47 protein-coding genes and 5 pseudogenes (2 of these 52 cut by a window edge) are annotated in these 57,671 nt (G+C 60.3%); 36 read left to right on the top strand and 16 right to left on the bottom strand.

The window, feature by feature from the left end; all coding sequences use genetic code 11:
* Positions 1 to 31, bottom strand: a pseudogene (locus tag HUK72_RS23575) (IS256 family transposase) (its annotated part extends 734 nt beyond the left edge of the window); the annotation flags it as partial.
* Positions 32 to 89: 58 nt separating this feature from the next.
* Here HUK72_RS23575 and HUK72_RS23580 point away from each other — a divergent pair.
* Positions 90 to 749: pseudogene (locus HUK72_RS23580) on the top strand (transposase); the annotation flags it as partial.
* A 403-nt stretch (positions 750 to 1,152) separates the two neighbouring features.
* On the opposite strand, the gene HUK72_RS23585 reads toward HUK72_RS23580, so the two are convergent.
* Positions 1,153 to 2,550, bottom strand: a complete 1,398-nt coding sequence (locus HUK72_RS23585) for an FAD-binding oxidoreductase (RefSeq protein ID WP_255325977.1) — start codon at positions 2,548 to 2,550, stop codon at positions 1,153 to 1,155.
* Between the two features lie 117 nt (positions 2,551 to 2,667).
* Positions 2,668 to 3,495: a helix-turn-helix transcriptional regulator gene (locus HUK72_RS23590; RefSeq protein WP_176599001.1), complete on the bottom strand. Its 828-nt coding sequence runs from the start codon at positions 3,493 to 3,495 to the stop codon at positions 2,668 to 2,670.
* A 73-nt stretch (positions 3,496 to 3,568) separates the two neighbouring features.
* Here HUK72_RS23590 and HUK72_RS23595 point away from each other — a divergent pair, with 73 nt between their 5' ends.
* From HUK72_RS23595 to HUK72_RS27710, 7 genes are all read left to right on the top strand, one after another.
* A complete protein-coding gene (locus HUK72_RS23595) occupies positions 3,569 to 4,504 on the top strand; it encodes an NmrA family NAD(P)-binding protein (protein WP_176599002.1) in 936 nt (311 codons plus the stop codon).
* 141 nt (positions 4,505 to 4,645) lie between these two features.
* Complete coding sequence (locus tag HUK72_RS23600; RefSeq protein WP_176599003.1) at positions 4,646 to 5,800, top strand: alpha-hydroxy acid oxidase; 1,155 nt, start codon at positions 4,646 to 4,648, stop codon at positions 5,798 to 5,800.
* 48 nt (positions 5,801 to 5,848) lie between these two features.
* The gene (locus tag HUK72_RS23605; protein ID WP_176599004.1) at positions 5,849 to 7,918 is read left to right on the top strand and encodes a 3-hydroxyacyl-CoA dehydrogenase NAD-binding domain-containing protein; all 2,070 of its coding nucleotides are present in this window, start codon (positions 5,849 to 5,851) and stop codon (positions 7,916 to 7,918) included.
* 289 nt (positions 7,919 to 8,207) lie between these two features.
* Positions 8,208 to 10,418 (top strand): TonB-dependent receptor, encoded by a 2,211-nt coding sequence (locus HUK72_RS23610; protein WP_176599005.1) that lies wholly within the window; start codon positions 8,208 to 8,210, stop codon positions 10,416 to 10,418.
* Between the two features lie 143 nt (positions 10,419 to 10,561).
* Entirely contained in the window at positions 10,562 to 11,866 is a 1,305-nt protein-coding gene (locus HUK72_RS23615) for an MFS transporter (RefSeq protein ID WP_176599006.1), read from the top strand.
* A gap of 66 nt (positions 11,867 to 11,932) precedes the next feature.
* Complete coding sequence (locus HUK72_RS23620) at positions 11,933 to 13,303, top strand: IS1380 family transposase (protein WP_176599007.1); 1,371 nt, start codon at positions 11,933 to 11,935, stop codon at positions 13,301 to 13,303.
* Between the two features lie 285 nt (positions 13,304 to 13,588).
* A complete protein-coding gene (locus HUK72_RS27710; RefSeq protein ID WP_176599008.1) occupies positions 13,589 to 13,879 on the top strand; it encodes a GFA family protein in 291 nt (96 codons plus the stop codon).
* Positions 13,880 to 14,129: 250 nt separating this feature from the next.
* Here the strand turns inward: HUK72_RS27710 and HUK72_RS23630 are convergent.
* Positions 14,130 to 15,087 (bottom strand): IS630 family transposase gene (locus HUK72_RS23630; RefSeq protein WP_176599009.1). Its coding sequence is split into 2 segments (ribosomal slippage): positions 14,130 to 14,766 and positions 14,765 to 15,087, totalling 960 coding nucleotides; the frame shifts between segments, so codons are not numbered across the junction.
* A 182-nt stretch (positions 15,088 to 15,269) separates the two neighbouring features.
* Positions 15,270 to 16,073 (bottom strand): TetR/AcrR family transcriptional regulator, encoded by an 804-nt coding sequence (locus HUK72_RS23635; protein ID WP_176599010.1) that lies wholly within the window; start codon positions 16,071 to 16,073, stop codon positions 15,270 to 15,272.
* Between the two features lie 487 nt (positions 16,074 to 16,560).
* On the opposite strand from HUK72_RS23635, the gene HUK72_RS23640 reads away from it, so the two are divergent.
* From HUK72_RS23640 to HUK72_RS23655, 4 genes are all read left to right on the top strand, one after another.
* The gene (locus HUK72_RS23640; protein ID WP_176599011.1) at positions 16,561 to 17,340 is read left to right on the top strand and encodes an SDR family oxidoreductase; all 780 of its coding nucleotides are present in this window, start codon (positions 16,561 to 16,563) and stop codon (positions 17,338 to 17,340) included.
* A 71-nt stretch (positions 17,341 to 17,411) separates the two neighbouring features.
* The gene (locus HUK72_RS23645; RefSeq protein ID WP_176599012.1) at positions 17,412 to 18,548 is read left to right on the top strand and encodes an NADH oxidase; all 1,137 of its coding nucleotides are present in this window, start codon (positions 17,412 to 17,414) and stop codon (positions 18,546 to 18,548) included.
* A 384-nt stretch (positions 18,549 to 18,932) separates the two neighbouring features.
* Entirely contained in the window at positions 18,933 to 20,606 is a 1,674-nt protein-coding gene (locus tag HUK72_RS23650) for a class I adenylate-forming enzyme family protein (protein WP_176599013.1), read from the top strand.
* 118 nt (positions 20,607 to 20,724) lie between these two features.
* The gene (locus tag HUK72_RS23655; protein WP_176599014.1) at positions 20,725 to 21,609 is read left to right on the top strand and encodes an amidohydrolase family protein; all 885 of its coding nucleotides are present in this window, start codon (positions 20,725 to 20,727) and stop codon (positions 21,607 to 21,609) included.
* A 70-nt stretch (positions 21,610 to 21,679) separates the two neighbouring features.
* Here HUK72_RS23655 and HUK72_RS23660 read toward each other — a convergent pair.
* Positions 21,680 to 21,847 (bottom strand): annotated as a pseudogene (locus tag HUK72_RS23660) (IS3 family transposase); the annotation flags it as partial.
* Positions 21,837 to 21,986 carry a hypothetical protein gene (locus tag HUK72_RS23665; protein WP_176599015.1) on the bottom strand — a complete coding sequence of 50 codons (150 nt, stop codon included), beginning with the start codon at positions 21,984 to 21,986 and terminating at the stop codon, positions 21,837 to 21,839. The pseudogene HUK72_RS23660 and the gene HUK72_RS23665, both read right to left, overlap by 11 nt.
* A gap of 29 nt (positions 21,987 to 22,015) precedes the next feature.
* On the opposite strand from HUK72_RS23665, the gene HUK72_RS23670 reads away from it, so the two are divergent.
* A complete protein-coding gene (locus tag HUK72_RS23670) occupies positions 22,016 to 22,867 on the top strand; it encodes a fumarylacetoacetate hydrolase family protein (RefSeq protein ID WP_176599016.1) in 852 nt (283 codons plus the stop codon).
* A gap of 51 nt (positions 22,868 to 22,918) precedes the next feature.
* Here HUK72_RS23670 and HUK72_RS23675 read toward each other — a convergent pair whose 3' ends face one another.
* Positions 22,919 to 23,593 (bottom strand): Crp/Fnr family transcriptional regulator, encoded by a 675-nt coding sequence (locus HUK72_RS23675; RefSeq protein WP_176599017.1) that lies wholly within the window; start codon positions 23,591 to 23,593, stop codon positions 22,919 to 22,921.
* Positions 23,594 to 23,718: 125 nt separating this feature from the next.
* Here HUK72_RS23675 and HUK72_RS23680 point away from each other — a divergent pair, with 125 nt between their 5' ends.
* On the top strand, positions 23,719 to 27,219 hold the full coding sequence (locus HUK72_RS23680; protein ID WP_255325978.1) for an indolepyruvate ferredoxin oxidoreductase family protein: 3,501 nt from the start codon (positions 23,719 to 23,721) through the stop codon (positions 27,217 to 27,219).
* Between the two features lie 82 nt (positions 27,220 to 27,301).
* Here HUK72_RS23680 and HUK72_RS23685 read toward each other — a convergent pair whose 3' ends face one another.
* Positions 27,302 to 28,078 (bottom strand): IclR family transcriptional regulator, encoded by a 777-nt coding sequence (locus HUK72_RS23685; RefSeq protein ID WP_176599019.1) that lies wholly within the window; start codon positions 28,076 to 28,078, stop codon positions 27,302 to 27,304.
* Between the two features lie 79 nt (positions 28,079 to 28,157).
* Between HUK72_RS23685 and HUK72_RS23690 the strand changes: the two genes are divergently transcribed.
* From HUK72_RS23690 to HUK72_RS23740, 11 genes are all read left to right on the top strand, one after another.
* Positions 28,158 to 28,943 carry a 2-keto-4-pentenoate hydratase gene (locus HUK72_RS23690; protein WP_176599020.1) on the top strand — a complete coding sequence of 262 codons (786 nt, stop codon included), beginning with the start codon at positions 28,158 to 28,160 and terminating at the stop codon, positions 28,941 to 28,943.
* On the top strand, positions 28,940 to 29,884 hold the full coding sequence (locus HUK72_RS23695; protein ID WP_176599021.1) for an acetaldehyde dehydrogenase (acetylating): 945 nt from the start codon (positions 28,940 to 28,942) through the stop codon (positions 29,882 to 29,884). Before HUK72_RS23690 ends, HUK72_RS23695 begins: the two co-directional genes overlap by 4 nt.
* Positions 29,881 to 30,903, top strand: coding sequence for a 4-hydroxy-2-oxovalerate aldolase (gene dmpG / locus HUK72_RS23700; RefSeq protein WP_176599022.1), 1,023 nt, complete (start codon positions 29,881 to 29,883; stop codon positions 30,901 to 30,903). Before HUK72_RS23695 ends, dmpG begins: the two co-directional genes overlap by 4 nt.
* Before the next feature lie 351 nt (positions 30,904 to 31,254).
* Complete coding sequence (locus HUK72_RS23705; protein ID WP_176599023.1) at positions 31,255 to 32,160, top strand: LysR family transcriptional regulator; 906 nt, start codon at positions 31,255 to 31,257, stop codon at positions 32,158 to 32,160.
* 169 nt (positions 32,161 to 32,329) lie between these two features.
* Complete coding sequence (locus tag HUK72_RS23710; protein WP_176599024.1) at positions 32,330 to 33,568, top strand: LVIVD repeat-containing protein; 1,239 nt, start codon at positions 32,330 to 32,332, stop codon at positions 33,566 to 33,568.
* A gap of 118 nt (positions 33,569 to 33,686) precedes the next feature.
* Positions 33,687 to 34,154 (top strand): SRPBCC family protein, encoded by a 468-nt coding sequence (locus HUK72_RS23715; RefSeq protein ID WP_176599025.1) that lies wholly within the window; start codon positions 33,687 to 33,689, stop codon positions 34,152 to 34,154.
* Positions 34,155 to 34,511: 357 nt separating this feature from the next.
* Positions 34,512 to 36,794 (top strand): TonB-dependent receptor, encoded by a 2,283-nt coding sequence (locus tag HUK72_RS23720; protein WP_176599026.1) that lies wholly within the window; start codon positions 34,512 to 34,514, stop codon positions 36,792 to 36,794.
* Between the two features lie 112 nt (positions 36,795 to 36,906).
* Positions 36,907 to 37,056: a hypothetical protein gene (locus tag HUK72_RS23725; protein WP_176599027.1), complete on the top strand. Its 150-nt coding sequence runs from the start codon at positions 36,907 to 36,909 to the stop codon at positions 37,054 to 37,056.
* Positions 37,056 to 37,982 (top strand): 3-keto-5-aminohexanoate cleavage protein, encoded by a 927-nt coding sequence (locus tag HUK72_RS23730; protein ID WP_176599028.1) that lies wholly within the window; start codon positions 37,056 to 37,058, stop codon positions 37,980 to 37,982. Before HUK72_RS23725 ends, HUK72_RS23730 begins: the two co-directional genes overlap by 1 nt.
* A gap of 78 nt (positions 37,983 to 38,060) precedes the next feature.
* Positions 38,061 to 39,104, top strand: a complete 1,044-nt coding sequence (locus HUK72_RS23735; RefSeq protein WP_176599029.1) for an SMP-30/gluconolactonase/LRE family protein — start codon at positions 38,061 to 38,063, stop codon at positions 39,102 to 39,104.
* The gene (locus tag HUK72_RS23740) at positions 39,101 to 39,901 is read left to right on the top strand and encodes an SDR family NAD(P)-dependent oxidoreductase (protein ID WP_369806081.1); all 801 of its coding nucleotides are present in this window, start codon (positions 39,101 to 39,103) and stop codon (positions 39,899 to 39,901) included. The genes HUK72_RS23735 and HUK72_RS23740 overlap by 4 nt, the downstream gene beginning before the upstream one ends.
* A gap of 282 nt (positions 39,902 to 40,183) precedes the next feature.
* Here the strand turns inward: HUK72_RS23740 and HUK72_RS23745 are convergent, their stop codons facing one another.
* Positions 40,184 to 41,215: an IS110 family transposase gene (locus tag HUK72_RS23745; protein ID WP_176598517.1), complete on the bottom strand. Its 1,032-nt coding sequence runs from the start codon at positions 41,213 to 41,215 to the stop codon at positions 40,184 to 40,186.
* Between the two features lie 199 nt (positions 41,216 to 41,414).
* Between HUK72_RS23745 and HUK72_RS23750 the strand changes: the two are divergent.
* Positions 41,415 to 41,570 (top strand): annotated as a pseudogene (locus tag HUK72_RS23750) (transcriptional regulator); the annotation flags it as partial.
* Positions 41,571 to 42,241: 671 nt separating this feature from the next.
* Here HUK72_RS23750 and HUK72_RS23755 read toward each other — a convergent pair.
* The gene (locus HUK72_RS23755) at positions 42,242 to 43,153 is read right to left on the bottom strand and encodes a LysR family transcriptional regulator (RefSeq protein WP_176599030.1); all 912 of its coding nucleotides are present in this window, start codon (positions 43,151 to 43,153) and stop codon (positions 42,242 to 42,244) included.
* Positions 43,154 to 43,283: 130 nt separating this feature from the next.
* Here HUK72_RS23755 and HUK72_RS23760 point away from each other — a divergent pair, with 130 nt between their 5' ends.
* From HUK72_RS23760 to HUK72_RS23790, 8 genes are all read left to right on the top strand, one after another.
* Positions 43,284 to 44,723, top strand: coding sequence for an aldehyde dehydrogenase family protein (locus tag HUK72_RS23760; RefSeq protein WP_176599031.1), 1,440 nt, complete (start codon positions 43,284 to 43,286; stop codon positions 44,721 to 44,723).
* Positions 44,720 to 46,261 carry an ABC transporter substrate-binding protein gene (locus HUK72_RS23765; protein ID WP_176599032.1) on the top strand — a complete coding sequence of 514 codons (1,542 nt, stop codon included), beginning with the start codon at positions 44,720 to 44,722 and terminating at the stop codon, positions 46,259 to 46,261. Before HUK72_RS23760 ends, HUK72_RS23765 begins: the two co-directional genes overlap by 4 nt.
* 100 nt (positions 46,262 to 46,361) lie before the next feature.
* Positions 46,362 to 47,543, top strand: coding sequence for a DSD1 family PLP-dependent enzyme (locus HUK72_RS23770; RefSeq protein WP_369806054.1), 1,182 nt, complete (start codon positions 46,362 to 46,364; stop codon positions 47,541 to 47,543).
* On the top strand, positions 47,543 to 47,935 hold the full coding sequence (locus HUK72_RS23775) for a RidA family protein (protein WP_176599033.1): 393 nt from the start codon (positions 47,543 to 47,545) through the stop codon (positions 47,933 to 47,935). The genes HUK72_RS23770 and HUK72_RS23775 overlap by 1 nt, the downstream gene beginning before the upstream one ends.
* Positions 47,936 to 47,964: 29 nt before the next feature.
* Positions 47,965 to 49,146, top strand: coding sequence for a DUF1624 domain-containing protein (locus HUK72_RS23780; protein ID WP_176599034.1), 1,182 nt, complete (start codon positions 47,965 to 47,967; stop codon positions 49,144 to 49,146).
* 45 nt (positions 49,147 to 49,191) lie between these two features.
* Positions 49,192 to 50,511, top strand: coding sequence for an FAD-binding oxidoreductase (locus HUK72_RS23785; protein WP_176599035.1), 1,320 nt, complete (start codon positions 49,192 to 49,194; stop codon positions 50,509 to 50,511).
* Between the two features lie 222 nt (positions 50,512 to 50,733).
* Positions 50,734 to 50,946: a hypothetical protein gene (locus HUK72_RS27435; RefSeq protein ID WP_255325981.1), complete on the top strand. Its 213-nt coding sequence runs from the start codon at positions 50,734 to 50,736 to the stop codon at positions 50,944 to 50,946.
* A 3-nt stretch (positions 50,947 to 50,949) separates the two neighbouring features.
* Positions 50,950 to 51,123, top strand: coding sequence for a hypothetical protein (locus HUK72_RS23790; protein ID WP_176599036.1), 174 nt, complete (start codon positions 50,950 to 50,952; stop codon positions 51,121 to 51,123).
* A gap of 322 nt (positions 51,124 to 51,445) precedes the next feature.
* On the opposite strand, the pseudogene HUK72_RS23795 reads toward HUK72_RS23790, so the two are convergent.
* Positions 51,446 to 51,736: pseudogene (locus HUK72_RS23795) on the bottom strand (transposase); the annotation flags it as partial.
* Positions 51,737 to 51,805: 69 nt separating this feature from the next.
* Between HUK72_RS23795 and HUK72_RS23800 the strand changes: the two are divergent.
* Positions 51,806 to 52,888: an IS630 family transposase gene (locus HUK72_RS23800; protein WP_176595971.1), complete on the top strand. Its 1,083-nt coding sequence runs from the start codon at positions 51,806 to 51,808 to the stop codon at positions 52,886 to 52,888.
* Positions 52,889 to 53,249: 361 nt separating this feature from the next.
* Here the strand turns inward: HUK72_RS23800 and HUK72_RS23805 are convergent, their stop codons facing one another.
* On the bottom strand, positions 53,250 to 53,537 hold the full coding sequence (locus tag HUK72_RS23805; RefSeq protein WP_176599037.1) for a hypothetical protein: 288 nt from the start codon (positions 53,535 to 53,537) through the stop codon (positions 53,250 to 53,252).
* A gap of 989 nt (positions 53,538 to 54,526) precedes the next feature.
* Here HUK72_RS23805 and HUK72_RS23810 point away from each other — a divergent pair.
* Positions 54,527 to 55,648 carry an IS110 family transposase gene (locus HUK72_RS23810; protein ID WP_176596067.1) on the top strand — a complete coding sequence of 374 codons (1,122 nt, stop codon included), beginning with the start codon at positions 54,527 to 54,529 and terminating at the stop codon, positions 55,646 to 55,648.
* Between the two features lie 236 nt (positions 55,649 to 55,884).
* Here HUK72_RS23810 and HUK72_RS23815 read toward each other — a convergent pair whose 3' ends face one another.
* From HUK72_RS23815 to HUK72_RS23825, 3 genes are all read right to left on the bottom strand, one after another.
* Positions 55,885 to 56,610: a spermidine synthase gene (locus HUK72_RS23815; RefSeq protein ID WP_176599038.1), complete on the bottom strand. Its 726-nt coding sequence runs from the start codon at positions 56,608 to 56,610 to the stop codon at positions 55,885 to 55,887.
* A 581-nt stretch (positions 56,611 to 57,191) separates the two neighbouring features.
* Complete coding sequence (locus HUK72_RS23820) at positions 57,192 to 57,524, bottom strand: DUF6481 family protein (protein ID WP_176599039.1); 333 nt, start codon at positions 57,522 to 57,524, stop codon at positions 57,192 to 57,194.
* A gap of 60 nt (positions 57,525 to 57,584) precedes the next feature.
* Positions 57,585 to 57,671 carry the final stretch of a cold-shock protein gene (locus HUK72_RS23825; RefSeq protein ID WP_176599040.1) on the bottom strand. It continues 120 nt past the right edge of the window, so 87 of the gene's 207 nt are visible here — the last part of the coding sequence; its start codon lies off the right edge, out of view; its stop codon occupies positions 57,585 to 57,587.

Raw genomic sequence — 57,671 nt, forward strand, 5'->3', positions numbered from 1 at the left:
TCGGTATCGAGGGTTCTTTGCGTCGTGACATACTGGGTCTCCTTGTTGCCCATTATGCCTCGCCGCACACGAAATTCCTGACAGTCCCCCTGTTGAAGGTCCGCGATCTGATTACCAGTCCGGCCTATGTGGTGATCAAGGCCGCCGATCAGTTCCATACCAAGACCACCCGGCCGAACGAGATGTGGCAAACCGACTTCACCTACTTCAAGATCATCGGGTGGGGCTGGATGTATCTGTCGACCGTGCTCGACGACTTCTCACGCTATATCATCGCCTGGAAACTGTGCACCAACATGCGAGCCGAGGACGTCACCGATACGCTGGACCTCGCCCTCAAAGCCTCGGGTTGTGACAGCGCCACGGTGCTGCACAAGCCCAGGCTGCTCAGCGATAACGGCCCCAGCTACATCGCGGGCGAACTGGCGGAATACATCGATGCGCAGAAGATGAGCCATGTGCGCGGCGCGCCGATGCATCCCCAGACCCAGGGCAAGATCGAACGCTGGCATCAGACCCTGAAAAACCGCATCCTGCTGGAAAACTACTTCCTGCCCGGCGATCTCGAAGCTCAAATCGAGGCCTTCGTCGAGCACTATAACCACCAGCGTTACCACGAGAGCCTGCACAATGTGACGCCCGCCGACGCCTACTTCGGCAGGGCTTCCGCCATCATCAAACAGGGAGAAAGGATCAAAAAGCAGACCATCGAATATCGGCGCTTGCAGCACCGCAAGCTCGCCGCTTAACATCAACCCCCAGACGAGGCCCGCACTCCGCTAATCTACGCCCCGAGTTGTGCCGAATGTTCTGACGACGGACAAGCTTCCCTTCATTCTCCTTCCGGCACCATGAGCGGAGAAAGCCATTTCGCTCCCGGAGACACTGCCTATGGCCAAGTGATCTATCTTTCACTTGGAATCCTTTCCTGACCGGCTGTAATCAGGCAGAATATGACCCCCGAGGCATCAGGCATGATGAGACGCTCCTTTCCATCAGCGCAACGGGTCAGGCGCACACCAGTCCTGACCAGGCGCAGTTCCAGGCGGGCGTCAACAGCCGGAGCAGGACGGAGCCAGCGGCGAGCGACGCCAATTTTTGAGCCCGCTCCTGGTCTCGGAAAAAACAGACTTGTCACCTGCGCGCGGGCCTTTATTGCAGTGGCACCACTTTACCAGGATTGAGGGTTGAACGCGGATCCAGGGCTCTCTTGAGCCTCACCATGGTGTCGATTTCTGCTCCGGATCTGCTGCAATGCAAATAGGAGCGCTTTTCCAGGCCGATACCATGTTCGGCGGAAACGCTCCCGCCCACCATCTGTAGCGGCAAATACACCAGATCATCGATAGCACGATGATGCCCGTCCTCGCCTGGTCGAATGACAAGATGCAGATTACCGTCGGCAACATGGCCGAATACGGCCATTTCTGCATCTTTCAAGTAAGCATGCAGATTGTCTTGAAGATCATTGACGTATTTTTCCATGTGGATTTGTGGAAGGCTGATATCATACAGTAAAAGTGGATCGGGTCCGGCGCACAACGTGTCGATGTCGTCTCGGATCGACCAGAATGCGTTGGCCTGGCCGATACTTTGGGCAATGGAGGCATCGTCAATCAGCCCTCGTTCCCAACCCGAGGCGATTGCTTGGTTGATCATCGCGTCGGCATGATGTGATGCGATCTCGATCAAGACGTAAAAAGCGTGGGAATCTTCCAGTGGAGACCGATGATTTCCTCGCGTCGTCACGGTATCGATAAAAGAAGGCCACATCACTTCGTAACTCGAGAGCGCTCCATCTACCGCAGCTGCGGCCAGCGCGAACAGTTGCAGGACGGCATCGAAACTGGAAAGGCCGATGAAAGCGGTTGCCTTGAGGCCGGCATTCGGCCTTAGCCGGAGCACCGCCCGGGTAATGATTCCCAACGTTCCTTCGGACCCGACGAACATCTGCTTCAGATCGAAACCCGCGTTGTTCTTGATCAGCCGATTCATTGAACTCAACACGGTTCCATCGGCGAGGACAACCTCAAGCCCGAGAACCTGATCGCGGGTCATCCCGTAACGAAGGACGCAGTTGCCGCCGGCATTGGTCGCGATCGTACCGCCGATGGTCGCCGATCCCCGCGCTCCCAGATCGACGGGATAGAGCAGATCCGCAGCATTCGCCGCCTCCTGCACGGCTTGAAGCGTGGCTCCCGCTTCCACCTCAACTGTCAGCCCTGACCGCTCCACAGGTGCGATTGCGGTCATGCGTTCGAGCGACAGGGCGATATCTCCGGGTTTCGTATAGGCTCCTCCGGCAAGCCCCGTGCGGCCGCCTTGGGGGACCAGCGTCAGGCCGTGGCGGTCGCAATAGGCGGCGATCATGGAAACCTGTTCGGTCGTTTCGGGGCGAACGATGCACAAGGCTTCCATCGCATGGACCGGAAGGTAACAGTCCGATCGCTGGGTCACCTCTTCGCCGGTTAGAACATTCTTGACGCCGACGATTTTCGCCAGGTCCTCGATAATGGTCATTTCGCTCAATTCCGAAATATGAGGGGTCATGGAGCCACCTTGTTGGCCAAGTTGAAGATCTCGCGGGAGGGGCGCGTGGTCAGAACGTGCGGCACAACTCGCGGCGTCATTAGCGGAGCGCGGGGTCTTATGTTTCTCGGCAATGTCTCACGCACGCTCGGCGCCCAAAAGCCGATCGGCAAAGTAGCGCGTCGGCGTGGTTCCAAGCGCCTTCCTGAACATGACGATGAAGGCCGTCGTGGATTCATACCCCAAATCGCCTGCTACCTGCTGGACCGTCGCGCCGGCAGCGAGTTCCCGCAGCGCGATGACCAGATGGAGCTGACGCCGCCAACGGCCGAAGCTCAATCCTGTCTGCTGGACCATAAGCCTCTTCAACGACCGCTCACTGACGGCGACATGCTCAGCCCATTGGCCGAGGGTCCGGCGGTTGCCCGGGTCCGCCAAAAGAGCCGCAGCGATCGCAGCGATCTTTGGATGGTCGGACACGGGCAGTTCCAGCCCCTCCCGCGGCATCAGCGCAAGCTCATCGAGCATGACCCGCACGAGGCGATCGACATGAGCGTCGCCTGCATCACTTGCCGATAGCTCCGCCACGCGGAGTATCATCTCCCGAAGCATTGGCGATACCGAAAGCGTGCAGCATTCCGCTGGAAGCATGGCCGCGCCCGGTTCGACAAACAGATATGTCAGACGAGCGTTGGACGTGACCTGATTGCTGTGAGGAACGCTGCCCGGTATCCAGATTCCGCAGTCGGGCGGAACGATCCAGACCCCACTGTCCACTTTGCAGGTAACCGCGCCATGAAGCGCAAGGATCAGTTGACCCTGCCGGTGCTGATGCTGCGGCCCCTCGGCTTCATAATCGGCGAAGTCAACCTTGATCGCCAGCGCCGGTCCATGGGAAAGGTTCAGATCGATGGCGGTGCTGCACGGACGTTGCTTGTTCGAAGGTTGGCCCGATTTCGAGATCATATGGCATTATCTCCACTTTTACTCGCAATGCAATTCATTAGAATCTCGGGTCAGCAACTTTAGGAGATGAGCCATGCGTATCGCCGTGGTTGGCGCGACCGGCAGGATCGGCGCCAAACTTACCGAGAATCTTCTGGCCAAAGGCCATTCCGTCAAAGCTCTTTCGAGGGGAGGACCAGCCCTCGATGCACTTGTCGCGAAAGGGGCGGAGCCGTTCTCCGGCAGCTTCGACACGGGCGATGGTGAGCTTGGCAAGTTCTTCGAGGACGCCGATGCCGCGTTCCTGATGGTCAAGACCCTGTGGGAATCCGAGGATTTTCATGGGCAATATCCTGCCGTAGCGCTTCGTTTTTTCGACGCGCTGCGGGATTCCCCTGTGAAACTGGCCGTGAGCCTGACCGCGATGGGATCCGAGGTCAGCGGAAACACGGGCCATTTCCAGCCCTTCCACATCCTGGATCAGATCCTCAACCGGCTGCGTGACATCAATCTGGTGCACCTGCAGGGCGGCTTCTTCATGGAGGATCTGGGCAGGTGGAGCGACTCGATCGCGCAGCACGACAGGATCGCATGGTCGCTTGACCCTGACGTCAAAATTCCTTGGGTTGCGATCCAGGACATTGCGGATCTTGCCGCGAAGGAATTCGACGCGCCGTCCGGCCAGCACCGGGCCATAAGGCAACTCGGCATCGATTATTCGATCAGCGAGATCGCCGCGATCATCGGCCGGGCAATCGGCAAAGAGGTGGGCTATCGCTTCGTCGACAGGGACGATCGCGCGGTCGAGACGGTATTCCGGGAGAAGTTCGGAACACTCGATCGGTGGGTCTATGACAACAACACCATGGCTGCTCTCAACGACGGGCGTGTCAAATTTCGCGATGATCGTCCTGCGCTGCCCACGACAATGGAAGAATTCGCGAAGGACACTCTCAAGCCCCTGATCGAGAAGGCCCGGGCGGATGGCGCCAAACCCGAGACATTCATGACGTGGAGTTCAAAGGGATAATCGCCGTGTGGGCGACATCCGCGTGATGGTGCCTATACCGACCATATACCCTAAAGGGCGTTGACGCTTTCAACCAGGCGACAGCGCGCGGCTGGCAACAGGTATAGGGTGGCCGGAGCGAGGGGTAAGCGAGAGGGAAGAATGAGCGGGTGGCACAACATTGAGGCGTTGAGGAAAGGCGCTCGAAGCGCCCTCCCGCGTCCTATATTCGATTATATGGATGGCGGCGCCGAGGATGAACTGGCGCTGGATCGGTCGAGTTCCGCCTTCGACCGGTATGAGTTGCTGCCCCGGATGCTGGTGGACGTTTCGCATACCAGCGCGGAAACCGAAATCTTCGGCCGCCGCATTCCCTTTCCCCTCATGCTCTCGCCTACGGGATTGACACGGCTCTTTCACAAGGATGCGGAACTTGCGGTCGCCCGAGCGGCCTCCGCTGCCGGATTACCCTATTGCCTGTCCACCCTCGGCACCACGACGATCGAAGAATTCGGGCGCGTGCTTTCCGCCCCGAAATTGTTCCAGATCTATATCTTCAAGGACCGGGGGCTAACCGAGGAATTTATCGAGCGTGCCCGCGCCGAAGGGTATGACGGGCTGGTCCTGACCGTCGATACGCTCGTGGCCGGTAAGCGGGAGCGCGATATTGTAAATGGCCTTTCGCTTCCTCCCCGACTGACTCCCCGCGGGTTCCTGGGATTTGCCATGCGGCCCGGCTGGTCCATTCCGGCGCTGTTCGGGCGGAAGTTCGACTTCGTCAATGTGGCGCATCGCGCTGCAGCACTGTCCGGCCAATCCATCTCACTTCAGGATTATGTGGCCGGTCAGTTCGACCGCTCACTGACATGGAAGGACGTGGAGTGGCTGGCGGCCCGGTGGGGCGGTCCGTTGGCGGTAAAGGGTATCTTGCGTGTGGATGACGCAAAAAGGGCGGCGGATGCGGGCGCCGACACTGTCATGGTGTCAAACCACGGAGGACGGCAGTTGGAGTCAGCCGCCGCGCCCATCGATCAGATCGCTCCCATCGCCGATGGTCTGGCCGGACGCATGAAGATCATCTGCGATGGCGGCATTCGGCGCGGCTCGCATATCTTCAAGGCGCTGGCTCTGGGAGCCGACGCGGTTTCGGTCGGCCGTCCCTATTTATACGGCCTCGCTGCGGGAGGTAGTCAGGGAGTGGAACGCGCCATCTCCGTCCTGCGGGAGGAATTTGAGCGGTGCATGATTCTGGGCGGCGTAAGCAGCCTGGAGGACATCAATCGGGACATAATCAGGCAGTTCGCCTTCCCTTCGTAGATTCGACTGTGGTCCAGCCGCCCACCGAGGGCTGCAAGTGGAGTTTCCATGACGATATCCACGACGCGCCATGGCGCCGTCATCCTGCTCACGATGGAGAACGGGCCGCTCAACAGGCTGGGGGCGTCGGGCGGGCACCTGCGCGCCTTGAACGACGCGCTCGAAGCGGCGTCGAATGATATTTCCTGTCGTGCAATCGTGTTGACAGGCGCAGGCAGTGTCTTTTCAGGCGGAGCCGATCTTCAGGGGGCCGGAAACGTAAACACAGCAGTGGAGCTTCGGGAGGCTGTCGCCAGAGTCGAGGCGTTCACCAAGCCAGTGATCATGGCGATCCATGGCGCGGCATTTGGTGGCGGTCTGGAATTCGCGCTGGCGGGCCATTACCGGATCGCACACAAAGACGCGCTTTTCCGGCTGCACGAAGTCAATTTTGGCGTGATGCCAGGTGCAGGCGGCTCCCAGCGTTTGCCGCGGCTGGTCGGGGCCGGGCCGGCGCTCGAGATGATGCTGACGGGCAATTCGATTTCCGCCGGGAAGGCGGCGGCATTGGGACTGATCGACGAAATCATCGAGGATGATGTCGTCGCCGCCGCCATGGCGTTCATTCCTGATGTTGACGTATCCATGCGCCGGACGGGGAGCCTTCCGCCCCCAGCGGACCTCGCCGATGCGGTGAGCGCCGCGCGGGCAGCGTTACGTCCCTCCCGGTCCGGTTCCGCCGAAGCAATCATCGGCTGCGTCGCTCAAATCACCGGCGATCTTGCCGCCGGGCTCGCGCATGAAGCGCTTGAATTTGACAGGCTGCTGGCGAGCGAGGCTTCCCGCGGATTGCGTCATGCCTTTTCTGGCGAGCAGGCGGTGGCGCACATCCCCGGCATCCCGAGCGATGTCGTCCCCCGCCGGATCGAGCGGGTGGCGGTCATCGGCGGGGGCACGATGGGGACAGGAATCGCCATCGCCCTGCTGAACTCGGGCCTTCACGTCAGCATGATAGAGTTGCGCGAGGACAGCCTGTCCCGAGCCATGGCGACGATCAGCAAGAGCATGGCCCGCGACGTAGACAAGGGACGCATCGATCGGACCGAGGCCGACGCCCGGATCGCTCGCCTCACGGGAGCGACGGCCTATGCGGAGCGGGCTGACGCCGACCTCGTCATCGAGGCCGTGTTTGAAGATCTGTCGATCAAGCATCAGCTATTCAAGGCGGTCGAATCTCTGGTGCGGCCGGAGACCATATTGGCCACCAACACATCGACGCTCAACGTCGACGAGATCGCTCGGGCTGTCGCCGACCCTTCGCGTGTAGTGGGACTGCATTTCTTTTCGCCGGCGAACATCATGCGCCTGCTGGAAGTGGTGCGGGGCGAGCATACGGCGCCCGACGTGCTAGCGACGGCGATGGCGCTGGGCAAGACGCTGGACAAGGTCGCGGTGGTTTCGGGCGTGTGCGACGGCTTCATCGGCAACCGCATGTTCGAGGAATATCTGCGCCAGGTCTGGTTCATGCTCGAGGAGGGCGCGCTTCCGCAGCAAATCTACGCCGCGCTGGAGCGCTGGGGGTTTGCCATGGGGCCGTGCCGAACGATGGATCTTGCAGGGCAGGATATCGGCTGGGCGATCCGCAAGCGCCGCGCGGTGGAGCAACCGGATCGTCCCTATTCGACGGTCATCGATCGGATCTGCGAGCGAGGCCGGTTTGGTCAGAAGACCGGCAAGGGGATTTACCTCTACCAAGATGGGCGGACAGCGACGCCCGATCCCGAGATCGAGGTGCTCATCATGGCCCATTCCGCGGAGATGGGCCTCACCCGCCGCGAGATCACAGATGATGAGATCGTCGAGCGGTGCCTTCTGGCGCTCATCAACGAGGGGCTGCGCATCGTGGGGGAGGGGATCGCCTATCGGCCGGTCGATGTCGATATGGTCTACCTGCACGGCTATGGCTTCGCGCGCGATCGCGGCGGGCCGCTGTTCCAGGCCGACGAGATCGGCGCGCGGGCGCTTTTGACGCGGCTGAAGAGGCTTGCCGCAGGGCGTCATGGCTGGGCCTGGGCGCCCGCGCCGCTTATCGAAGAAAGGGCCGTTACCGGAGAGGCCTTCAGCAAGCTCAACGCCTGAGCCACCTGAAGTCACGCCGCTACCGGGGCGTCCGCCTTTACGATACCGTTCTGACAGTTGTTGAGCCCGTCGATTGCAAGGGAAGGCGTTGTCCCGGGGGCATGGCGTTGGACCGGCCGCATCCGTCTCAAAAAAATTTCCGCCGGACCGGATATTTCGGCGGTCGGGTTCTCCGGCACGTCAAAAAACCGCGAATGACCCCATATTTGTTCTATTGACTTTGAAGTCAATATAAGGGAATGGAAGTTCATAAGGGGCCAGAGGCCGCTTACGAAAAGGGGAGGAATTCATGCGTTCCAAATTGAATTTGATGAGCGTCGGACAGCACGCGCTTTGGTGCGCCATTCTTGTATCGTCTGGCCTCTCGGTCGCCGCTCACGCGCAGGGCGCGGCTCCTGCTGCGGCAGATGGTGCGGCGCGGGCTGCGGTCCTGGACGATATCGTGGTCACGGCGCAGAAAAAGTCGCGCGGTGAAAAGTTGCAGGATGTTCCGATCGCCGTTACGGCCCTCGGGTCGGTGCAGCTCGCCGAAACCCATTTTCAGAGCCTTCCGGACATTGCAACCCGTGCGCCGGGCGTGATGCTGGGGACAAATGGTCTGGCTGTCGGCTTCGCCTCGTTCAGCCTGCGTGGTCTCGGGACCAGCTCCGGCAACCCCAGCAGCGAAACGGCAACCGGCGTATTCATCGACGGCGTCTATGTCGGTTCCCAATATGGCACCAACCTTGAGACCTTCGATCTTGAGGGCGTTGAAATTCTCCGCGGTCCGCAGGGAACCCTTCAGGGTCGGAACGTTACCGGTGGTGCAGTGCTGATCCGCACCCGGCGCCCGACCGACAAGTTCGAGGTGAACGCTCAGGCAAGCATTCAGACCGGCCCCGAATATAATATAGCCGCCAGCGTGGGCGGACCTATCCTTGGCGATGCGGTTAAGGCCAAGATCGCTGGTTATTACAACAAGGACGAAGGCTGGTATCACAACTCCTTCCTGAACCGTAAGGTCGGAAAACTGCGCACATGGTTTGTGCGTCCCACGCTGGTCATTGAGCCTTCGAGTGAAATTACCCAGACTTTCATCGGAGAAATCGGCAAGACCCGCGGTGACAGCGCCGTGTTTCAGCAGGTGCCGGTTGGGTCTGGCGTAGAATCGCAAGGTTACAGGATCACTGCCAATGAACCCGGCTTTACGATCCTGGATTGGGAGAGTGCGACGTCCGAGACAAACATCAATGTCCCGTTTGGCGATGGCGTCATCACCAATATCGCGGGCTACCGTCATGTGTTCAATGAGTCCCTGACAGACATCGACGGAGGGCCGACCACCTTCTTCAACAGCCATATCGGCCTTCGCCAGAAGCAGTTCAGCGAAGAACTTCGCTATGCCGGGACGTTCGGCAACGTGGAAGCAACGGTAGGTCTCTTTTATTTCTGGCAAAAATATCTCTATATCGAGGCGCGTGACTTTAACGGTCGCCACCGTGAATATGGCGGCACGATCAAGCAGAGCGCTTACGCGATCTTCAGCCAGCTCGAATATCATGCATCCGATAAGCTGTCATTTGTCCTGGGCGGTCGTTATTCTTCGGAAAAGAAGGATGCCACCCTGTCTTATCAGGTCGCAACCGGTCCCGGCGGCAACTGCAACATCGCAATTTTCCAGTGCGTCAATCCCGACTTTGTGGGAAGCAAAAGCTGGCCTTCGTTCACGCCTAAATTTGGCGTCAACTACAAGCCGGATGACGATGTCCTGATTTATGCGACAGCCAGCAAGGGCGTCCGCAGCGGCGGATACAATGTGCGGCAACAGGCAAATCGCGACGGCTCGCCTTCGATTCCTCAGTATGATCCCGAAGTGCAGTGGTCATATGAAGCGGGTTTGAAATCGGATCTGTTCGATCGCAAGGTGCGGTTCAATTTTGCGGCCTTCTTCAGCGACGTTAAGAAGCTTCAGCGCGACATTGTTCTCACCCAGCTTGTTGGCGTGACGCAGTTCACGAAGAATGCGACAGACGCAAATATCTACGGCTTTGAGTCTGAACTGACGCTGATACTCAACAGCCATTTCCGCATTAATGCCAACGTCGGCTATGTCGGGATCGACTATAAAAACGTTCAGTACGACCTGAATAACGATGGTGCGATCAACGGCCTCGATTATGCGTTGAAGCCGACCCGAGCGGCTCCCTGGAACTATAATATCGGCGGCACCTACACGACTGATGTTACGGATAACGCGCGTCTGACGGGCACGGTGAACTTCTCGTATCGCGACAGGAATTTCAGCGATGACGCGAACCTGAATCCGACTTCGACCATCAATAATCTTACGGCCAACTTCACCTTGTCTTTGCCCAATACGGGACTCGATGTTTCGGTATACGGCAAGAATATTTTGAACGACGGTCAGGAACCCTTCATCCTGCCGGTCACGGCGCAGAACAGGGGCCGGGCGATGGCGGAAGGCCGCACGATCGGTGCTCAGCTAAGATATCAGTTCTAAATGGAGCTTCCTCCAATGACGAAGCCGGGGACATGTTCCCCGGCTTCTCTTTTTGGATCTGCATGTGGGGCCACCCCCTGACTGGTCGATGCAAAAGCCAGATAAAGTGAGCGAGCAGTAATAATGTAAATTGATGAGGGTGTATGGCCGGGATGCAGACAAATGCCGCGAATGCTATGGAAGATCCTGCTAAGCGCGGCGGCAATCGCTTTGCGCTGTTTCTGCTTTTCCTGTGTTTCGCGGTCAATCAACTCGACAGGACGATCATCGCCTTCCTGGCTGTGCCGCTGAAAATCGATCTTGATCTCTCGGACTCGGAATTCGCAATCATCACCGGCCCGGTCTTTTCCGTGACCTATGGCGTTTTCACGCTCTTCTTCGCTTATTTTTCCGACCGGGGAGATCGTGCAAAGCTGCTCTTTCTGGTCCTGATGATCTGGAGCGTGGCGAGCGGGGCTTGCGGCCTCGCGACATCCTTCGTCCAGTTGCTCATTTTCAGGCTTGTTGTTGGCATGGGAGAGGCGGGCGGATCGCCGACCAGCATGGCTCTGGTGACCGACTATTCGATGAAGCAGCAACGATCCATGGCCTATGCGATCTATGTGCTTGGCGCTCCCTTCGGCGTCTTTTCGGCAGCCGTTGCCGGATCCTACATCGCCGCGCAGTTTGGCTGGCGCTTCACTTTCATTCTATGCGGCGCGCTGGGGCTTGTGCTTGCCGCACTGATGCGATGGAAGCTGCGTGACCCGCGCCCTACATCGACTGTTAGCCAGCACATCAGACCGATTTCGCTTTCCGTCGATATTTTCGCCGGCGTCTTTTCAGCGTTCAGGGTGATGCGGACATCCCGCTCCACGATACCAATTCTCCTGGCATTTTCCTTTTCCTATTTTCTGGGCGGGGGAATGGTGAATTGGGCACCCATTTTTTTCAACCGCTACCATCTGCTCAGCGTTCAGGACGCCGCAACTTCCATCGGCATTGCATACTGCCTAGGCATCGTGCCGGGGATCCTGCTAGGGGGGATCGTCACGGACAGGCTGGCCAAATCCAACCCGATGTGGCCGATATATATATCGCAACTCGGGTTGCTTCTCTCGCTCCCGATGTATTTCTTTGCTTATTATTTGGCGGATTCGACGGCGGCCATCATCGCATTTGGTCTTGGCATCTTTTTCTCGCAGATGACCGTCGGTCCGATTTTCGTAGCATTCAACGCGACGCTTCCATCCGATATCCGGTCGATGGCCAATGCCTGCATATTGCTGGGCGCGGTCGTCATCAGCGGCGGTGTGGCAAACTTGCTTGTGGGTCTGTTCAGCGACCAGTTCAGCGGCCTGCTGGGCCTTGCCAGCCTGCGCGTCAGCCTCATTCTGGTCGTGGTTTCCATGACGGTCATATCTCTAGCCCGTCTTATTCATCAGGCTGGACATGAAGGGTTGGCGTGAGTGGCCTAAGCCCTTGGCTTGCTGTAGGAAATTGGATGTCTAGACCAACCTGCAGCGAGGCAAAAAATGCCACAGGCCACTCCCGCCAAGAGCCACGATAGCGCGGCGGTGATTTCGTTTCCAGCAGTGTCGCGCAAGAAAGTGGCAGGGGCATTCGATGGAGGGCGATTGACCTCGGACGGTGGTGTTCTGCTGCTGGCTCAGGCCGAGCGTGCAATGGGTGTCTGCCGGCAACTCGCGGCCTGCATTGCCGACCCGCGCGATCCTTCGCGGGTCACCCATAAGCTTGATGATATCCTGCGGGCGCGGATCCTGGCGATCGCCTGCGGCTACGAAGACGCTAACGACCTTGATGCCCTGCGCGACGATCCTGGCTTTCGCCTGGCGCTGGGCAAGCTGCTGGATTCAGGCGCGGGTCTGGCGAGCCAACCGACAATGAGCAGGTGGGAGAATGCGCCGACGACGCGCCAATTGGCGCGGATGATGGTCGCGATGGTTCGCATCTATTGCGCCAGCTACCCCGAACCGCCCAAGGTAGTGACGCTGGATATCGATGATACCTGCGACGTCGTGCACGGCTATCAGCAGCTGTCGTTCTGGAACGGCCACCACGGCGAGCGCTGCTTCCTGCCGATCCATGTCTATGACACGGCAACGGGGCGACCCGTTGCCATGCTGCTGCGTACCGGCAAGACGCCGTCGGGTGCGGAGGCTGCAGGGCACATCCGTCGCCTTATTCGGCATATCCGTCGGCATTGGCCCCAAACGCACATCACCATCCGCGGCGATGGGCATTATGGCCGGCCAGAGGTCATGGCCTTTTGTAAGGCGCACGGTATCGACTATGTCTTTGGCCTTCCCACCAATGCCGCCCTGCGCGCTAACCCTGACATCGCCGCCGCCGCCGATGCCTGCGCGGTCAAGCGTGCCGAGAAACAGCGCGTGGTCCTGCGTAGCTATGCCGAGATCCGCTATGGGGCGAAAAGCTGGAAATGCGAGCGCCGCGTCGTCGCCCGGATTGAAGCCAGCACCCTGGGCATGGATATCCGTTACGTCGTCACTTCCCTGGCGAACGGCTCCGCCGAACATATCTACGACAGCCTTTATTGCGCCCGGGGCCAGGCCGAAAACCTGATCAAGCGGCACAAGAGCCAGCTCAGCAGCGATCGCACCTCGTGCCGATCGGCCAACGCCAACCAGATGCGGCTCATTCTGCACACCGCTGCCTACTGGTTGATGTGGCGCATCCAGCAGGCTGTCCCCAAAGCAGCAGCCATTGCCGATGCCGAGTTCGCCACCCTGCGCCTGCGGCTTCTCAAGGTCGCCGCCCGCGTGATCGAAACTGCAACCCGAATCCGCGTCGCCTTCGCATCCGCCTGTCCCGACGCCAACACGTTCCGAACCGTCGCCGCCGCGCTCAGGACCGCACCCACCTAGACCACGCGGCCATGCCGCTGAACCGTACCCCGTCCTTCAATCTCGCAAACCTCTCGAACATCCGCGGTGAAAAAGACGCAGCGCGATCACTCGTCCTGATCACCAAGCAGATGACTCCTGAACCCGGCGATCGGCGGAACGGACATCGTCACGAATAAGACGGGCTAGTCTGCCTCGCCCGATCGAAACGGCATTATGCGGGAGACTTGATGGCCTATTCCGGATCCTGAGATCGAGGTCTTTGCGGAAAGCCGCTGAATTCACTATCTCGCACGGAGAAAATATATGGATGGCTCGTGCCTATGTGGTAAAATTACCTTGAGATTGACCGGTGAGCCAGAATTACGGCTGGTGTGTCATTGCACCAATTGCAAGAAGCACACCGGTTCGGCATTTTCCCTGCTCTATGCATATCCGCGTGAGCATGTTCAAATTGACGGCCTGTTTCACAGTTACCCGGATCTGGGGGACAGTGGGAAGCGGGTAGATCGGCGCTTCTGTCCGGACTGCGGATCCTCTATCGCAGCGGACGCGCACATCGTGCCTGAACTGCTGTTTTATACGGCGGTGCCTTGAATGATGGCGCCACTCTCTCGCCCGCGCGGGAAATCTTTTGTGATCGCGCCTTGCCTTGGGTCCATCTGGCGGGCCTGGAGCGCTTCGCCCGCTTGCCGACCGAAGCGGAACAGTAAAATCGCAGGAAAATAGGGCCCCGCAAAACGTAGCAACTCGCAGTCGCCAGCGGCGATCAATCAAGGCCCGCGACACCCTTGATGCCGCCACGACATCAGCCCCGTTGGGCACGGCCAGCTAGAGCGGTGAGCGATTAGTTGGACGCATATCCGGCAGCCTTGAGGTATGCAGCACATTCCTCGGGGGAGTAGAGATCGCAGATATGCCCGAGAGCCTTCCATAGCTCGTCGATTGTCCGAGCCCCGATCCGCCGCAGGTGCGATTTCAACTTGGCGAAGGCCATTTCAATTGGGTTCAAGTCTGGCGAATACGGGGGGAGAAAGAGGAACCAGGCCCCCCGTTTTTTAAGGATTGCGGCGGCCTTTTCACTTTTGTGGCTGGGCAGATTGTCGAGGATCACAACATCGCCCGGACTGAGTGTCGGCGCCAATTGGGTTTCGACGTAGGTTTCGAACAGGAGCCGGTTCATTGGCTGATCGATGACCCAAGGGGCAACGAGACGATCGCAGCGCAGCCCGGCAATGAATGTCTGCGTTTTCCAATGACCGAACGGGGCGCGTGCCTTAAGCCGCTCGCCTCGCGGCGCCCGGCCCCGGGTCCTGGTCATCTTCGTGGTCGTCGCCGTCTCGTCCAGAAAGACCAGCCGCTGGGGATTTTCACGCATGCGTGGCTGTCGATCAAGTCGCCAGCGGAGGCGCGCATGGGCGACATCATCGCGTCCGCACTCGCTGGCCAGCAGGGTTTTTTTTAACCCGATATCCAGCTTGGATCAGCACCCTCGAGAGGGATGCCGGGTGGGCGACCATGCCCGTCTCCTTGGTCAGCTTGCTGGACAACTCCGACATCGTGATGCCGGGCTCCCGATCAACCCAGGCCGTCAGCCGGGCCATATATGGCGCCAACTTCCCGGCACCGCGTGGGCGCCCAATTTGTGAGGGAGCAGCCGAACCCGTCCGATCCACTCGCTGCAACAACTTCACCGCACAACTGGCACTCACGCCAAAATGACGGGCCGTCGCACGGCGTGAGTGGCCAGCCGCTACGTGCGCCGATATCCGTTCCCGCAAATCACCCGAATAAGCTCTGCCCATGGTCCACCTCCACAAGAAGGTGAATCATAAATTTCGGCCGATGGGAATCGCTCGCGATTCTTTCTTCGCGCTCACCGCTCTAATCGGAATGTCGGTGGGCATTCGGGAGCGCGCGTGATCCCAATTTCCAGCAGATAAGTCGATGCCGTCAGGAGATGGCACAGACCGCCAGATCCGATCCCCTAGGTGTCGGCGCGGCTACTCCGTGCTTTGCGTTTTGATGGCGAGGCTACCGTTTTGCGGGAGGCGGTCGCCCCCTTTCTGGGGCTGGCGGGCTTCTCGACACGTGCCATCGCGGCCGGGCCGGGACTGAAAAATCCGGAGGGGGCCACCTGCATCGGATAGGCTGGGACCGGCGGATAAGGCGCCAGCTTTTCCGGATGCGTCGCGAGCGAGCGAGTTAACAGATCCAGCATCTCGTCCGCGATCGCCTCGATGCTCATGCGGCCATCGGGAGAATACCAGGACGAGATGCCATTGATCGCGCTCATGATCGCATAGACTGTGATTTTGGCATCGCAGGGGCGGATGCTGCCGTCTTCGGCGCTTTCCTTCAATAGGCCGACGAGATTGGCCTCCATCCCGTCGCGCCGGGCCACCACAATGGCGCGATCCTCCGGGCGAAGTGCATTCACATCGAAGGTGAGGCCGCCGACCCCCGCCTGCCCATACATCCAAATGATGAAACATCTCAGTAGGAGACGGAGCCTGTCGATCCCCAGACCCCCGGCTTCGCTGGCGACCCGCACCGCGTGCTCCCCAAGATCGAGTGAGATCTTGTGGCATTCGAACAGGATTTCCTGCTTGTCCTTGACGTAATTGTAGAGCGTTCCCTTCGAGATGCCCAGCACCTTGGCCACCGCATCGAGGGACGTATTGTGGAAGCCCTGTCGCGATATGATCCGCGCCGCCTCACGGATCACCGCGTAGCGCTTGTATCTCTGAATTTCTTCGTTTGTCTGGAAACCGTTTTCCCAGCGAGGCATGGGCCACCTTTCGATTGCAAATATGCTGACTATCAGGTTCGGTAAATATGTGATGCTTTCACGTCAATAACACAGCCCGATCGGGATAGGGTCGTGCGACGGGGCGTGATGCCGAACACCCCCCTTCAGGCAGGCCGTCGATGTCTGTGCGGGCGAAAATCCGGTCATCCCTTTGAGAGAACAAGCGTCGTAGTTTTAAGTCCCTTGGATCCCCGCGCTCGTGAAGATGGATCGGTTGAGCATATGCGGGCGCCCCATGAAGCGTGTCGATTCGACCTATTGACGACATAGTCAGTAGAATGTATTTCATAGTCAACATCGACAGGGCGCGCATCGTTGTGGGGCATCCGCCATCGGATCAACCTCAGGCCAGGATCGGTCAAAATACTTGAGTTGAACGTCAGAGTTTTGAATTTACGCCCATAATTTCTGAGCGATCTCAAATGCTGCCGGATCGCATAACACTTAATTGTCGCTGGGGAGAGAAATGGATCTGCAACTACTGGGAAAATCGGCGGTCGTTAACGGGGCGAGCCAGGGCATAGGCTTTGCCATCGCGCATCGACTGGCGGCAGAGGGGGCGGATGTCCTTATCAGCGCGCGAAAGGAAGATGCGTTGGCGAGCGCGGCCGAGCGCATCGCCACGGAGACAGGCCGGAAGGTTCGAACAGTCGTCGGTGACATTCGGATGCTGGACGGGATCAACAATATTCTTGCGGCCGTTGAGGAAATGGGCGGCGTGGACATATTGGTCAACAATGACGGCGCTCCTCCGCTTGGGCCGGCGCTGGATTTCGATGACCTGCGCTGGAGCCGGGCGTTCGAGCAGAATCTGATGAGCGTCGTGCGGATGTCGCGCGGGGTTGTTCCCGGGATGGAGGCGCGGGGCGGCGGAAGCATCGTCAACATAACCGCCCTGTGCACAATCCAGCCGATGCCGAGCTTTGGGCTGTCCGTTTCGACATGGGCGGGAGTGATCGGGCTTGCCAAGACACTGTCGCTGGAACTCGGACCCAAGAATATCCGGATAAACACGCTTTGCCCCGGTCTGGTGGAAACCGCCCGTGCAAATCTCGTCGACGGGCCAGTCAGCAGCGGACCCGGCAACAGCGAATTACAAGAAGCTCTGAAATCGATTCCGCTCGGCCGAATGGGCGACCCCGCGGAGATCGCTGCCGTGGCTACCTTCCTGGCGTCGCCGCTTGCCTCCTATGTGACGGGAACGACGCTGGCCGTCGACGGCGGCGTGAGCAAGAATCTGCTTTAGGGTTTGTTTTCAGGAACTTGATTGCCAGCGGCTCCATCGCAGCCAAAGGTTCTGATGTAGAGGATTATGAAATGGCAGACGAAAAGTTCACATCAGTGGGTCTTCGCACATTGATTACCCCGGAGGGCGAACTGTTTCTCACGTTGGAGGAAGAGTCTATCGAAAACCTTTCGCCCGACGAGGTCGTCATCCGGGTCGAGGCAAGCTCGATGAATCCAACGGACATCGGTCTCCTTCTGGGGCCGGCCGATCTGTCAGGACTGGCCGTGTTCTCGCAGAATGGGCGTCCGGGGTTGCGCGCGACAATCCCTGCGGAGCAGATGAGCTCCGTCGATTTGCAGCCGAGGATCGGCAAGTCGTTGCCCGTCGGAACGGAAGGGGCCGGCACGGTCGTCGCGGCGGGGGCGAATGCCGTCGATCTGATCGGCAAGACCGTCAGCACCATGAGCGGGGGAATGTATGCCAGCTTCCGACGTGTGAACGCCGCCGCGTGCACCGTTCTTCCCGCCGGCATGAGCGCTGAGGCTGCCGCCTCGATGTATGTGAACCCGCTGACCGCCCTGTCCATGGTCGAGACCATGCGTCGTGAGGGGCACAGCGCTCTTGTTCACACGGCGGCGGCGTCGAATTTGGGCCAGATGCTCAACCGCATCTGCATCAACGACGATATCCCGCTCGTGAATGTGGTCCGGTCCGAGGAGCAGGTCAAAACCCTGCATTCGATCGGAGCCAAATATGTCGTCAACTCAAGTGCTGAATCCTTCTTTGAGGATCTGACGGCGGCCATCACGGCAACGGGAGCGACATTGGCATTTGACGCCACGGGCGGAGGATTCATGACGGACAGCATCCTCCGCGCCATGGAAGCGGCCTTGGGTGCAAATCAGACCGCATTCAGTCGCTACGGCACGTCGACCCTGAAGCAAGTTTACATCTATGGGTCGCTAAATCCCGAGCCGACAATGCTTACGCGGACCTATGGAAGTTCGTGGGCGGTGGCCAGATATCTGGTGTTGAACGCCTTGCAGAAGTTCGGGAACGAAACGACGCTTTTATTGAAGGGCAGGATCGTTCGAGAATTGTCGACGACCTTCGCCAGCAGTTACAAGGCAACATTGTCGCTCGTCGATGTCATCAACCCCGAGTTCGTCAAAGAATATGCGAAAAAGTCCACGGGCAGCAAGTTTTTGGTCAACCCGTCACTTTGATCGTCGTCTTCGCGACGCGCTCCGGCATGGCGTTGCGCGAATATGGAGGCCGGTCCATCCAATTCAGGCCGGCCATGGTTCTGGCGAATTGGCGGGGCTTGGCTTCCGGGTGACGACGATCCTGGGCGAAGCGGTCCTGAGCATAGTGGAGCGCTTTCACCCGGTGGGAAAGCGCTCCGGTGACTGCATGGTCATGTGAATGGTTGTGCACGTCACCATTCTAAACCAACGTCCCTACGGAGGATTTGGCTGGTTTGACGAGCCAAGAATCGAGATCAAGTCCGCCCGAGAAGAGCGGTTTCAGTGCTGGCGAGCCGGCGCCAGATGAAAATCTGGTCCCCGCAGCGTCGCTTGATCGGCGGGAAATCAAAGGAGAGGTTACTGATGACGATCACCCGTAACGACACGATCCTCAAGCCAGAATTGATCGAGAAATACACTGCCGCTGGCTATTGGACCGACAAAACGCTGGCCGATGTGTTTCAGCAAAATGCGAATGAGATTCCGGACAAGGTCGCCTACAGCGATAGCCGGTCACACGTCACATGGAGCGAGCTGTGGCGGATCAGCGGCGAAATCGCGTCCGGGCTGTCGCGCCGCGGGGTGGGGCCGGGAGATGTGGTCTCCGTTCAGCTTCCGAACCGGATCGAGTTCGTATTCATGCTGGCCGCAGTTGCGCGCCTGGGTGCTGTCTTCTGCCAATATCCGCCAGACTATCGCGCTGGCGAGGTCGAGTTCATTCTCCGCTTCTCGGAAGCGCACACGCTTGTGGTGCCGGATCATTTCCGAGATTTCGACTTTCTCGAGATGATCGACGGCATTCGGGATCGCCTTCCTCATTTGGTCAACACGGTCGTCGTTCCGTTGGGCATAGCGCCGCCAAAGCCTGTCGGAGAAGGCTGGGTTAGCGTCGATCAACTCCGCGAGGACCGCGACCCGGCCGACCCCGAACCCAACCATCCCAGAGATGCCAATGAGGTCATGCGCATAGCGTTCACCTCGGGCACCACGGGCGAGCCCAAGGCTGTGATGCATACGACAAACACTACGCTGTTTTGTCTCCAGCACGCCGCGGAGGTGCTCAAGATCGACCGCAATGCCAATGTTCTGGTGCTGATGCCCGTTGGCTTGAATATGGGGCTTTCTGCGGTGGTCTGCGCTGCTCTCGCTGGCGCGCATGGCGTCCTTATGGACCGTTTCAATCCCGCTGCGACCCTGGATCTCATTGAAAAATACAAGATCACGACATTCACGACGCCGCCGACCGCCCTCGTTGCGATCCTCAATGAAAAGAGCCTCAATGACAGGGATCTGTCCAGTTTGCGCCTGGTGCAGACCGGAGGACAATCGACGCTCGTGAAAGTGCTCAGGGAGGCCAATGAGCGGTTAGGCTGTCCGGTTATCGATATTTACGGGATGCTCGAGGTGGGTTTGACTTCGAGCACGGATGAAACGGAGCCATATGAGGAGTGGGTCGGCACCGTCGGCCGGCCTTACCCCTTCATGAATGTCCGGATTCTTGGTCCCGACGACCGCGACGTGCCGGTCGGAACGGAGGGCGAGATCGTCAAATCCAGTCCCACCATCATGGTCGGTTATTATCGCAATCCCGCCAAGACCGCCGAGAGCTGGACCCCGGATGGCTGGTTCCGGTCGGGAGACCGCGGTTACATCGATAAGGCAGGCAGGCTTACGATCTCGGGCCGATCCAAGGACATGATCATTCACGGGGGGGCGAACATATGGCCCCGCGAACTCGAAGAAATACTCATCAAGCATCCGCAGGTTGCCGACGTCGCGATGATAGGCATTGAAGACGATTATTATGGCGAGAATGTCTGTGCCTGCGTCATACCAAAGGATGGCGCTCACATCGCATTGCAGGATGTCATCGATTTCATGAAGGGTGAGGTCGCAAAGTATAAACTTCCGCAACACCTTGAAATCTTCTCGGTATTTCCGATCGGCCCCACCGGCAAGGTGGTTAAACGAGAACTGGCCATCGAGGTGGAGCGTCGCCGCAAGGCGGCCGCGAACGGTGAAGAAGCGCACGTCTGATCATCCGGGCAGCGACAAGCGTCAGTCCCAGGGATCGCGCCAGAACATCGCCTCGCCACGCATTTGCCGGGACGGGATCGAAGGCCATCCCGGCGGTAGATAAATGAAGGAACCACCCATGAGCACCACGGCTCCGCGCGTTTTCGATTTCCACTCCCACTGGGGAACCGAGCAGGGCTGGAAAGGAAGCCCGTTCGACAATCCAGAAGCTCGAGAGGGCACGCGCAGCTATTTCAAGTGGGACATGAAGTTTGTCAGCGAAGAGGAGCAGGCAGCGCAGTTTCGGCAGGCCAATGCCCGAGTGATGCTGGATTTTGCCTACACCTACAAGATGGATGTCGGCGCCGTCCGGGATCAGCACGACTATGCATTCGAATATGCCCGCAACTATCCGGACGTCGTTCTCGGCAACTGGATCACCATCGATCCGACGCTGCCGGGTCATGAGAAGGAACTGGAACGCTGTCTGAGCGAAGGGCCAGGCTTGATCGGTATGGGGCTTCATCCCTTCTCCAAAGCCGGGCTTCCGGACAGCCCGGAGTGGGAGAAGTGCATCAATTTGTGCATCGAGGCCAATCGGCCGGTATTGATGCTTACAGGCATGTCGGCCAGCGGTGTCGGTGTCCGGGGCGGCGGGGGGCTTGAGCTTGAGAATTGCCATCCCCGCCACGTCGATCACATCGCCGCCCGATACCCTGCCCTGAACGTGATCGCTGCTCGGGTGTCCTGGCCATGGCAATCAGAGATGATTGCGATTGCATTGCACAAGGCTAACGTCTGGATGGAGCTTCACGGCTGGTCGCCACGCTATTATTCGGACGAACTCAAGCGTGAAATTGCCAAACGGCTGCGCAAAAAAATATTCTTTGCCGTCGATTATCCGATGCTCTCCCACGAGCGGCTCGTCAATGAGTGGCGCGAACTGGGCCTCTCTTCGGAGGTTCTGGACGACGTATTTTCGGGGAACGCTGACTCGTTTCTCGCGTCTCTCGGGATCGGTTGAGGAAGCGGAATGACCGAGGGGGCGTTATTCCCCGGATGTCAATTTGGTTCGCAGGTCGTGCGGAAATCCGATTGTCCCCCGGCAAGGGGACGGGTGGATTGCGCGAGATAAGCAGCTCGGCCACGGCCGCCAGAACTGCCTCGTGCTTCAATTGCCGTGTAACGATGAGCGCCAGCTATTCCCTGCTGGCCTCATCGATAAAGGGCGAGCCGCGGAACTTGCGGCCGTCATGCCGCCGTTATCGACGCATCCTTCGCCAGCATGATCTCAATTTCACGCCGCTCGCCGATGATGTCTCCCGGCTTGTGTTCCAGACTATTATAGCTCTGGGTCTTGAGCGGAGGGCAGACCAATTGAGCGAGGGTTCCGACCGGCATGTGACCGGTTCCAAAATAGGTAATCGACAATGAAGCTTGTGCGTTTCCAGACCGCAGCAGGAGTCCACATCGGAGCAGTCGTGGGAGAGGAGATCGTCGACCTGTCGGCATCGGGTCTGCCCTATGCAACGATGCTGGAGCTGGTCGCCGCCGGCGATGCCGGGCTCGACCAGGCCAGAGCTGCCCTTGATCGGGCCGAAACGCGAGTGGCGTTCAGTCGATCACCCATCCTCTGCCCGATCGAGAAACCGGGCAAGTATCTGGCAATCGGCATGAATTACGCCAAGTATCTGGAAGAAGCTGACAAGCTCGGGGTCGCGCGATCGAACAATCAGGTCTGGTTCAACAAGCAAACCACATGCCTCAGCGGGCCGTTCGACGAGATCGACCCTGGGGTCACGGAGAAGCTGGACTATGAAGTCGAACTTGGCCTCGTGATCGGCAAGCCGGCCAAGCATGTGAGGGTGGAAGACGCCTACGCTCATATTTTTGGCTATTTTGTCGCCAACGACGTTTCCGCGCGCGATTGGCAGTTTCATTCGTGGACCTTTACCATGGGCAAGTCGTTCGATACGCACGGACCAATCGGCCCCTGGATTGTCACGGCAGACGAAATCGCGGATCCGCAGAAGCTTGACTTGCGCTGCTTCGTCAACGGTGAATTGTGCCAATCGAGCAATACCGCCCAGATGATCCATCGGGTGGCGGAGCAGATTTCCTATCTATCGACTGCATTTACACTCGAATCCGGGGATTTGATCGCGACCGGCACCCCCGAGGGAGTCGGGGTCAGCATGGAGCCGCAGTGTTTCCTCAAGAGCGGCGATGTCGTTCGTTGCGAGATCGACGGCATCGGCGCGATCGAAAGCACCGTGAAGTAAGAAGGTGGCTGACAACGGCAAAGCGTTTCTTGGCCTCGCCCGCGCTGAGGATCACTCAGGCGACAGCATCGATCGCAATCGATCCGTCGAAAGGACGATCAGCTGGCCGCCGTTCAGATGGACCAGCCCATCGGCCTGAAACTGCTGAAGCACCTTGTTGACCGTCTGACGTGATCCTCCCACCATAAGCGCTAACTCGCTTTGCGTCAGCGGGACGGACAGCGCGATGCCGGCGGGAGTCGGGCGGCCGAAACTGCGCGCCGTGGTGAGGATCCGACTGGCCACACGGGCGGAAATGGCCTCAAGATGGGCATCTGCGAACAACCCGCTCAAGAGTCGCATGTGACGCGTAACCAAGCGGATGAGGGCGTCATCAAATGCCCTGTGTATGCTTCGCAGGTGGTCAAACCCTGTCCGATCGAGCACCTCAACCTCGCACGCTTCATGGGCCTCTGCCGTTTGCGGGCGCATCTCCCCGTCGACGAGGCTGCTCGTGCCGAAGCAATCGCCTGGCTGGAAAAGCAGATACAGGAGTTCACGCCCGTCCGAGCGGGCGACCGATAGTCTTACCGCGCCAGACACCAGTCGATACATCTGGTTTCCAGCATCCCCTTGGTTGTAAATCAGTTCGCCCTGACCGAAATGTCGGTTCCGGGCTGCCGCATGAAATGCTTCGCGCGCGCTCTCGGGGAGCCACTGCAATAGATCAAAGGGTGACGCAGACATTCTTTTCTCCTAAATCACTGCCGGTCCCATCCAAGCATATATAATTTTGCTTCCTTGTCGCCTAGGCGACAGCGATGGGGCGGGCGCCTCGACTATGCTATCTCGGAAAAATTGGGAGAGATCTTTTGACGCGTTCAATCGACTCCGCCGAGTTGCGAGCGGCCAGCCTGGACGACAAATGGACGGTCGAGAACGGCCCGGTTGTCCTGAATGGCAACCAGGCCATCGCAAGGGTTTTGCTTGCACAGGCGGCGCTCGATCGTCGGGCGGGGCTTCGCATAGCTGGCTACATCACCGGCTATCGAGGCTCGCCGCTCGGCAATGTTGATACGACGCTCTGGTCGATCGGAGACAGGTTGAAGGCGGCTGGCATTATGTTCCAGCCGGGCGTGAATGAGGATCTCGCTGCGACGGCGGTTCGCGGCACACAACAGTTCGATCAGGTGCCCGGCCCCAAGGTCGACGGCGTATTCGCCGCCTGGTACAGTAAAGGCCCGGGCGTCGACCGCTCGGGCGATGCCTTGAAACACGGCAATTTCGCCGGCGCGCACCGCAATGGGGGCGTGCTGTTATTCTATGGCGATGACCATGCCGGCAAATCGTCCACCGTCGCCCATCATAGCGAGCAGGCGATGGCGGCGAGCCTCATCCCTTCGCTCTACCCCGCCGACGTCTCCGAGCTAATCGAATTCGGCCTGCTCGGCTTCGCGCTCTCGCGCTATTCGGGCAGTTGGGTGGCCATGAAGTGCGTCAACGATGTCGCGGAACAGACCGCGACCGTCGATCTGGCGCTGGGTGATTTCGCGCCGGTGCTGCCGCCGCTAGGCGAGGATGAGATCGCGGCGGTGCATAGCCGCCAGGGGGCATTCGACCCGTTGGGCGAGGAGCGCGTGGTGGTGGAGCGGCGGCTGCCGCTGGTGCACGCGTTCGTGCGCGCAAATGGCATCGACCGTCCCATGATCGCCGCCGAAACGCGCGGGCTCGGCATCGTCACAGCGGGCAAGGCCTATGGCGACACGCGCGCAGCGCTCGCGCTCCTTGGGCTGGACGACCATGCGGCTGCGGCCACCGGCATCTCACTCTACAAGATCGGATGTATCTGGCCGCTGGAACCCGATGGCCTCGCCGCCTTCGCGCGTGGGCACGAAACCCTGCTCGTCGTGGAGGAGAAGCGCCCCTTCCTGGAGGAACAGATCGCCGCTCTCCTCATCAACGAGGCCGAGCGCCCGCTGGTGATCGGCAAGCGCGACGAAAGCAAGGCGCCGCTCCTTTCGGCCACCGATCCGCTCGATTCGGTAAGCATCGCCCGCGCGATCGCCGGGCGGCTGGAGCGGCTCGGTCGGCTGGATGACGCTGTGCGCCTGGCACGCGACGCGTTGGCCGGAGGCAGCGACAATGGCTCGCCCACGCTCCGGCGCACACCTTATTTCTGCTCGGGCTGTCCGCACAACCGGTCTACCCGGTTGCCCGACGGCAGCATCAGCATGACTGGCATCGGCTGCCACACGATGGTCAGTTTCGTGCGGCCGGAGCAGGCTCTGTTGCCGACCCAGATGGGCGGCGAGGGGGGCAACTGGCTCGGGGTGGCGCCCTTTACCGAGACGCCGCACATTTTCCAGAACATGGGCGACGGCACCTATTATCATTCGGGGCTGCTCGCCATCCGCGCCGCCGTCGCCGCCAGGGTCAACATCACCTACAAGATCCTATACAACGACGCGGTCGCGATGACGGGCGGCCAGCCCGTGGACGGACCGATCTCGGTGGCCCAGATCGCGCGTCAGGTGCGCGATGAAGGCGTCGAGCGGATCGCCGTCGCGAGCGACGAGCCATCACGCCATCAGGGCGACGCCGGCTTCCCCCGGAATGTCGAAATCCTCCACCGCGATCGGCTGGACGACATTCAGCGCGAGCTGCGCGAAACGCCCGGATGCACCGTGCTGATCTACGAGCAGACCTGCGCGGCGGAAAAACGGCGCCGGCGCAAGCGCGGCACTTTTCCCGATCCGGCGCAGCGCCTGTTCATCTCCAGGGAGGTTTGCGAGGGATGCGGCGACTGCTCGGTTCAGTCGACTTGCGTCAGCCTGGTGCCGGTCGAGACGCCATTCGGTCGCAAGCGCGCGATCGACCAGTCGAGCTGCAACAAGGATTTTAGCTGCCTCAACGGCTTTTGCCCGTCCTTCATCACCGTTCGCGGAGCGGAGCCGCGCAAGCCCGACGCGCTGGCGATCGACGAATCGATACTGGAGACCCTGCCGGAACCCGAGGTTGCGCGGCGCGGCCGGGACTTCAATCTGATGGTGGCGGGCATTGGCGGCACCGGCGTGGTCACTGTCGGCGCACTGATCGGCATGGCCGCGCATCTGGAAGGCAAGGCCATGTCGCTGTTTGACATGACCGGCCTCAGTCAAAAGAATGGCGCGGTCTACAGCCACGTCCGCATCGGCAGCGATCCCAAGGCCATCGCCACCCAAAGGGTCGGGCGCGGCGAGGCCGACCTGATCCTCGCGTTCGATGTGGTCGCGGCGGTGGCGCCCGAATCAGCCGACACGATCGGCGCGGGCCGCACGCGGGTGATCGCCAACGCCGACGTCGAGCCCACCGTCGCCTTCCAGTTCGACCGCGATGCGACAGCAGACCCGACGCTGCTGCTCGGCCGGTTGAGACGTGCGGCGGGCGAGGGGAACGTTATGCTCGTTCCGGGTTCCGAGCTTGCGCTCGCCTTCCTCGGCGACAGGATTGGAACCAACCTGTTCCTGCTCGGCATCGCCGCGCAGCAGGGGTTGTTGCCGCTCGGCATCGCCGCGATCGAGCGAGCGATTGCCCTCAACGGCGTCGCGGTCGACTTCAATCTGAAGGCGTTCCGGCTCGGCCGGCTCCACGCGGTCGATCCGAGCCGCCTGACCGAGCTTATCGCCGCAAGCCGCAGCAATTCCGCGGCCCCGCCGCAGACGCTGGCTGAAATCATGGTGCATCGTGCCACCCATCTGGAGGCCTATCAGGATCGGGCGCTGGCCGAACGCTACCGCGCTTTCGTCGCGCGCGTCGCGGCGGCCGAGCACGCGATCCGGCCGGGGGAGGAAGCCATCGCCCGCACCTTCGCGCGCAGCTACGCAAAGCTGCTCGCCTACAAGGACGAGTATGAGGTCGCGCGCCTGCTGACTCGGCCAGAACTGCATGCCGAGATCGCGCGCACGTTCCAGGACGGCGCGAAGATCAGTTTCAACCTTGCGCCGCCGATCTTCACGCGGCCCGGCGTGGGCGGCCGCCCCGCCAAGCGCGAATTCGGGCGCTGGATGCTGACGGCGATGCGCGTGCTGGCGCGCATGAAGCGTCTGCGCGGCACTTGGCTCGATCCGTTTGCCCGCACCGGCGAGCGGCGTGACGAGCGCGCGCTGATCGAGGAATATGAAGCGTTGGCCGAGCGCATGCTCTCGATTCTCGCGCTTGGAAACCACGCAGCTTTTGTGCGCCTGCTCGCAATGGTTGACGAGGTTCGCGGCTACGGCCCGGTCAAGGCGGGCGCGATCGAGCGCTACCGCCGTGATGTGGCGGCGGCGGAAGCCGCGTTGTCGGACGTGCAGGATAGGGACACGGGGGCTGGCCGTCGCAGCGCAGCAACCTGAACGGAGCCGGCGCTTGCCGCAAAGTGACTTGGGAGACCAAGGCGTCGATTGATTATGGCCCAGCCGTGTCGTGTAACTTCGCCTATAGCTGCAACATGGCGGAAAAGGGTTGCAGCCTAAGTTCGATCTCGATTGCCGCCGCGCGTAGACGGGCGAAATAGGCCTGGGGACGCACGGGGCCTCCCTTGTGCGTCACGACCAACGAGATCGCCGCGATCACGCGCCCTTCCAGTTGGATTGGCACGGCTATGCACACCAAACCCGGCAAGATTTCCTGCTCGTCCAGTGCATAACCGGATCGTCGGATGCGATCGAACTCCGCCGAAAGCGCCTCAGGCGTTGTCAGCGTGTGAGGCGTGAGAGCGACGAAAGTCCCGGATGAAAGATAATCATTGCGCTGGGTTTCGGGCATATGAGCAAGCAGTGCTTTTCCCAAGCCGGTGCAATATGCCTCCAGTTGCATGCCTTGGCGCGACAAGGCGTGATCCTCGGCATCGCCCTCCTTGATGAGATAGGTCATCATGCCATCTTCCAGCACGCCCAGGTGACAGATGCGACTGGTGCGACGCGATAGCTTTGCCAGGATCGGGGCAGCGATCTGCACGAGGATCCTGTTCGTTTCGTTCTCGGGGCGGGCCAGCCGCCGCAACGTCGGGCCGCTGATATAACGACCGCGGCTGACGGGCACGATGAAGCCCGCCTGTTGAAGACCCGTCAAAAGCCGATGCGCCGTTGAAAGAGGTAGCCCCGCGGCGGACGCCAAGGCTGACATCGATGCAAAGTCGCCCTCGAGAACATGGACGAGCAGGGCAAGGGACTTGTCGAGGGATAAGGGCGGCGATGTCCGGCTAACGCTCATGCAGCTTTATTCCGCATCGTGGGAAGTTTTGGCAAGGCGAGATTGCCCTTGTCTCACTGTGCTGCATAGTGATTTTCCTATGAACAGAAACCTTGACCTCGTGGCACGGATGCTGCGCGATGCGTATCACGGCCCTCCAATCGCCCCCCTGCGGGATTTCCTCGACCCTCTTGATGCCGAGGGCGCTTATGCCGTGCAGGCCATAAACACCAAATATTGGGAGGCTCAGGGGCGAAGGCTGGTCGGCCGCAAGATCGGCCTGACGGCCGATTCGGTCCGCCGCCAGCTTGGTGTCGATCAACCCGATTTCGGCGCTTTGTTCGCGGACATGGAAATTCCTGACGGAGGCGTACTCGATCCGGCGCAGGTGATCCACCCCAAGGCCGAGGCGGAAATTGCCTTCATCATGGGCCGCGATCTTGAGGATCCCGACGCATCGCTGGAGACGGTCATCGCCGCCATCGACAAGGCCGTTCCCTCTATCGAGATCGTCGATAGCCGTATAGCGGATTGGCAGATCACCTTCGCCGATACCGTGGCGGACAACGGCTCCTCGGCCTTTTTCGTGCTTGGAACCGATCCGCTCCCGCATGCCGAACTCGATCTCTACAGCTGCGGCATGGTGACGGAAGTCAACGGCTCCGTCGCGTCCGTGGGCTCTGGCGCAGCCTGCCTCGGCCACCCCTATAATTCGGTGCACTGGATCGCTCGGATGCTGGCGAAGCTCGGCGAGCCGCTGCGGGCGGGCGATGTCCTGCTGTCGGGCGCGCTTGGCCCGATGGTCACGCTCGCACCGGGAGATCATGTGCGGATCCACATCGGTGGCATCGGCAGTTGCGCTCTCACTTATGGAACTGAATCATGACCGACAGAATCAAGGCGGCGATCATCGGATCGGGCAATATCGGCACCGACCTGATGATCAAGATGATCAAATACCCCCAGAATATGGAACTTGTCGCGGTAGTCGGCATCGATGCGTCTTCCGAGGGGCTGGCGATGGCACGCGAACGTGGCATCGCGACCACGCATGAGGGGATCGAAGGGCTGAAGAAGCTTCCCTTCTATTCGGAGATCGGCGTCGTGTTCGACGCGACGTCCGCTTATGCCCACAAGGTGCATGACGAAGCGTTGCGCGCCGACGGGAAGCTGGTGGTCGATCTGACCCCGGCGGCAATCGGCCCCTTCACCATCCCGCCGGTCAACATGGATGCGAATCTGGACGCGACCAACGTCAACATGGTGACGTGCGGCGGTCAGGCGACCATTCCGATGGTGGCTGCGGTGAGCCAGGTCGCCAAGGTTCATTATGCGGAGATCGTCGCATCGGTGTCGTCGCGCTCGGCCGGTCCCGGCACGCGCGCCAATATCGATGAGTTCACCCGCACCACCGCGCGCGCGATCGAACAGGTCGGCGGCGCGGAAAAGGGCAAGGCGATCATCATCCTCAATCCCGCCGAACCCCCCATGATCATGCGCGACACGGTCTTCACCCTGTCCGAAGGCGCCGACGAGGAAGCCATCCGCGCCTCGGTCAAGGCGATGGTCGCCAAGGTGCAGGCCTATGTGCCGGGCTACCGCCTCAAGCAGGAGGTGCAGTTCGAACGCTATGGCGACAACAACAAGCTCAAGCTTCCGGGGCGCGGCGAATTCACCGGCATCAAGACCTCGATCTTTCTCGAGGTCGAAGGCGCCGGCGATTATCTGCCGAGCTATTCAGGCAATCTCGACATCATGACGGCCGCGGCCAAGGCGACCGGAGAACTGCTCGCCCAGCGCATTCAGGCGGGGAGGGTCGCGGCATGAGCTTCGACGTCAACACGCAGAAACTCTACATCCAGGACGTGACGCTGCGCGACGGCATGCACGCGATCCGGCACATGTATGGCCTCGATCATGTCGCCGCGATCGCCAGGGCGCTCGACGAGGCAGGTGTAGATGCCATCGAGGTTGCGCACGGCGACGGCCTGTCCGGAACGAGCTTCAACTATGGGTTCGGCGCGCATACCGACTGGGAATGGCTGGAAGCGGTGGCGGAGGTGCTGAACAAATCGGTGCTGACGACGCTGATCCTTCCCGGCCTCGGGACGGTCGAGGAGTTGCGCCGCGCCTATGATCTCGGGGTTCGCTCGGTCCGCGTCGCCACCCACTGCACCGAGGCCGACGTGTCGAAGCAGCATATCGGCATCGCTCGCGATCTCGGCATGGATGTGTCGGGTTTCCTGATGATGAGCCACATGATCGAGCCCGAGGCGCTGGCGCAGCAGGCATTGCTGATGGAAAGCTACGGCGCACATTGCGTCTATGTGACCGACAGTGGCGGAGCGCTCGACATGGATGGCGTCCGCGCGCGTTTTCAGGCCTATGATCGTGTGCTGAAGCCCGAAACGCAACGCGGCATGCACGCGCACCACAATCTGGGGCTGGGCGTCGCCAATTCGATCGTTGCGGCGCAGGAAGGCGCGGTGCGGATCGACGCCAGTCTGGCCGGTATGGGCGCTGGCGCGGGGAATGCGCCGCTCGAAGTGTTCATCGCCGCGGTCGATCGCAAGGGCTGGAACCACGGTTGCGATGTGATGAAGCTGATGGATGTGGCCGAGGATCTCGTCCGTCCGCTTCAGGACAGGCCGGTGCGCGTTGACCGTGAGACGCTGGCGCTCGGTTATGCCGGTGTCTATTCCTCCTTCCTTCGCCATGCGGAAAAGGCGGCGGATGATTATGGCCTTGATACCCGTGCGATCCTTGTCGAACTGGGCCGACGCAAGATGGTCGGCGGTCAGGAAGACATGATCGTCGATGTCGCTCTCGACATGCTGAAGGCTTAGGCGAGCGTTATAGTGCGCAGAAGAGCCCTGATCCGATCTGGTCAGGGCTTTTTTGTGCGATGATGTAGTGGCGGATGTCCGCAACAGCGCCAGCCGCTGAAAGATCGACAGACCGGACAGCCTGTGACCAAGGCCAACATATAAGCGGCGGTTGCCGGCAGGGGCGCTAGGTGACAGATCATTGTTCGTCTCCCGCCGAACTGCTAACAATCGAGGCAGCGCCAACGGAGGCCGCGGCTGTGGTTGGCGAGAAGCATTCTAGGGGACCGGCAACGGTATCAAACCAGAACGCTTCGAGGGATGGGGAATTGCTGTGGAAGGCGGGTCTAGATCGACCCGGCAGGCTATGGGATGGATCTGAGGCAACTTCGTTATTTCGTCTCGGTCGCCGAATTGCGCAGCTTCACGGATGCTGCCAGCCGGCTGAATATCGTTCAGTCGGCTCTCAGCCGACAAATCTCCAGATTACAGGAAGATCTGGGTGTGGCACTGTTTGCGCGAGACGGCCGGCGCGTCCGTTTGACGAGAGCCGGAACGCGCCTGCTGGATGCTGCAACTCAACTCCTTCTCGACGCCGAAGCGCTCCGTTCGCTCGTTCGGGATGCCGCCGACGAGGTGGTCGGAACCGTCAACTTCGGAACCCATCCGTCAGACGGAAATATCCTCTTTCCGCTCTTGTTCAAGAAAACGCGGGAGTTGTATCCGGGCGTGCACATCGATCCGGTGCAGTCCATGACTGCCGAACTCCAGGAACTGCTGGTGAAAGGTCGGCTCGACCTGGCCATCATCACCTTTCCCGATCCGATCCCCGGAATAGATGTTCAGCCGCTCGCACGGGAGAAATTTTACCTCGTGGCGCCAGCCGACATGCATCCGCTGCCTCATGGAACATGTAGCACGCAGCAGGCGCTGGGCGTGCCGCTCATTTTGTCTCATCTTCCGCAGCGGGAGCGCTGTCACATCGAAACTTTGGCCAAGAAGAGCGGCATCACCCTTAACGTAAGCGTAGAAGCGGACTCGCTTTCCCTGATGAAATCGCTTTCGACGCTGGGCTACGGATCGCTGCTCCTGCCGGAAACCGCGGTGCTGGAGGAAAGGCGTGACCCGGCCTGGCACGCAACCGTGCTCAGCGATCTTACGCTTACACGCTATATCGCCCGGCGCGTCACACCCACTCCGAGCAACGCCGTCACGTGCGTCTACGAGATTCTCATGGAGGAAATCGAAAATCTCAAAAGCATCGGTGTGATGTTTTGATGCCGCGTGCCACGTCGTCGCGGTCCAGCGGACCGGCGCAGTTTTATCTTGAGATGAGATGAGTCTGTTGCCGGGCAGGCACTCGATAAAGGCAAGGTTGGCCGATAAATCCTTAAGCACGCCAACGCCGCGCCGATGTGCAGCCGGTCGGGTGGCTCAGGAGAGATGCATGTTCCCACAGACAGAGGCAATCAGCTGGAATATTGATCAGATCGGATATGCCGATCTTGATGGAAAAGCTGGCTTTAAGATGGCGATCCACCGGGTCGGGGAACGCTGGTACCTATATACTGCCTTGCTCTGGGAGCCGGGCTTCGTGATCCTGGACATCACCGATCCCCATTCGCATCGCTATATCAAGCATGTTCCCGGTCCAGCGGATACGATGACGTTCCAGATTCAGATCGCGGACGGCAAGATGATCACCGCGATGGAGGCAATCCCGGATTTTCTCGGCGGCCATGAGGGGCCATGGGAGCATGAGGGCTTTGCGATTTGGGATTTGGAGGATCCCGAAAATCCTCAACAATTGGGCGTTTTCAAGACGGGCGGATCGGGAACGCATCGCAATTATTATGACGGTGGCCAATATGTCTACGCAACGGGCCTGCCCGATGGGTATGATGGTCACATCTTGCAGATCGTCGACATTTCCGATCCTGCAAATCCCACGGAAATCTCCCGCTGGTGGCGCGAAGGGCAGTGGCTTGCCGGTGGGGAAGGGGGCGTTTCGGCAGGAACGCTTCTGCATGGCGGGGCTTATGTAAAGGGCGATCGCGCCTATTTGCCCTATAGCGCGGGCGGCTTTGTCATTCTGGACATATCGGACAAGAAAGCGCCGAAGCTGGTGAGCGATCTTCCTTTCTCGCCGCCGTTCGAGCATTATATTGCCGTTCATACGGCTCTTCCGTTGCAGGACCGGCCTTTGGTGATCGTCAATTCCGAGGCGATTCTGGAGAATGGAGCCGGATCGCTGGGCTATGCCGGCATCGTAGATGTCAGCGATGAGACAAAACCCCGCCTGATCTCCCTGTTCCCTCTGCCGGAGCCGCCCCCGGGTGCTCCCTATAAAAACTTCGTCGAGCGAGGCGCCAGGTTCGGGCCGCATAACCAGCACCAGTGGCAATATCAGGATGTCCTCCTGAATGATGAAAATATCTGCTTCCTGACATATTTCAACGCCGGGCTGCGGGTATATGATGTCTCCGATGAACGTCTGCCCAAGGAAATTGCCTATTTCATGCCGCCAGACCCAACGGATCGGCGCGGTCCCTGGCCGACTACGGGTTTGATTACCCAAACCGAAGACGTGCTGGTCGACTCGCGCGGATATATATTCATCAGCGACAAGAATCAGGGTCTGTACATACTTCGTCTTTCTGAAACTCGGACTCCGCGTACAACTTGATCCAGTAATGCTCGGCAAGCGTTGCCACTTTTTCCGTATTGGTGCAGAATTGAGGTGACGCCGCTGTTGGCGCGCCCAGCATTTCCCGAATGTTCCAAACCCGAGGTGAGGTAAAGTCATGGTTTCTGTTGATCGCGATGCACCGGTTCTGTGTATTCATGAACTCGAAATCAACGCTTCGCCGGATCAGGTGTGGGCGGTCTTCATCGATGTCGCCGGTTGGGTCGACTGGATGGAGCCGATAACCGCGGCGCGACTGGACGGCCCTCTGGCTTCCGGTTCCATCATTCACTGGAGTGTCGCCGGGGTGGATATGAGTGTTTCGGAGATCGATATTCCCTCGAAGATCGCTGAAGTCGAGCCCGGCCGGCGGTTGGCCTGGACGGGTGACGCCGGCGGCCTTACCGGCACACATGTGTGGGACTTCGAGCCGAGCGGCACCGGGACCAGGCTGACGAACTCGGAATCGATATTTGGCGCGGAAGATCCTGCTCAGGTCACGAAAGAGTTAGGCGTTTTTCTCCAGCTCTGGAATGCCCGGCTCAAGGCTACTGTAGAGCAACGCTATGGCGGCGCCGATTCGTGAGATAAGACGGGCGTTGCCACAGGACTAGCGCGTATCGGCGGTAGTCGATCCGCGCTTCAGCTACCCCGGTGACGCGCCCAACCCGTCACAGCGACCGAGGCCAGCGAACTCCGACCCGCCAGGGCGTGGAGAATGATGTCGGATCAATCTATTTGCAGGCCCGGCATCCGAAAGGGGCGCTTCCGGGATCAGGTCCGGCACGGCCGCCATCGGCCTGAACAATCTCGATATCAGATAGATAACATCTAGGATCGCTGCTCGATAAAATGGCGAGGGCTGGGTAGAATTCAGGCCACAACAAAAGACCCCTCCCGGAAAGCCGCTGGGGGTCGGGAACAGTTATTTTGGAGGGGGAATATGCAATCACGGTTTCTTGCATCGGCTGCTGCGCTCGTCGTGCCCATCGTTTTGCCTGCCGCTGCCTCGGCTCAGACATCAGTCGCGTCGACTTCGTCCACGGAAGCTGGAGTGCCGCAAAAAGCGGCCCAGCCCGCTCCTGCGGAACTCGGTGAAATCATTGTCACTGCCAACCGACGCTCAGAAAACGTCCAGAAAGTGGCGGCAACCATCAGTGTGATAGGCGGCGAGTCGCTGACCAGCTCGGGCATTACCAGAAGCAACGAGATTTCCCAGGTCGTGCCGAACGTCACAATTTCGTCGACATACAGCAATACCAACCCCCGCATTTTCATCCGCGGTGTCGGCACAGCGGACTTCAATCCGAATGCCGCCAGTCCGGTCGGCGTCTATGTTGACGATGTCTACATCGCTTCGACAAATGCGATCGCATTCAACCTCTTCGACATTCAGCGGGTTGAGGTATTGAGCGGGCCACAGGGGACGCTTTACGGGCGAAATACGACTGCCGGCGCGATAAAATATTTCTCCAAAATGCCGACCGATCGCCTCTCGGGCGATATTACGGTTCGCGGAGGCAATCTCGGCGACGCCTTTGTTGAAGCGGCGCTGTCGGGGCCTTTGGCGGGTGACGCCCTGACGGGCCGCGTGGCGTTCACGGCGGAGCGTCGGGATGGCTATATGGTCAATCGACTGACGGGTAAAAGCACCGGAAACGACATCAGGACCTGGGCCGGGCGCGGTATATTGAAGTGGGAGCCGTCCAGCGACTGGCGTTTCGTCCTGAACGTGCACGGCGGTAGATCGAACCCGCATACCGCAACCTTCAAGTCGCGCGGAACATTGACTGCGACCGGACAAACCTGTTCGCTGGAGGCGCAGCGCGCTTATGCATGTTATGACGTGCTGGGCTATAGAGACACGCCTGACCTGCGCTCGAATGCCATCAATCGCGTCGGGCGGGAGGTTATCGAAAATTATGGCGGCTCCCTGTCGATCGACAAGGATTTCGATTGGGCAAAGCTGAGCAGCATCACGGCCTATAACAGGGTCCATCTCACCCGTGTCGAGGATACGGACAGCTCACCCAACGAAAGCCTTGAATTCACTTACGATCAAACCAGTTATCAGGTCACCCAGGAGCTGCGGCTTGCATCTCCCGGGGGTGATAGACTGAACTGGATCATCGGGGCGTATTATTTTTTCGAGAATGTGGATTACAACAATCAGTATGACAGCCTCCGGGCGCTCCGGCCGAGTTTCGGATTTGACCCATCGTTCGGCATCCTGTTCGCCGATCACTTCTTTCACCAGAAAAATTGGGCATATGCCGCATTCGGACGAGCCGATTATGCCATAACGGACAAGCTGAAGCTTACGGCTGGCCTGCGCTATACCTATGAGCGCAAGACCTATAGCGAGAACATAGCCCTCGTAGAGCCGACTTTTTCGGTTCCCGTTGTGGACGTCGCTGGAAAGATATCGAACGGCAACGTCAGCGGAGACATCATAGCGAATTATCAGATCACGCCCGACGCGATGGTCTACGCCTCGGTTTCTCGCGGCTTCAAGAGCGGCGGCGTCAACGGCGGAGTCGTGTTCGACCCCGCAGAGGTGACCACGTTTACGCCGGAAACGATCACGAGCTACGAGGCGGGCGTGAAATATCAGACGCCGGATCATCGGCTGACACTGAACGTGTCGGGCTTCTATTATGACTATAAGGATCTTCAGGTTTATTCGCTGTTGCAGCCCGCCGGTGGGGGCATCCCCAAGCAGTTGCTTGATAATGCTGCTACCGCAAGGGTTTATGGTCTGGAAGGAAGTTCGGCTCTGGCCATCACGAAGAACATCAGGTTCAGAGGTTCCTTGGGCCTGCTCAGCGCCAAGTTCACCGATTATCAGTCGGAGTCGGCGGCAAATGACTATACCGGCAATACGCTGGCCCGTGCGCCGAAACTGACCGCATCCCTTGGTCTTGACGCAAGCACGCCAATTTCATCAAATCTTGCCCTGTTCGGAAGCTTTGACGCTTCCTATCGCACGAAGGTGTTCTTCTACCCGAATAATGACCCACGGTTCGAGCAGCCCGGATATTGGCTGTCAAATGCCAGGATCGCGATCGGATCGCAGGCGAAGACGTGGCAGGTGGCGCTGTGGGGCAAGAATATTTTCAATAAGAAATATTATCGCGATATCGTCGATTTCACTAACTATGGTTTCACGGAACCCGCCGTTGGCGAACCGGCAACTTATGGCGTTGAAGCAACGTTCCACTTCTGAGAGCGGGGCCAGTCCGATCCTCCTCCCGACCACCATATTCTGGTTGGATGGTCGGGAGGAGGATTGGACGCATGAGGCAATGGCATCCAGGCCCGATGGGCGGGGGAGTTACATGACGATAGCAGGCATCGAAACACTTGTGCGCGACATTGAGAACGCGCCCCAAATGGCGCGCTTCTTCAAGGATGGCGAGCCGGGACGGTCGCTTGGCCGTGTCGCGCGCGAGCAAGCGCCAGCCAAAGCCGCGATGGGACACCACTGATGGCAAAAGTGGTTATATCCTGCGCTGTTACCGGTTCGGCGCACACGCCAACGATGTCCGATGCCTTGCCCATAACGCCGGAGGAGATTGCCGCGCAGGCGATCGAGGCCGCAGAAGCCGGCGCCGCCATTCTTCACCTGCACGCCCGCGTGCCGGAGGATGGCCGTCCGACCGGTGATCCCGACATATACCAGCGCTTTCTGCCCGTCATCAAGCAGGCCACCGATGCCGTTGTGAACATCACCACCGGCGGGGCAGCGACGATGAGCGTGAAGGAGCGCCTTGCCGCCGCTGCCAAATTCCAGCCGGAAATGTGCTCGCTCAACATGGGCTCGCTGAATTTCGCCTTTTTCCCCGCCGCAAAGCGGATCAGCGAATGGAAATATCCTTGGGAAAAGGATTATGTCGTTAATTCAGACGATTACATCTTCCGCAACACCTTCCGCGACATGGCCTATATCCTGGAGACGATGAGCGATGCCGGAACCCGGTTTGAGCATGAATGCTATGACGTCGGGCATCTTTACAACCTTGCCCATTTTCTCGATCGGGGCCTGATCAAGCCCAGCTTTTTCGTGCAGATGATATTCGGCATCCTGGGCGGCATCGGACCCGATCTCGATAATCTCATGTTCATGAAGCAGACTGCGGACCGGCTCTTCGGCCGCGACACCTTTCAATGGTCGGTCTTGGCGGCGGGCCGGCACCAGATGCCTTTCCTCACTCAGGCTGCGCTGATGGGCGGCCATGTGCGCGTGGGCCTGGAAGACAGCCTGTTCATCGAGCGTGGCAAGCTCGCGGTCTCCAACGCCGAGCAGGTGGGCAAGATCGTGCGTATCCTGCGCGAAATGGGGCATGAGCCGGCCAGCCCCGCCGAAGCGCGGGAGATTTTGGCGCTGAAGGGCGGCGACCGGGTCGCCTACTGAGTGGTTGAGAGAGCGACGAATAAGGTGGCAAAACCTCTTTCGTGATCGGCCCTTCCCCTTGGATACTAGGAAGATCGCATGACGCTTATACGAACGGGTAAGGGGGCTAACCCCCTTCATGGGTGGCAGTTCGATCCGGAACAGGCCCGCTTTGTCGGTCACGATCTTCAGCGCCCGGAATGCATTCTTGCCGAACGCGACGGCACATTGTGGGCAGCGGACGCTCGCGGTGGGGTCATGAAGATTGTGCCCGGAAATGGCCAGGAGTTGATCCTTCAGTCGGTTGACGGGCATTTCGATTTGCAGGCCGACGCCGCTGCAAGCTTGCTCGGCGGCACTTTGCCCAACGGCCTCGCGTTTGCGCCCAATGGCGACATATTGATCGCCAATTTCGGCACCGACCGGCTCGAACGCATGACCCGCGAGGGCAGGACGCGGGTGCTTTGCGACAGCATCGACGGCCAGCCGATGGGCAAGGTCAATTTCGTCCTGAGCGACAGCCGCGGCCGCATCTGGCTGACCATTTCCACCCGAACCAATCCCTGGAACGATGCGCTCCGTCCCGATCTCGCGGACGGCTACATCGCGCTGATGGACGAGCACGGCTTCAGGATCGTCGCCGACGGTTTCGCCTTTACCAACGAGATCCGGTTCGACGAGCAGGAGGAATGGCTCTATGTGGCGGAAACCGCGCGTCGCCGCGTAACCCGGCTACGGGTCGGGGCGGATGGATCATTGTCGGGACGGGAAACCTATGGTCCCGACAATCTTGGGCCCGGCTTTATCGACGGCATCACTTTCGATGCCTATGGAAATCTCTGGGCCACCATGATCTTTGCCGATCGGTTGATCGCGATCACGCCGCAGGGAGATGTGCTCACTCTGCTGGAGGACGGCAACCCCGAGGGTCTCGCAGAGATGGAGGCCGCGGTCGCCGGGGGCGATGCGCCGCCCTTCGATGTGCTGATGAAGACCGGCGGCAAGCTGTGTCCGTGGCTGGCATCGGTGACATTCGGTGGGCCCAATTTGGATCAGGTGTATCTCGGCGGCCTGCGCGCGAACAGGATTCCTGTCTTCACCAGCCCGGTCGCGGGCCTGCCCATGGCCCATTGGAACGCGTGATGATGGAAGAAACGCAGTTGTCGCCGGAATGGCTCTCTGGCAAGCGGATTGTGGTCACTGGTGCGGCCAGCGGCATTGGTCTGGGTGCGGCGCAACTGTTCCAAAGGCTGGGCGCGGAACTCGTCTTGTCTGATCGCGATCATTCGGCGCTGATCCAGGCGTGGCCTGCATTGGCGCCAGCCCGTTGCCAACAGGTCGATGTGGTGGATGAGGCGGCCTGTGAAGCACTGATGGCCAGTGCCAACGCCCTCCTTGGCGGTATCGACGGTGTGTTCAACAGCGCGGGCGTCAGCGATGTCGTCGCGCCGGCGCTGGAAGTCGATATAGCCGACTGGCAGCGCGTAACCGATATCAACCTGCGCGGCACTTTCCTTGTTTGCCGGGCGGCCGGCAGGATCATGCTGAGGCAAGGGTCTGGATCGATCGTCACCATATCTTCGGTCAATGGCGTGACTGGCATACCCAGGCGACATGCCTATGGCCCGGCCAAGGCCGCGATCGCACAATTGACGCGAACGCTTGCCTGCGAATGGGCAGGCGCGGGCGTGCGCGTCAATTCGCTCGCCCCTACCTATATCCGCACGCCCATGATTGATCGGCTGAGAGCAGAGGGCAAGGTCGATCTCGGCCGACTTGAGCGACGAACACCGATGGGACGGCTCGGCGAGGTAGAGGAAGTCGGCGCAGCGGCCGCCTTTCTGTTGTCGGACTGGAGCCGCTTTCTCACAGGCGTATTGCTACCGGTCGATGGCGGGTGGCTGGCTTATGGCGGACCCGGTGATGTCGAGACCGCTTAAGTTCGCCGGTCATGGACACGATCGGGCAAATCACGTCTGTCGATGTTCTCTAATCGCCTTGGTCAAGTGCTGATCTCTCAGCGATCCATCCTGCGTGCCGGGCTCTTGGGTTCTCTCCGGGGTCACCGCGTCGGGTGCCGCACGTTTGCGTTCCAGGTCGGGTGGATCGAAGTGGTGTGCGCGGTCATTGCCGCTAACCTGGGAGCGATCTCACCCTCGCCGCGCGTCCCGGCTGGACGCATTCCGTTGTGCTGATGATCAGTGTCGTTTCAGTTGCGAGATCTATGCCATCGCCGGCTCCCGGAAGGGCGTGTTAGTGCGCCACATCGCATGCAATGTTACAGCAAGTTTCCGCGCCAGAGCCACCTTGGCTTTCCGGGGTCCTGTTCTTTCGGCGATAGCTTTGGCCCAGCTGCGTAAGCGTGGGCCACCAAGGTCCCGACAGACGATCGCATTCGCCGCCTCGAACAGGCATTTCCGCGTGAACCCATCCCCGCGTTTCGAGATGCGACCGTTCCGGCTAATCTCGCCAGACTCGTAGCGCCTTGGCGTCAGCCCGAGGTAGGCACCGGCGCCGGACGACCGTCGGAACCGGGCGGCATCATCGAAGGCTGCTACTACGGACATCGCTGTGATCGGTCCTACACCGGGGGCGGTCATTAACAATCTGACCGTCGCATGCCGCTTGGCGATCGCCCTGATCCGCTTGTCGAGTGTTGCTATGTGAGACAGAATGTCGCGGCGAGCCTGTATCAGCGTTTTAAAAATCGGGATGAGTTCTGGGGCAACCAGCAGTTCCTTGGCGATGATTTCGTCGGCCCGACGCTTGAATCCACCGACACGCTTGCCAAACATAACACCAAAGGTCTTCAAAAGCCCCCGGACCTCGTTCTCCAGCCGAACCCGCATTCCGACGAACGCTTCCCGGGCTGTCAGCATCGCCCGATTGACGTAGGCGTCGTGGCTCTTGATCTGCACAGCCTTGAACCAGCCGGTCCGTACGATCTGGGCCAGACCACGGGCATCATGACGATCGGTCTTGTTGGGCATCATTTTCAACACACCGTTGGCATGGCGCGCGTCCAGACAGATGATCGGCACCTCTCGCGCCACCAATTCGTTCCAAAGCCAGACAGCCAGAGGGCCAGTTTCCATGCCGACCCGCTCAAGGCCATCTGATCGCTCCGCGAGCCAATTGGCAATCGCCTCCGGGCAGGTCGGCACCTTGGCCTCCGCCAGCATCGCGCCGTCCTGGTCCACCATGCAAATCGCCGTCTGATCCTGCGACACATCCAGAGCTGCAAACACCGCCATTGCATCCTCCTTGTTCAAAGCTTCGGCATAAAGTGTCGAAGCGGAAGTCCCATTCTGCATCAGTTGTTGAGATATGGGGCGTGGCGATTACGCTAAGTGGTGTAATTGGGGTTGTGAGACTGGCGGGGGGCAAGCTCGCGAGGAACCATGAGCTTGACCGTTCGCTGTCATCTGCTGCGCCGGCGCTATGCTGAACCAGCCGCTGGATGCGGCGGAAATTCTCACCGCCCGGTTGCTGGGTTCGGTCGCCTATGACCGGGCGCGCGAACTGCTCGGCGAAGAAATAAGGGCAATGGTTTTCGTTCCCCTCAGTCCGCGCCAGGTCGAGTGCATCGCGCTTGTGGCCCAGGGTAAGGGGGCGTTTGCGGGAGGGGGCGAAATCCTACGCTAAGGATTTTGGCCAGCGATATTCGCCGGTCAGGTTGATGTGCTGCCATCACAGCGGCGAGACATGGTCGAGGAGGTCGGGCGGGACGGCAGCGCAGCAGCGGCCCGATCAAATCCCATTCTTCCTCCGAAAGACCAATCCGCTCGCCCAACGCTCCCTCCAAATAGCAGCCTTGAATCAAGCCCGCGTCACCCAGTCAAGCTTTGTCCACGAAACCTCGGTTCCAAGGGTATCTACATACTCGCGATCGATCAGAACAATCGCGCTTTACCGATCAATCTGACCGATGCGAACAAAGGGCAGATTGGGAGCGGCGGCACGTCGATCCTGGTAGGCATCCTTGTCCGCGCGGGGAAGGAGGTCGCCTGCAAAGCCTCGGAGAGGTCCGTCTGATCAAGCCATCCTAGTCGGAACTGAAAAGTGTCCTCTGCGACGGACAAATGCAGATAGAAGACTTACATAGAGGCATGCCAGAAGGGGCGGGAGGATTCCTGCCTCGACCCTTTGTTGTCGCTCAGCGGGCCAAAATCGTTCGCCGGCAGCGGACCTTCCGCTCAGACCTTACCGGCAAATGTTCGAGCATCGAAATCAGCCTGTGGCTCCCAAGAACAGGATCAGGGAGCGGAGCCTTGGAAATGCTATGCCTTGCAACGCCAGGGAGTCGGCGACAGCCTATCTCTCAGTGACTGTAGGAAGGCATTCGTCCGGCCACTTCGCCCTTGCCGAGCGTGAAGAAGAGCCACAACGTCAGCGGCAGACAGCGACCAATGCGGCAGGACTTCCGTCAGTCGTCCAGCGGCGAGGTCTTCGGCCACATCCCATTCGCTCCGCACGATCACGCCCAGCCCGGCCAGCGCCCAATCACGAATGATTTCGCCGTCATTGCTCGATAGGCTGGGCTTTATCCGGACCGTTACCTTGCCATGTCTGGCGTGGCTGAAGCGCCACAGCGTGACATCCTCATTATTCTCCCGAAGTGCCAGGCAACGATGCGCGGCAAGGTCCATCGGATTTTCGAGCGGACCGGCACTCGCCAGATAGGCTGGAGCCGCGCAGAGGATGCGCCGATTGGGGGCAAGCGTCGTGACCAGCCGGTCGCTTTCCGGCAGGGCGCCGATATGGACGATGATGTCCCAGCTTTCCGACATCTGCCGGATCGGGCTGTCCGACAGTTCCAGCGTGGCCGAAGCTGCGGGGTGATCCACGGCGAATTGCTGCACGATCGGCGCGACGTGGCGTCGGCCGAAACCATAGGGCGCGGCAACGCGCAAATGGCCGCGTGCCTGGCTGGTCCGGCTGGCCAATCGCTCGGAGAGGTCGTCGATCGCTCCGATGATCGTGGCCCCTTCCGAGGCGACGAGTTCGCCTTCATCCGTGAGGCTGAGGCCGCGCGAGGTGCGGTCGATGAGCTTGACGCCGACCTTTGCCTCCAGCGCGCGCAGGCGCTGGGTGACGGCGGGCGGCGTCACATTGAGCCTGCGCGCGGCCTCGGCCAGTGAGGGGGAGCTTGCGATCATGTGGAAGAAGGTCAGATCGTCGGTCGAGATCATTAGGTCGTACCTTAATTCAACATAAAGATCAGATTAATTGCAGCATTCACGATTTGGCATATCCTGCGCGTCGGAACAACGGCCCATGACCGCAAAAGCGCTGCCCGCCTGACCCTGAAAGATTGGATGAATGACCGTGCTGTCTTGCGATCAAATCTATGTCGATGGCTGCTGGCGGGCACCGGCAGGAGGCCTGCCGTCCATCGCCGTGACCAGTCCAGTGACCGAGGAGATCATCGGATCGGTCGCGGCCGGCAGCGCGCCGGATGTGGACATGGCGGTCGCGGCGGCTCGCAAGGCTTTCGCTTCCTTCCCGCTGACATCGCCCGCTGAGCGATCGGCCCTGCTGCACACTATCCTGACGTTGATGGACGAACGGTTCGAGGAACTTGCGCAGGCGATCACCCTCGAAATGGGCTGCGCCATCGCCTTTTCGCGCGCATCGCAGGTCCCGTTCGGCATCGCGCATGTCCGCGCCGCGATCGCGGTGCTGGGCGAATATGCCTTCATCCGCCAGCAGGGGACGACGGCCATCGCAAAGGAGGCGATCGGCGTCTGCGGCCTCATCACCCCCTGGAACTGGCCGCTCTACCAGATCACGGCCAAGGTCGCGCCGGCCATCGCGGCGGGCTGTACCATCGTCCTCAAGCCCAGCGAATTGTCGCCCTTCAGCGCCCATCTGTTCGCGCAGATCATGCATGATGCCGGGACGCCGCCGGGCGTCTTCAACATGGTGAGCGGAACCGGCCCGGAGGTTGGCGCGGCCATCGCGTCGCATCCCGATATCGACATGATCTCCATCACCGGATCGACCCGGGCCGGCGTGCTGGTCGCGCAGGCGGCCGCGCCGACCGTCAAAAGGGTCACGCAGGAACTGGGCGGCAAATCGCCCAATATCCTGCTGGACGATGCCGATTTCGCGCAGGTCGTGCCACTCGGCGTGGCGGCGGCGTTCCGCAATGTCGGGCAGTCGTGCAGCGCACCGACGCGGATGCTCGTGCCTGCCGGACGACTGTTGGAAGTCGAAGCGCTGGCCGTTGCCGCTGCGGCATCGATGACGGTGGGCGATCCGCTGGCGGAAGACACGGTTCTCGGCCCCCTCGCCAACCGCGGCCAGTTCGACAAGGTGCAGGCCATGATCGGCGTCGGCATCGCGGAAGGCGCGAAGCTGCTATACGGTGGGCCGGATCGACCCGAAGGCCTGTCGCGCGGCTATTTCGCCAGACCGACGATCTTCTCCGAAGTCCGGCCGGATATGCGGATCGCCCAGGAGGAAATCTTCGGCCCGGTCCTTTGCCTGATCCCTTATCAGGATGAAGAGGACGCCATCTGTATCGCCAACGACACCATCTATGGCCTGGGTTCCCATGTCCAATCGGGCGATCTTGACCGTGCGCGCCGCGTCGCCGCCCGGATCAGGGCCGGACAGGTGCATATCAACCATCCCGCCTGGGACGGCTTTGCCGCGTTCGGCGGCTACAGGCAGTCCGGCAATGGCCGCGAATATGGCGTCTTCGGTCTGGAGGAATATCTCGAAACCAAGGCGATATTGGGCTATTTCCCGGCATGAGCGATCCGCTTTTCAGCCGGCGCGACCTGCTCGGAACGGGCTTGGCGATGAGCGCGGGCGGCATCCTCCTGCCAGGCGCCGCCGCCAGTGCAAGTCGCCCACGCACCGGCGGGCGCATCCGTGTCGCCAGTACGTCGACCTCGACGGCGGACACGCTCGATCCCGCCAAGGGCGCGCTCAACACCGACTATGTCCGGCACTTCATGCTCTATAGCGGCCTCACGGAACTGGATCGAGCGCTCAATCCCCGGCCGGCACTGGCCGAAACCATGGTCAGCCGGGACCAGACAGTCTGGCATGTGCGGCTGCGCAAAGGCGTGACCTTCCACAATGGCAAGAGCCTGACATCGGCCGATGTGGTCTTTTCCCTGCTCCGCCATAAAGACCCGCGCGTCGGCTCGAAAATGGCCGACATCGCCCGGCAGTTTGCACAGATCAGGGCGACCGGGCCGCTGGAATTACAGATCAGACTGGTCGGTCCCAACGCCGATCTGCCCGCAATCCTCGCCCAATCCCATTTCCTGATCGTCGCGGACGGGCAAAAGGATTTCCGCTCGGCAAACGGGACCGGCCCTTTCAGACTGGCCCAGTTCCGCCCCGGCATCCGCACACTGGTCCGGCGCAACCCCAATTTCTGGAAGCCCGGCAAACCCTATCTGGACGAGATCGAACTGATCGGCATCCCGGACGAGGTCAGCCGGGTCAACGCGCTGCTTTCGGGCGACGTGCACCTCATCAACGCGGTCAATCCCCGGTCGACCCGGCGCATCCTCGCGTCGCCTGCCCACGGCATCATCGAAACCAAATCCGGCCTCTACACCAATCTCATCATCCGGCAGGACCGGCTGCCGACATCCAACCCGCATTTCAACGCGGCGATCAAATATCTGCTCGACCGGCCGCTGATCAACCGCGCGCTGTTCCGCAACTATGCGACCATCGCCAATGATCATCCCATTCCGCCTTCCCATCCCTATTTCCGCACCGACTTGCCCCAGACCAAACTCGATCTGGATCGGGCAAAATGGCACCTGCAAAGGTCGGGCATCGCCGGTATGCGCCTGCCACTCTATGCCTCCCCGGCGGCCGAAGGGTCGGTCGATATGGCATCGGTCCTTCAGGAATATGGCTCGCGCGCGGGCTTGAACCTTGCCGTCAACCGCGTGCCGGCAGACGGTTACTGGTCGACGCACTGGATGAAGCATCCGCTCGGCTTCGGGAACAGCAATCCCCGCCCCACCGCCGACATGATCTTCAGCCTGTTCTACAAGTCGGATGCGACCTGGAATGAATCGGGCTGGAAGAACCCCCGGTTCGACCGTCTGCTGCTGGAAGCGCGGGGAGAGTCGGATCAGGCGAAGCGCAGGCAGCTTTACGGGGAGATGCAGGGCCTTGTGCGCCAATATTGCGGCAGCGCCATCCCCGTTTTCATCAGCCTGCTCGATGGCCATGATCGCCGGGTGAGGGGCCTCTATCCCGTGCCTTTGGGCGGTTTCATGGGATATACATTTGCCGAACATGTCTGGTGGGACGGGTAAGGGGTTAAGCCTGACCTTATCCAGACATGCATGAACCGTTAATTGCGTGATTGCACAGCGTCATGCAGCATCGCCTTCAAGATCAGCAAGGACATAGACCGTGAGCGCAGCAGAGACTTTGGAAAATGTTCAGAACCCGGACACCGGCACGCGCCTTGGCGATCTGGAAACGCCCTGCCTTGTTCTGGACGCGGACCGCATGGACCGCAATATCGCCCGGCTGCGGGAACGGCTCGTCCCGTTGGACGTGACCCTGCGACCGCACCTCAAGACGGCGAAATCGGTGGAGGTCGCCCAGCGCGTCATGGCCACGCCCCAGGGGCCGGCCACGGTATCGACCCTCAAGGAGGCGGAATTTTTTGCAGCGGCGGGCGTTCGCGACATCATCTATGCCGTCGGCATCGCTCCGTGGAAGCTGGCCAAGGTCATTGCGCTGCGCAGGCAAGGGGTCGATCTGGCCGTCGTGCTCGATACCGTCGAGCAGGCTCAGGCAGTCGCGGCAGCCTCGCGGGAAGCGGGCGACCCCATTCCCGCGCTGATCGAGATCGATTGCGACGGCCATCGCTCCGGTGTCCTGCCGGGGGAAGGGGATCGTCTTGTCGCGATCGGCAAGGCGCTGGTCGAAGGCGGCGAACTCCGCGGCGTGCTGACGCATGCCGGGGGGAGCTATGCCGCGCGCGGCGAAGAAGCACTGCGCCGCTGCGCTGAGGAAGAGCGCCGCAGCGTCGTGGACGCGGCCACGATCCTGCGCGACGCGGGCTTGCCCTGTCCGGTGGTCAGCGTGGGGTCCACGCCGACCGCGCATCACGCCACGGACCTGACGGGCGTGACGGAAGTGCGCGCGGGCGTCTTCGTCTTTTTCGATCTGGTCATGGCCGGGGTCGGCATCTGCGGGGTCGAGGACATTGCGCTTTCCGTTCTCGCGACCGTGATCGGCCATCAGCGGGAAAAGGGCTGGATCTTGATCGATGCGGGCTGGATGGCGATGTCGCAGGATCGCGGCACGGCAAAGCAGGAGATCAATCAGGGCTATGGCATCGTCTGCGACAGCAGCGGACAGCCCTATGACGATCTGATCCTGGCTGACGCCAATCAGGAACATGGCATCATCATGGTGCGTCCCGGAACGGACGCTTCGCTGCCGGACCTCAAGATCGGCGACCGGGTCCGCATCCTCCCCAATCATGCCTGCGCCACCGGCGCGCAGCACCGCAGCTATCATGTCGTCCATGGCGCCTCGGACATCGTCCATGGCGAGTGGCAGCGCTTTGGAGGATGGTGATGAACGACAGGCCACAACCGATCCTGACCGAAGCCGCACCGGCGCCGGCGGGCCATTATTCCCAGGCCATGCGTTCGGGTGACGATCTTTATATTTCGGGTCAGTTGCCCATCCGCGCCGACAAGGCTCCGCTGCCCGACATGGGCTTTGAGACGCAGGCACGGCAGGCACTCGCCAACATGCTGGCGATCCTGGAGGCGGCGGGCGGCCAGCCGGATGATCTGTGCCGGGTCACCGCTTATATCGTGGGCGTGGAGAATTGGCCGGAATTCAACCGCATCTACGCCGACATGCTCGGCGATGCCCGGCCCGCCCGCACGGTCGTTCCGGTTCCTCAGCTGCATTACGGCTTTCTGGTCGAGGTGGACGCCATCGCTCGCCTTCAGGCCTAGACCTTTCCCCTCGTCAACCGGAGGCGCCCATGGCTACCCTCGCTTACCCGTCCGCACCGACCGCGCACAGTCCGGCAGTCAGCGGATCACGGCTGCAAAGCATCGATGCCCTGCGCGGGCTGGTCATGGTCATCATGCTGCTCGACCATGTGCGGGAAACCTGGTTCCTCTACATGCCCGTGGGCGACCCGGTGGACGCGCGGACGATCGTGCCTGCGCTGTTCTTCACCCGGATCACCAGCACGCTTTGCGCGCCGATCTTCGTCGCTCTGACCGGCCTGTCGGCCTATCTCTACGGCCAGCGCCACAGTCCGGCCGAAACCAGCCGTTTCCTGCTCAGCCGTGGCGCTTTCCTCGTGCTGCTGGAACTGACGCTGGTGAATTTTTCCTGGCGTGCCGAGCTGTTTCCGCACTTCGTCTTTTTACAGGTGATCTGGGCCATCGGCCTCTGCATGATCATATTGGCGGCGCTCATTCATCTGCCCGCGCGCGTCATCCTGCTACTGGGGATTGCGCTGGTCGCGGGACACAATCTGCTCGATGACATCGTCTTTCCGCCCGGCCATCCGCTATTCGTGCCCTGGGCCATCATCCACGAACGCTCTCAGATTGAACTGGCAGGCACGGTCATCAAGTTCAACTATCCCATCCTGCCCTGGATCGGCGTGATCTGCCTGGGATGGTCGGCCGGCGGCTGGTTTTCGACATTGACCGCCGGGGAACGTCGCCCCACGTTGCTGGCGAACGGCGCAGCCATGATCGTCGGCTTCCTGATCCTGCGCGCACTCAACATCTATGGCGACGCGCCCTGGTTCGTCGTGCCCGGCGAGCCGCTCCGTACAGTCATGAGCTTTCTTGCGCTCACCAAATATCCCCCGTCGCTGCTGTTCCTGCTGCCGACGCTGGGCATCGGCCTCATCCTGCTCGCCGCCTTCGAGCGGGCGAATGACACCCGACTGACGCACTGGCTGTCCGTCATGGGCGGTGCGCCCATGTTCTTCTATCTCTTCCACCTCTATCTGCTGCGCGTCCTCTACCTGACCGCGCGGGCGATCTGGGGCACCAACCACGGCGACATTTTCGGCGTGGACTCGCTCGGCTGGGTGTGGGTCTGGTATCTGGGTCTGATCGTGCCGCTCTATTTTCCGACGCGCTGGTTCTCGAACCTCAAGAAACGGCGCAAGGACATCTGGTGGCTCAAATATCTGTAATGCGCCGATAACGGCTCGCCCCGCCCATCGATAGAGGTTCCCCGAATGTATCCTGCCGTTCGTCCTGTCCCGAGCAACGAGAGCCTGCCTGATGCCGTGGACGTCGTCATCATCGGCGGTGGCATCGTCGGGGCCGCATCGGCCTATTATCTGGCGAAGCGGGGCCTGTCCGTCGCTCTGCTCGAAAAGGGTCATATCGCCTGCGAGCAGTCCAGCCGCACTTGGGGCTGGTGCCGCCTGCAGAACCGCGACCCGCGCGAGATGCCCCTGTCGCTTCTCTCCATGTCGCTGTGGGACAGTCTGGCCGGTGAAATCGGGCAGGATCTGGGATTTCGCCGCACCGGCCTTGTCTATACGACCGACGATGCCGCGATGCTCGCGGGTTGGGAAGCCTGGCGCCCGACAGCCCGCGAGTTCGGCGTCGAAACCCATATGCTGAGCGCCGCGCAGGCCGCCGCGAGCATCCCGGAAACCCGCCGCAAATGGGTCGGCGGTCTGCACTCCGTCGCGGATGGCAAAGCCGAACCGGCCCTCGCTGCGCCGATTCTCGCCGAAGGCGCCCGAGCGTTCGGCGCAACCCTTCACCAGAATTGCGCCGTACGGAGCCTGGACATCAGCAATGGGAAGGTCACAGGCGTCCACAGCGAAAAGGGCTTCATCAGGGCCGACGCAGTCCTTTGTGCGGCGGGTGCCTGGGCTTCCGGCTTTCTGCGTCGCCATGGGGTCACCTTTCCGCAGGCGAGCGTACGGCAGACCGCCATCCGCACCAAGCCGACGGTGAATGTTGGCGAAGTTCTTTACTGCCCCGATCTGGCGATGACCCGCCGCCTCGACGGAAGCTACACCTTGGCGATCAGCGGGCGCGCCGCGCTGGAACTGACCCCCCAAGGCATTGCCTTTGCGCGCGCATTCATGCCGCAATTCATCCAGCGGCTGAAGGCCGTCAGGATGCAGGTCGGCCGCTCCTTCATCGAAGGCCCGGAATCGCTGGCCGCCCTTTTCGGCAGCGACCGCATTTTCGAGCGCAACCGCATCCTTGATCCCGCCCCGAGCCGTCGGTTGGTCAACGCGATCTTGGACAATGTGCGCGGCACCTTTCCTCAGTTGAACGAAATCGAGATCGACCATGCCTGGGGTGCTTATGTCGATTGCACACCCGATGCCATACCGGTTATCTCCGCCACCGGCACGGTGGGCGGCTTATATTTGGCAGCAGGCTGCTCGGGCCATGGATTTGGACTGGGCCCCGGCATCGGTTATCTGGCAGCACAATTGGTCGCTCAGGACAAACCGGCGGTAGATCCGTCGCACTTCCGGCTCAGTCGGCTTCTCGATGGATCAAAGATCAAGGTCGGATCGCTCTAACCCTTGCAATAGCAGAAAAATCACTGTTTGCCGTGACCGACCCTCTGCCGCCATCCATCCGTCTAATTGGTGTCCGAGCAGCAGACGTTCCGTTTTGGCAGTCCGTGTCCAACTCAGGCGATACGCGCGGTGATCTTGACAACATCGGAGGAGCGCATAATTTTCCCTTCTGGCCGCTATCGGCCGTAAAAGGAAGAGGATAGGAAGAAAGGAGGCAATGCAATGTCCCTCTCCCATTTTCAACATCCCTTGGACGTTGTTCATCATCCTCAATTCGAGCCAGAGGTGAAGCGATCCATTCTGGCCTCTTGGGCCTCGGATGCTCATGCGGTTGATGGCCAACCCGCCCTGAGGAAGCCACCCAATGTAAGGCGTCCATTCTCGGTCGACGATGTGATGGATGCGCTGCGCGACCTAGACGCAAGTCCGCATTGAGCCATGTCAAACCGATTTCTGGCTTATCTTTGCGGGGAGCGTGACCGGCTGAACCGGGTGCTGGCCGCGCTGACGGCCGCCGGAAAGGATGACGGCGCCGAGATTGCGCGCTTGCGCATACTAACGCTGGCGGTCGAACGGCAGATGGATCTGTGGGCATCGGATCTCGTGCTATAAAGAGAGGCAGCCTAATATCGGATCCGAATTGAAATGGCAGGCGGGGCGAAGGCGGAGAACGCGCCTCGCCTGCCACTCCCGGTCACCTTTTCGATGCGCTGAATTCGCGCATTTTGCATGATGATCGAGGGGCTTGAAAAACCACCAGAGCATACCGGATAAACCGCTGCCGGATGCCGGCAGGATCCGGCATGGAGAGCGCCCGCTCTCTTGGACGCATCTTCATAAACTTGTTGCTCAAAGGAGGACTTGGATATGAGGACAAACTTCGACTTTACCCGTTCCGAATGTCGACCGTTGGGTTCGATCGCCTGTTCGACCTGCCATACTCCGCCAAGTGGCCACGGATCGCGTTGATGAGCTGCGTACGCTGGCGCACCACCAGAACGCGCGTGCGGAACGCCAGCCCTGCTGCCTGCTGTGCCTCGGTTTTCACCGCCACGAAGCGCATGCCGGGGCGCTGCGCTGCCTCGCAGATCGCCTCCGCATCAATCGCGTCGTTTTTGTGCCTCTTCATGAACGGCTTGACGTAAGCCGGAGGGATCAGCCGGACCTCGTACCCCATCGCCTGCAGTTGGCGCGCCCAGTGATGTGCTCCGCCGCACGCTTCTAGTGGATTGACCGGAACAAAAGAGTCCGATGGGGGATTCCCATCGGCTTGCTGGCGTGCGAGTCTGAGAGGATGCGCGATGGCATCACTTTCACCCTGTCCGCCGCCGACCGTCAGCGATTGTGCGACATTACAGCGGCCCCGCAGAGCCCGCAGAAGCACGTTTGGCGGGCCCGTATTGTGCTGCTGAGCGGCGATGGTCTGGGTACCTCGGCGATCATGGCCGCGACGGGCAAGTCCAAGACCTGCGTCTGGCGATGGCAGGAACGCTTCATGAACGAAGGCGTCGAGGGTCTGCTTCGCGATAAATCCCGTCCGCCCGGCAAGGCGCCGATCCCGCCCACGCATGTCGCCGAGATCGTCCGCCTGACGCATGAGCCGCCCCCGCACGAGGCGACCCACTGGACGTTGCGCGCCATGGCGAAGGTGGCTGGCGTTGCCGCCTCGACGGTGCAGGCGATCTGGAAGGCGCACGGTCTCAGCCCGCACCGCTGGCGCAGCTTCAAACTGTCGAACGACCCGGCGTTTGCCGAGAAGCTCACCGAAATCGTCGGCCTCTATGTCGATCCGCCGGCTCATGCGGTGGTGCTGTCCGTCGATGAGAAGTCGCAAATCCAGGCGCTCGACCGCACCCAGCCCGGCCTGCCGATGAAGAAGGGCCGCGCAGGCACCATGACCCATGATTACAAGCGGCACGGCACGACCACGCTGTTTGCCGCTCTCAATGTGCTGGACGGAACGGTCATCGGGCAGAACATGCAGCGCCATCGTCATCAGGAGTTCATCCGTTTCCTCAACCGTATCGAGCGCGAAGTGCCGGCGGACAAAGCGATCCACGTGATCCTCGACAACTATGCGACACACAAAAAGGACAAGGTCCAGCAATGGCTCGCCCGCCATCCGCGCTGGACCTTCCATTTCACGCCAACCTCCAGCTCATGGCTCAATGCCGTCGAGGGCTTCTTCGCCAAGCTGACCCGACGCCGGCTCAAACACGGGGTCTTCCATTCCCTCGTCGATCTCCAGGCCGCCATCAATCGCTTCATCCGCGAATACAACGCCGCAAACCCCAAACCCTTCATCTGGAAAGCCAATCCCGACGACATCATCGCAGCCCGAAACCGAGGGTTCCAAACGTTGGAATCAATCCACTAGCGCGACAACGCATCTTGGCTGGCCCGCGAAGAAGTCGAGCAGCTTCCCTCGCGTCAGCCTCCTGCTGAACACCATTGCACCGCGCTCGTCCGCGCCGTGTGCGTGAAAACAGTCTTGGCGATATCCAAACCGATTGTGGTAACCTGGGACACGGACGCCTCCCTCAGTGGTGTTTCAACACCTCCACTTTGGCACAATGATGCCGTCGGGGGGGCGTGCACCCCATCAGCTATTCAAAATAGGCGCGTCAAATGGCCACTTCCGGAATGGTGGGTCGGCAGCGGGTGACTCGGCAAAGCTGCCAATCCCATCGCCGAGGAACCTGCCGCACCGCATTCGACCATCTGGGGATGTAAGACTGTCACCCTTCCTCCAGCATGACGTCGATCATGGTCTGCCAAACATGTTTCGCCGTTGCACGAGGGTCGGTACTCTCCTCGTAGATGGCTGCGTCTATCATCTGCTCAGAGGGTTCTCGCAAGGAGGTGACGACGGATCGGACCAACGCTGTAGCGCTCAAATGAAAGTCACCTTCAGGATCATAGAAAGCCTGGCGGGTTGCGGATTGCCTTTGAACCTCAGCGACGAGGGCATTGGCGGCTTGTTCAATGGGAGGTGGAGCCATAAAGGCTATAACACCGCTCAGCATCCATTGTTCATATACCGGGAGGAATCGATGGGGCTGTCAGGCAACCGAGGCCATGTGTTGTACACTCTGCCATCGCGGCTTCGATCTCACTGCTCGCCGGCAGCGAGAGACAATCGCGCTCGCGCACTTGAGGAGTGGCCATGTTCTCCCCTCTGCTAACCGGTCACGCGGTCGAGTGATTTAATGGCCCATTTTCCTGCATCGCCGGAGGACAAGTCCGTTAGCTTCCTGATGCACTATGTGGTATACTGCTGTATCCCAGCTCTAATTTCCAAACATGCTGTGACTGAGAAAGACTTATGCTCCCGTTTGGCGAGGAGAGCGACATGTCTATCTCAATATATTCTCCCTCTCCATCATTGCGAGAACGTGATTTGCATACCAACGTCGAACGACAGGGACTCGCCCTGGGCGTGGCGCGGGAGCGGACACGTTGCGCGGCTTCCCTTTCATGGGAGCGTGAACGGAGACTGGAGTCAGCGATCGATGATTGGGAAAACGAAGGTGGCGCAGTCGCCGGAGTCCCCCCGGTATCAAGGCCTAACCTTCTACGAAAGCTCAGCACATTGCAACTATCTGCCAACCTGTTTCGGGACGACACCTTTTTCCGTGTGGTAATTCTGAATAGCCTGTTCCTTCTGATTGCGGGGGCCGGACTGGCTGTTTTGCTGAACGATTAAGGCCAAGCCCACAGCAATCCAAATCAGAGTGGAGCAATAATGAACGCGGCGCGAGGCGGACTAAGCTCAAGATTTTTCGTTCCAAGGTCCGGTCCATCCGCTTCCTGTGCGGACACCCGATTCTGGCGCCGAACGGATTAGCCACGGGATGTCGCCGGTTCATCGTTAGCCGCCGACCTCAATCGCCCTTGGATGCCAGCCAGATCGTGTGAGACGCCATGTCCGAGGTGGTTTCAGGTGGCTCGCCTCGAACATGTCGGTATCGAGGGTTAGTATTGCGACCAGAGCCTCAGACATGGGAGACGAGCCATGGAACGGAATACAACATTTATCGGGCTGGATGTAAGTAAGGAAACGATCGCGGTCGCGATCGCCGACGGTGGTCGCCGTGGCGAGGTGCGGTTTTACGGAACCATTTCGAGCAAACCGGAGGCGGTAGCCAAGCTGGTCAAGACGCTGACGGCAAAGCACGGGTCGCTGGCCTTCGCTTACGAAGCAGGACCAACCGGGTATGGTCTGTATCGGCAACTGATCGAACTGGGCTATACGTGTCATGTAGTGGCGCCTTCGATGACGCCGGCCCGGCCCGGCAGCCAGGTCAAAACCGACCGCCGCGATGCCGTCGTTCTGGCCAGCCTGTTTCGCGCCGGTGAACTCACATCGATCTGGGTGCCCGACACGGAGCACGAAGCCATGCGTGATCTCGTTCGAGCGCGGATTTCCGCGGTGGAAACGGTGCGCCGGGCACGACAACAACTGCTGTCATTCCTCCTGCGCCACGGCCGGATCTATAAGGATGGCATCAAGCATTGGAGCAAAAAACACCGCCGCTGGCTCGGCGACCAGCGTTTCGATCATCCGGCTCAGCAGATAGCGTTCGAGGAGTATAACCGGGCCATCGAGCAGGCTGAGGATCGCCGTTCGCGACTTGAGAAGCAAGTCGAAGCACTGCTTCCCAGCTGGTCTCTCCATCCAGTGGTGGCGGCTATCCAGGCATTGCGTGGCGTATCGCTCATCGCGGCGGTAACCATCATCGCGGAAGTGGGTGATTTCCGGCGCTTCGCCAATCCGCGTCAGCTTATGGGATGGCTCGGACTTGTGCCACGCGAACGGTCGTCGGGGTCAACCCGCTCACAGGGCAAAATCACCAAGGCAGGCAATAGCCGGGCCCGCCGCATGTTGGTGGAGAGCGCCTGGACGTATCGGCTCCCGGCGCGGATCGCCGGAGACCTCCTCCGTCGCAGTGCCAATCTCTCCCAGGAAGCGCGGGACATCGCGTGGAAGGCGCAGGTTCGCCTCTGCGCGCGCTACCGTCGATTGCTGCGGTCAGGACGGCCCAAGAATGTCGTGACAGTCGCCATCGCACGCGAACTCGCCGCCTTCGTCTGGGCGATAGCCATCCAGACTCCCGCTCCGGCGCAAACCGCTTGAACCCCCGCAACCAGGCAAAAAGGAGCAGCAAATTTCTCATCATGCTGTGCAGCGTCGGGCGCGGTGGCCGGTCAGGGCAACCCTCGATGTGATTCGGCGATCTTCAGTTCGCGCGACGTGAGACAGAGGAAGGCCCGAGACGAACCACGGTCCTGCGGTATCCAACCCGCGTATCAGAGTCTGAGCAACCGTCGTCTTACTGCCGCCGCGTCCGACCCTGCACAGCCAATATCCTCTCACGCCAAAAGAGGCGGTTGGAAGCCCGCGACCTCACTCTTGAATTCGGACATGAGAATCACATGTTCCTCGCCGGCCAGCGCAGGGATGCTCACCTCCTCCACATGGAAATCGGCGTTCTCCAGACGATCGACAAAGTCATCATCCGTGTAGGCCGACCATATGGCGAGGACGCCACCCGGCCTCAGTGCGTCACGCGCCGCCCGCAATCCCCAGCTGCAGTAGAGCCGCTCGTTGGCAAGGTGGATCATCCCGTCAGGACCATTATCGACGTCCAGAAGAATAGCGTCGAATGCGGCCTCCTGCCCGACGATCACGTCATGGACATCGGTTATCTCAAGTGACAGTCGGGGATCGACGAGATGGTCCTGAAACAGATGCGCCAGCGGCCCCCTTGCCCATTTGACGACCTCAGGCACAAGTTCGGCAACAATGACCTCAGCGGCGGGTGAAAGGGAGGAGAGTGCAGCCCCCAGCGTGAAGCCCATGCCGAGCCCACCGATGAGGATGCGGGCGCTCGGGTGGGAAAGCCGCTTGCACACCAGTCTGGCCAGCGCTTCTTCCGAATGGCGAACCTGATTGCCCATAAGTTCATCTTCGCCGAACCGGATCGAATAATCGTCTCCTCGACGCCACAGGAGCAATTCACCCCCGTCGGGAAGTTGTGCGGTGTCAACCAGCTCTACCGGGATTGCCCGGTCATCCTTCGGCGCCAGGATGGTCATTCCGTGTTAAGACCGCGACTTCGTCTGATCATATTGGCCAGGTTCGGCCTTGAACACGTCGCGAGCGAAGGTGCGGACTGCGGCTGCGGATTTGAATGTCTCCTCCCGCATATGCGATGTGACCAGCGGATAGCCTTGGGAATTGTAGCGGGTCTCGCGTACCGTGAGCCGGAAATTCCCATCATCATCCTTTAAGATGAGATATGGACGAATTACTTTTCGGCTCATGGAGATTCCTCACTGTAACTTGGATGGTCGGCAGGGCAAATGCTCTGCCGGGGATGAAGTCAGCCCACCATCGCTATGACAACGCGCTTCAGTTCACTGCTCGACAGGGTCGTCGGGCGGCCAATGCCGGAGGCGCATGCCTCCGGCCTGCGGAAGGATGAGGAGCGGGTTGCGCGTTTATCGGGTTTGGAAAATATATTCATAGATGGTCCTCGCGGCGCGAGCCGCATTTATTTTTGTTCCTCGCTGCACGGCGCGGCCTTTGATCGGGCGCTTGCGACGATGGCGGCGACAGATATGGGGTTGTATCTGCAAGTGTGCCGCACCAGCCAAAAGGCTTTGCAGCATCCCGCTCAAGACGATAGGCGGTTTTTGCGGGCGAGATATCGCGCATCGCGGGCTGACTTGCGTTCAGCCTCACTGAGTTCGGGCTTATGCTGGACCTTCGCCGCGGCCATTCCATTGGCCTGCGCACGTCTGGCAGCTTTTTGCTCTTTCGTCACGAGCAGGGCCTCCTGGCGCTTTTTCCGCGCCACAGCTTCCTTTGTCAGACGGCGTTCTGTTTGATCGGGGGTAACGGCCCGAACCACGGGCACTTTCGTCCGCAGTCGCTCGAGAACCTCTGTCCGGGCGCTCGCCGCAGCGGCTATGCGCTCCTGGAAGTGCGGTTCCTTATATCTTTTCATTAAGAGGAAAGTCCTGTTTCAAATTCGAGTGGGGGGCGGTCGAAACCGCCCGACCCTCCTTCAGGCAGGCTGAAGGTTGGTTGCCGAGGCCTTGCCGCGCTGATCCGTTTCCAGTGTGTAGGACACGCGCTGATCCTTCTCGAGCGT

Origin of the sequence: Sphingobium sp. 15-1, assembly GCF_013375535.1 — a bacterium.
Lineage (GTDB): Bacteria > Pseudomonadota > Alphaproteobacteria > Sphingomonadales > Sphingomonadaceae > Sphingobium > Sphingobium aromaticivastans.

What these genes read in the sequence shown, in the direction of transcription:
- HUK72_RS23585 (WP_255325977.1), bottom strand. Translation starts at nt 2,550, where the DNA reads ATGACCCCTCATATTTCGGAATTGAGCGAAATGACCATTATCGAGGAC.
- HUK72_RS23590 (WP_176599001.1), bottom strand. Translation starts at nt 3,495, where the DNA reads ATGATCTCGAAATCGGGCCAACCTTCGAACAAGCAACGTCCGTGCAGC.
- HUK72_RS23595 (WP_176599002.1), top strand. Translation starts at nt 3,569, where the DNA reads ATGCGTATCGCCGTGGTTGGCGCGACCGGCAGGATCGGCGCCAAACTT.
- HUK72_RS23600 (WP_176599003.1), top strand. Translation starts at nt 4,646, where the DNA reads ATGAGCGGGTGGCACAACATTGAGGCGTTGAGGAAAGGCGCTCGAAGC.
- HUK72_RS23605 (WP_176599004.1), top strand. Translation starts at nt 5,849, where the DNA reads ATGACGATATCCACGACGCGCCATGGCGCCGTCATCCTGCTCACGATG.
- HUK72_RS23610 (WP_176599005.1), top strand. Translation starts at nt 8,208, where the DNA reads ATGCGTTCCAAATTGAATTTGATGAGCGTCGGACAGCACGCGCTTTGG.
- HUK72_RS23615 (WP_176599006.1), top strand. Translation starts at nt 10,562, where the DNA reads ATGGCCGGGATGCAGACAAATGCCGCGAATGCTATGGAAGATCCTGCT.
- HUK72_RS23620 (WP_176599007.1), top strand. Translation starts at nt 11,933, where the DNA reads ATGCCACAGGCCACTCCCGCCAAGAGCCACGATAGCGCGGCGGTGATT.
- HUK72_RS27710 (WP_176599008.1), top strand. Translation starts at nt 13,589, where the DNA reads ATGGATGGCTCGTGCCTATGTGGTAAAATTACCTTGAGATTGACCGGT.
- HUK72_RS23635 (WP_176599010.1), bottom strand. Translation starts at nt 16,073, where the DNA reads ATGCCTCGCTGGGAAAACGGTTTCCAGACAAACGAAGAAATTCAGAGA.
- HUK72_RS23640 (WP_176599011.1), top strand. Translation starts at nt 16,561, where the DNA reads ATGGATCTGCAACTACTGGGAAAATCGGCGGTCGTTAACGGGGCGAGC.
- HUK72_RS23645 (WP_176599012.1), top strand. Translation starts at nt 17,412, where the DNA reads ATGGCAGACGAAAAGTTCACATCAGTGGGTCTTCGCACATTGATTACC.
- HUK72_RS23650 (WP_176599013.1), top strand. Translation starts at nt 18,933, where the DNA reads ATGACGATCACCCGTAACGACACGATCCTCAAGCCAGAATTGATCGAG.
- HUK72_RS23655 (WP_176599014.1), top strand. Translation starts at nt 20,725, where the DNA reads ATGAGCACCACGGCTCCGCGCGTTTTCGATTTCCACTCCCACTGGGGA.
- HUK72_RS23665 (WP_176599015.1), bottom strand. Translation starts at nt 21,986, where the DNA reads ATGCCGGTCGGAACCCTCGCTCAATTGGTCTGCCCTCCGCTCAAGACC.
- HUK72_RS23670 (WP_176599016.1), top strand. Translation starts at nt 22,016, where the DNA reads ATGAAGCTTGTGCGTTTCCAGACCGCAGCAGGAGTCCACATCGGAGCA.
- HUK72_RS23675 (WP_176599017.1), bottom strand. Translation starts at nt 23,593, where the DNA reads ATGTCTGCGTCACCCTTTGATCTATTGCAGTGGCTCCCCGAGAGCGCG.
- HUK72_RS23685 (WP_176599019.1), bottom strand. Translation starts at nt 28,078, where the DNA reads ATGAGCGTTAGCCGGACATCGCCGCCCTTATCCCTCGACAAGTCCCTT.
- HUK72_RS23690 (WP_176599020.1), top strand. Translation starts at nt 28,158, where the DNA reads ATGAACAGAAACCTTGACCTCGTGGCACGGATGCTGCGCGATGCGTAT.
- HUK72_RS23695 (WP_176599021.1), top strand. Translation starts at nt 28,940, where the DNA reads ATGACCGACAGAATCAAGGCGGCGATCATCGGATCGGGCAATATCGGC.
- dmpG (WP_176599022.1), top strand. Translation starts at nt 29,881, where the DNA reads ATGAGCTTCGACGTCAACACGCAGAAACTCTACATCCAGGACGTGACG.
- HUK72_RS23705 (WP_176599023.1), top strand. Translation starts at nt 31,255, where the DNA reads ATGGATCTGAGGCAACTTCGTTATTTCGTCTCGGTCGCCGAATTGCGC.
- HUK72_RS23710 (WP_176599024.1), top strand. Translation starts at nt 32,330, where the DNA reads ATGTTCCCACAGACAGAGGCAATCAGCTGGAATATTGATCAGATCGGA.
- HUK72_RS23715 (WP_176599025.1), top strand. Translation starts at nt 33,687, where the DNA reads ATGGTTTCTGTTGATCGCGATGCACCGGTTCTGTGTATTCATGAACTC.
- HUK72_RS23720 (WP_176599026.1), top strand. Translation starts at nt 34,512, where the DNA reads ATGCAATCACGGTTTCTTGCATCGGCTGCTGCGCTCGTCGTGCCCATC.
- HUK72_RS23725 (WP_176599027.1), top strand. Translation starts at nt 36,907, where the DNA reads ATGACGATAGCAGGCATCGAAACACTTGTGCGCGACATTGAGAACGCG.
- HUK72_RS23730 (WP_176599028.1), top strand. Translation starts at nt 37,056, where the DNA reads ATGGCAAAAGTGGTTATATCCTGCGCTGTTACCGGTTCGGCGCACACG.
- HUK72_RS23735 (WP_176599029.1), top strand. Translation starts at nt 38,061, where the DNA reads ATGACGCTTATACGAACGGGTAAGGGGGCTAACCCCCTTCATGGGTGG.
- HUK72_RS23745 (WP_176598517.1), bottom strand. Translation starts at nt 41,215, where the DNA reads ATGGCGGTGTTTGCAGCTCTGGATGTGTCGCAGGATCAGACGGCGATT.
- HUK72_RS23755 (WP_176599030.1), bottom strand. Translation starts at nt 43,153, where the DNA reads ATGATCTCGACCGACGATCTGACCTTCTTCCACATGATCGCAAGCTCC.
- HUK72_RS23760 (WP_176599031.1), top strand. Translation starts at nt 43,284, where the DNA reads ATGACCGTGCTGTCTTGCGATCAAATCTATGTCGATGGCTGCTGGCGG.
- HUK72_RS23765 (WP_176599032.1), top strand. Translation starts at nt 44,720, where the DNA reads ATGAGCGATCCGCTTTTCAGCCGGCGCGACCTGCTCGGAACGGGCTTG.
- HUK72_RS23775 (WP_176599033.1), top strand. Translation starts at nt 47,543, where the DNA reads ATGAACGACAGGCCACAACCGATCCTGACCGAAGCCGCACCGGCGCCG.
- HUK72_RS23780 (WP_176599034.1), top strand. Translation starts at nt 47,965, where the DNA reads ATGGCTACCCTCGCTTACCCGTCCGCACCGACCGCGCACAGTCCGGCA.
- HUK72_RS23785 (WP_176599035.1), top strand. Translation starts at nt 49,192, where the DNA reads ATGTATCCTGCCGTTCGTCCTGTCCCGAGCAACGAGAGCCTGCCTGAT.
- HUK72_RS27435 (WP_255325981.1), top strand. Translation starts at nt 50,734, where the DNA reads ATGTCCCTCTCCCATTTTCAACATCCCTTGGACGTTGTTCATCATCCT.
- HUK72_RS23790 (WP_176599036.1), top strand. Translation starts at nt 50,950, where the DNA reads ATGTCAAACCGATTTCTGGCTTATCTTTGCGGGGAGCGTGACCGGCTG.
- HUK72_RS23800 (WP_176595971.1), top strand. Translation starts at nt 51,806, where the DNA reads ATGCGCGATGGCATCACTTTCACCCTGTCCGCCGCCGACCGTCAGCGA.
- HUK72_RS23805 (WP_176599037.1), bottom strand. Translation starts at nt 53,537, where the DNA reads ATGCTGAGCGGTGTTATAGCCTTTATGGCTCCACCTCCCATTGAACAA.
- HUK72_RS23810 (WP_176596067.1), top strand. Translation starts at nt 54,527, where the DNA reads ATGGAACGGAATACAACATTTATCGGGCTGGATGTAAGTAAGGAAACG.
- HUK72_RS23815 (WP_176599038.1), bottom strand. Translation starts at nt 56,610, where the DNA reads ATGACCATCCTGGCGCCGAAGGATGACCGGGCAATCCCGGTAGAGCTG.
- HUK72_RS23820 (WP_176599039.1), bottom strand. Translation starts at nt 57,524, where the DNA reads ATGAAAAGATATAAGGAACCGCACTTCCAGGAGCGCATAGCCGCTGCG.